Source organism: Providencia sp. PROV175, assembly GCF_032707045.1.
Taxonomy (GTDB): Bacteria; Pseudomonadota; Gammaproteobacteria; order Enterobacterales; family Enterobacteriaceae; genus Providencia; species Providencia hangzhouensis.
In genome coordinates, this window is the sequence record NZ_CP120533.1 from 403,699 (window position 1) to 461,369 (window position 57,671).

Here is a 57,671-nt window from a genome sequence, read left to right on the forward strand (position 1 = left end):
TTCTTACAGCTTGGTTACTCAGCAACCGCTGGGTGGTAAAGCGCAGTTCGGTGGTCAGCGTTTCGGGGAGATGGAAGTGTGGGCACTGGAAGCATACGGTGCAGCCTATACTCTTCAAGAAATGCTTACAGTTAAATCGGATGACGTTAACGGCCGTACGAAGATGTATAAAAACATCGTCGATGGTAGCCATCAGATGGAACCTGGTATGCCGGAATCTTTCAACGTATTGCTGAAAGAAATCCGTTCACTGGGTATCAACATCGAGCTGGAAGACGAGTAATTCGTTTTATGCCGGAAAGTTTGCTTTCCGGCACATGTAAGCACTGGGATTTGGGGAGAGTGTCTTTGAACACTCACCTGACAGGTCTAACTCCGACAGGAGCATTTTGTGAAAGACTTAATAAAGTTTCTGAAAGCGCAAACCAAGACCGAAGAGTTTGATGCTATCAAGATTGCTCTGGCATCACCTGATATGATCCGTTCATGGTCATTCGGTGAAGTTAAAAAGCCAGAAACCATTAACTACCGTACGTTCAAACCTGAACGTGATGGTCTTTTCTGTGCGCGTATTTTCGGGCCAGTAAAAGACTACGAATGTCTGTGCGGTAAGTACAAACGTTTAAAACACCGCGGTGTGATTTGTGAGAAGTGTGGCGTAGAAGTTACACAGACCAAAGTCCGTCGTGAGCGCATGGGTCACATTGAACTTGCATCTCCGACTGCACACATTTGGTTCTTAAAATCACTGCCATCCCGTATCGGTTTGCTGCTCGATATGCCACTGCGTGATATTGAACGCGTTCTGTACTTTGAATCATATGTAGTTGTTGAAGGCGGTATGACTAGCCTTGAGCGTGCACAAATTCTGACAGAAGAGCAATATTTAGATGCGCTGGAAGAGTTCGGTGACGAATTTGATGCGAAAATGGGTGCGGAAGCTATCCAAGGCCTGCTGAAAAACCTCGATCTTGAGAACGAGTGTGAAACGCTGCGCGAAGAGTTAAATGAAACTAACTCTGAAACTAAGCGTAAGAAGCTGACCAAGCGTATCAAACTGCTGGAAGCATTCATTCAATCTGGTAACAAACCAGAGTGGATGATCTTAAACGTATTACCAGTATTACCACCGGATCTGCGTCCATTAGTTCCACTGGATGGTGGTCGTTTCGCAACATCAGATCTGAACGATCTGTATCGTCGCGTAATCAACCGTAATAACCGTCTGAAACGTCTTCTGGATCTGGCTGCGCCAGACATCATCGTACGTAACGAAAAACGTATGCTGCAAGAAGCGGTTGACGCCCTGTTAGATAACGGTCGTCGTGGTCGCGCAATCACTGGTTCTAACAAACGTCCTCTGAAATCTTTGGCAGATATGATCAAAGGTAAACAAGGTCGTTTCCGTCAGAACTTACTTGGTAAGCGTGTTGACTACTCAGGTCGTTCTGTTATCACCGTAGGTCCATACCTGCGCCTGCATCAGTGCGGTCTGCCGAAGAAAATGGCTCTTGAGTTATTCAAACCATTTATCTATGGCAAATTAGAATTACGTGGTCTGGCTACAACCATTAAAGCTGCGAAGAAAATGGTTGAGCGCGAAGAAGCGGTTGTTTGGGATATCTTGGATGAAGTCATCCGTGAACACCCAGTCATGTTGAACCGTGCACCAACACTTCACCGTCTGGGTATCCAAGCTTTCGAACCTATTCTTATCGAAGGTAAAGCTATCCAATTGCACCCACTCGTTTGTGCGGCATATAACGCCGACTTCGATGGAGACCAAATGGCGGTACACGTTCCTCTGACTCTGGAAGCTCAGTTAGAAGCACGTGCGTTGATGATGTCAACCAACAACATCCTGTCACCTGCAAGTGGTGAGCCGATCATCGTTCCTTCTCAGGACGTTGTATTGGGTCTTTACTACATGACACGTGACTGCGTAAACGCGAAAGGCGAGGGCATGGTATTAGCCGGTCCTAAAGAAGCTGAGCGTGTTTACCGTTCAGGTCATGCGTCACTGCATGCCCGCGTTAAAGTCCGTATCACTGAAGAAGTAAAAGATTCGGAAGGTAACATTACAATCAACACTGGTTTAGTTGACACCACTGTTGGTCGTGCAATTTTATGGATGATCGTACCGAAAGGTCTGCCTTATGAATTGGTTAACCAAGCGTTAGGTAAAAAAGCGATCTCTAAAATGCTGAACACCTGTTACCGTGTTCTGGGCCTGAAGCCTACTGTTATTTTTGCTGACCAAATCATGTATACCGGTTTTGCCTATGCGGCACGTTCTGGTGCATCAGTTGGTATCGATGATATGGTTATTCCAGAGAAAAAAGCTGGAATTATCGCCGAAGCAGAAGCTGAAGTTGCAGAAATTCAGGAACAGTTCCAGTCTGGTCTGGTTACAGCAGGCGAACGTTACAACAAAGTTATCGATATCTGGGCAGCGGCAAACGAACGTGTTGCTAAAGCGATGATGGAAAACTTGTCGACTGAAGCGGTTATTAACCGTGATGGCGTCGAAGAACAACAAGTTTCTTTCAACAGTATCTTTATGATGGCCGATTCCGGTGCTCGTGGTTCTGCAGCTCAGATTCGTCAGCTAGCCGGTATGCGTGGTCTGATGGCTAAGCCAGATGGCTCAATCATCGAAACACCAATCACGGCAAACTTCCGTGAAGGTCTGAACGTTCTCCAGTACTTTATTTCTACGCACGGTGCGCGTAAAGGTCTTGCCGATACCGCATTGAAAACAGCGAACTCCGGTTATCTGACACGTCGTTTAGTTGACGTTGCACAGGACTTGGTGGTAACTGAAGACGACTGTGGAACTCACGAAGGTATCCTGATGACTCCGGTTATCGAGGGTGGCGACGTTAAAGAACCACTGCGTGAGCGTGTATTGGGTCGTGTGACTGCAGAAGATATCCTGATCCCAGGAACGGCAGACATTCTGGTTCCACGTAATACATTACTGCACGAAAAACTGTGTGACCTGTTAGAAGCTAACTCAGTCGACAGCGTTAAAGTTCGTTCAGTTGTAAGTTGTGAAACTGACTTCGGTGTGTGTGCTCACTGTTATGGTCGTGACCTTGCTCGTGGTCATATCATCAATAAAGGTGAAGCTATCGGGGTTATCGCGGCACAGTCAATCGGTGAGCCGGGTACACAGTTAACGATGCGTACGTTCCACATCGGGGGTGCGGCATCTCGTGCGGCGGCAGAATCTAGCATTCAAGTCCGTAACACAGGTACCCTGAAACTGGTTAACGCTAAATTCGTTACGAACTCAGAAGGCAAACTGGTTATTACTTCACGTAATACAGAACTGCGTCTGATTGATGAATTCGGTCGTACGAAAGAAAGCTATAAAGTCCCTTACGGTGCGCACTTGACGAAAGGTGATGGCGATGCAGTAACGGGCGGTGAAACTGTTGCGAACTGGGATCCACATACAATGCCAGTTGTCAGTGAAGTATCGGGTATTATCAGCTTCTCTGACATGCTTGATGGCCAAACAATGACGCGTCAGACTGACGAATTAACCGGTCTGTCTTCAATCGTTGTTCTGGATACTGCGGAACGTACCAGTGGTGGTAAAGACCTGCGTCCTGCACTACGTGTTATTGACGCAAATGGTAACGATGTTCTTATTCCTAACACGGACATGCCTGCTCAGTACTTCTTACCGGGTAAAGCAATTGTTCAGTTAGATGATGGCATCGCAATCAACGTCGGTGATACCTTAGCGCGTATTCCACAAGAATCTGTGGGTACTAAAGATATCACGGGTGGTCTACCACGCGTAGCTGACTTGTTCGAAGCACGTCGTCCGAAAGAGCCTGCAATCTTGGCTGAAATCAGCGGTATTATCTCGTTTGGTAAAGAAACCAAAGGGAAACGTCGTCTGGTTATCACACCATTAGATGGTAGCGATCCGTACGAAGAGATGATCCCTAAATGGCGTCAACTCAACGTGTTCGAAGGTGAGATCGTTGAACGTGGTGACGTGGTTTCCGATGGTCCAGAATCTCCACACGATATTCTGCGTCTGCGTGGTGTCCATGCTGTTACGCGTTATATCACTAACGAGGTTCAGGAAGTTTACCGCTTACAAGGCGTTAAGATTAACGATAAACACATTGAAGTTATCGTTCGTCAGATGCTGCGTAAAGTGACTATCGCGGATGCAGGAAGTTCTGAATTCCTCGAAGGTGAACAAGTCGAGTACTCACGTGTTAAAGTTTCTAACCGTAAACTGGAACAAGAAGGCAAAATTCCAGCGAACTTTGCTCGTGACCTGTTGGGTATTACTAAGGCATCTCTGGCAACAGAATCCTTTATCTCAGCAGCATCGTTCCAAGAAACGACACGCGTACTGACTGAAGCCGCAGTTGCGGGTAAACGTGACGAATTACGTGGTCTGAAAGAAAACGTAATTGTTGGACGCCTGATCCCAGCAGGTACTGGTTTTGCGTATCACCAAGACCGTATCCGCCGCCGTCATCTGAACGATGTTGTGGATGCACCACAAGTCAGTGCAGACGAAGCAACAGCAAACTTAGCTGAGCTGTTAAATGCAGGTTTTAGCAGTGACAACCAGAACTAATTTCTGATTTCACTGTAAAACGCCTGACAAAAGCCAGTGCCGAAAGGTACTGGCTTTTTTTATGTCTTAGGTTTATCTGAATATGTAACGCGTATTTCTATTTTTAAAATATATCCAGCAGTAAAAAAAATGAATAATAAATTGCTTGGCTAAAAATAAACGGTAATAAAAATTATTTTTAAATTATTTAATAGGAATATGCGATGGATAAAAAAAAGACAAATGAACAGGTTGATGTGAATCAAGCTAATCTCTCGGCTTATCATGGAATATTATCAGACTCATTAGGGGCCATAAATACATCTCAGATAGTGACGGGAAATGGGCAAATTGCATTAGATTTAGTTGTTGTTATTGATACTAGTGGCTCAATGTCTGATGAAGCAGGGGATTTAAGTAAACAGATTGATGCGACGATTGAGGCGGCATCAGCAAAGTGTCCATCTCACCTTCGGGCGACATTTTTAGGTATCGAAGGGACTTGGGCAAATACGAAGTTTGATCAATCTGCCAGTGAATATTTAATTAAGATCGGTGCGAACGAAAGGGATCTACAAGCAAGATTACCGTTTAAAGTGTTACTGGCAGTGTAAAAATGACCCCATATTGGCAATTGAATTTTGACCCCTGACGTAATATTGCGGTTTTACTTGTGAGGCCGCTTTTCAATGTTAACTCAGGAGAAGGTTGTGACAATAAAAGTTCTCAAACAACAGGGGAAGTCGATCAAAAGGATTGCTCGTGAAACAGGTCTAGCGCGTAATACGATTAAAAAGTATTTGCAACGTACTGATACTAAACCTGTTTATCAGCGTAAAACTCATCGTCCAAGCAAACTAGAACCATTTAAAGACTATATTCAGTCTCGGATTGATGCGGCTCATCCTGATTGGATACCGGCATCCGTTCTTTATGAAGAAATTCTTGCTTTGGGATATCAAGGAAAACGTCGAATATTAAGTGGATATCTAGCGACTTTAAAACCTAAAGCATTGCCAGAACCTCTTGTACGATTTGAAACAAAGCCAGGAAAGCAGTTGCAAGTTGATTTTACCATTATTCGGCGAGGTAAACAGGCATTAAAGGCGTTTGTTGCAACGCTAGGTTACTCTCGAGCCAGTTATGTTCATTTTTATGACAATGAACGAACCGATGCATGGGTTGATGGATTAGTCCGTAGCTTCGAGTTTTTTGGCGGTGTTCCTCATGAGATTCTTTTTGATAACGCAAAGGCGATCATCCTTGAGCGTGATGCTTACCGAGTAGGAGAGCATCGTTGGAATCCTAAGCTTTTATCTCTTGCTCAGGATTATGGTTTTAACCTGACCGTTTGTCGCCCTTATCGAGCCAAAACAAAGGGGAAAGTTGAACGTTTTAACCGTTACCTAAAATCAAGCTTTGTTGTGCCATTACAAGCAACATTAAGGATGTCAGAGTTACAACTGGATGTCCAAACTGCAAATGGTTATGTCGGTTACTGGTTAACTCAAGTTGCCAATGCAAGAGTCCACGGTACGACAGGTGAAATACCGAACCAACGCTTAATCACAGAGCAGAATGCCTTACTGCCATTGCCGATAAAGTTTGGCAATATTGATAGCTATCAGAAGATAAAGATGACACCGATGCCATTTGAAAGCCTACAGCATCCGCTTAGCGTCTATGATCAACTGTTGCAGGGAACATTATGAATTTACAATCTGAACGTATTGCTGATGCTTGTCGCCAACTAGGACTCTACGCATTACCTGAAAGCTGGCCTAGGATTGCTGAAAAACACCTTGAACAAGAAGGGTCGTATGCTGACTTTATTGAAAAACTTCTGATTGAGGAAATCAATGCTAAGATGCAGCGTACTAAGGCGACACTCTTGCAGTTTGCAGGGTTACCTAACATCAAAACGCTTGAGGAATATGACTTTAACTTTGCTAGCGGTGTTCCTAAATCCCAACTAATTGAATTATCAGGTCTCAGTTTTATTGAACGTCATGAGAACGTTGTTATGCTGGGTCCGAGCGGTGTTGGAAAAACCCATTTAGCGATAGCTCTCGGCTATAAAGCGATTATGTCGAATATAAAAACGCGATTTATTACCGCAGCAGATTTAATGTTACAACTGGGAACCGCACATAATCAAGGTAAATTAAAATCCTACTTACAACGGGTTGTGATAAGTCCCAAGCTCCTAATTATTGATGAAATTGGTTATTTACCTTTTGGGCGAGAAGAAGCGAATCTCTTTTTCAACGTAATAGCCAAGCGGTACGAAAAAGGAAGTACGTTATTAACTAGTAATTTGCCCTTCAGTCAATGGGCAAGCGCATTTGCCCATGATACAACATTGACAGCTGCGATGTTAGATAGATTATTGCATCACTGTCATGTGATTCAAATTAGCGGTGAAAGTTATCGTTTAAAGGATAAGCGTAAAATAGGCATTGCGCCAATCGTGTCTGAAGTGTAGTCAATGGGGTCAATTGTAAATTGCCAACTGGAGCCTTAAAGGGGTCAAAATTAAACTGCCATTGACAAAAGAATCCGATGGACGAGATCATGCTGGAAATAAAGAAGATTTATGTCGTGCGGTTATTGATATTAGTAAACACTTTGATTGGCGAGATGATGCGCGTAGGGCTATTTTTGTGCTGGGTGATGAAGGGATGGAAGGTGGCGGTGGAATTCTTACTCGTGCTGCGATTGCAAAAAATAATGAAGCCATATCTGTCGCCCAAGAAAGAGGAATTAAGGTGTATACCTACCAAGGTACACCGGATGATAGCCCAACAAATCTAGATCGTTTTCCGACTCTTGCTGATAGAGATAACGTGACGAGGGAGTATGAACGACTAGCCAAAGAAACCGACGGACGTGCGTACATTTACACCACAGGGATTGCAAATTTCTCGTTGGTTTTACAGGAAATATTATGTGATAGCTTAATACCACCAGCCAAACCAGATCGAAGGCTTTCAGAGTGTGATTCTGTCTGTGAAAACTTGCCACTCATTATAAATACTGTGAATACATTGTCTGATATTATAAAAAAGACCATAGATTCTTGCTGCCCTGATCCCAAGCATGATGACCACTCAGATTGTCAGTGTAAACATTAGAATTGGTTAGCTAGAAAAAGTAAAAGCGGGAATATTTCCCGCTTTAATTATGTGAATGATAAATATAGTAATTAGTAAAAAATACCAATGATCGCACAGTGAGCCACAAAACCTACCATCAGCGGCACGGCGGTTCGTTTTACCACATCAAATGGCTGCAGTTTTGCACCACTGGATACGGCAATGATTACCCCCGCGACTGGGGACATACCTCGGCCCATGTGTGAGGCTTGTTGCATTGGTAAAATCATTGCAATAGGGTTAACGCCCATACTATGTGCAATTTGTGGAATTAACTCAACGAACGCGAGGAATGGCGCATTACCTGAACCCATAATAATAGCAGCGGCAAGTGTGACGAGTGCGAACACAATCGCCATGGCAAATGGTGGCAAACCGACGGATTCAGCACCTAAAATCAGTTGGTCAATTGCTCCACTGACTTTAATACCATGAGCGAACACTCCAGCGGCAACCAATAAGCCGACCACATTACTGAATGCATGACCCATACCATTTAGAAATGTTTGGAAGCCATTACAAACCGCTTTAAAATTACGTACGCGAAGTGTTTCAATCACCATGCAAATGGCCATCGCAATCAGCACGATAGTCACAACATCTAAGTGAATACCGGAAAAGAACAAATTGGACGTTCCTACTGCCATAATAATGGGGAGCATAGGAAGAAGTGCATAATATCCAGGAACTGACTTAGTAATTTCTTCTTTTTCATGTGACTGAACGGCTTTACCAATTTCAGGTACGAAACCTTGTTTTCGGTCACAGTGACGTTGCCAGAAAATATGGGTAATACCGACGACCAATACAGTGGCTAATGCCGCTGGCCCTTGATAGTAAAGCACATACTCAACGACAGACATATCGACCGCTTTCGCACCACGAATGGCATCAATCGCGGTTGGTGTATAAGCCACCCCAAGAGAAGTTGCGATAACCCCAGCCGCAGAAGCAGGTGATAATCCCAAACCAATCATAATTGGGAACATGGTCCCCATTAACAACACTGCTAAGCCTGTTGCTGATGGGATAGCTAATTGCAAGATACTTGCCAGCAAGAAAGAGAAAAATAGCAGTACATAAGGTGAACGCATATTTTTCAGTGGTTTAGTTGCAACACGTACTACCGCTTCATTGGCACCGATATGGTCCATATAGTGCGCAAAGCCCATCAATGCCATGATCATTAAACCGAGATCCGCTGCGCGGCTACTGAATAAATCTCGCATGACTTCAAATGGGTCGAGCCAAGTGATACCGGTGGTGGCGACATTTTTAGGGAGGATAGGACCCCAACCAAGGGCTAGGGTGAATATCATCAATACTAAGCCAGCGATTAATAGTACTGGCTCAGCTTTGTACCCCTTCAAAATAAATCGCGCAACCAAAACAACGATAATCAGAACCGTTAGAATTGGGATCATGCTTTAGCTCCTGGTTTGAAGCGTTCTGCGGTGATTTGTACCACTTGTTTTAATACATCGCTGGCGGCATGTAGGGATTTAACGGGTAAATATTCATAGATTGAATGGAAGTTATGTGCGCCTGTGAAGATATTAGGGCAAGGCAATCCATTTTGCGATAATGCAGCTCCATCATAACCCCCACGCATAGGAATGACTTTTGGTGTGATACCACAAGCTTGGTAGGCATCAACGGCAATATCAATAGGGTAACGGTTATCACCTTGTAGGCTATTGTAAACGTTAGAGTAGCGGTCTGATAGCTTACAAACAACACTTTCGCTTCCCCAAAGGCTTTCGCAGCTCTCTGCTAATTGTTTTAAGAAAGCCATACGTTTGCGATAGCCGTCTTCGGTAAAATCACGCACATCCATTTTTAAAAGAGTACGGGCGCTGTTACCTGACATTTGTTTCACCCAATAATAGCCTTCGCGTCCATCGGTATACTCAGGAGCTTCACCACCCGGTAACATGGCAATAAATTTTTGTGCCATTAATAATGAGTTAACCAGTTTGCCTTTTGCGGACATTGGATGAGCCGATTTACCCGTAAAGATGATTTCGGCATCACCTGCGTTCCAGTTTTCATACACCAGTTCACCGATACCGCAGCAGTCCAAGGTATAGGCAAAATCAGCACCAAACTCTTTAACATCAAAGACTTTTGCGCCACGGAGGCCTTGCTCTTCATCTGGAACGAAACCAATTTTAATGGTGCCGTGCTTAATTTCTGGATTTTGCTTAAAGTATTGCAGCATATCCATGATAGAGGCAATTGCTGCTTTATCGTCAGCACCTAATAGGCTAGTTCCATCAGTGACAATTATGTCATCACCAATGTAATTCACTAATTCAGGGAACTCACTCTTACGTAGATAAATATTAAGCTCTTTATTCATGCATAAATCTTCACCGGTGTATGGCAAAATTTGTGCTTTAGTATCATTGGTTTGTTCTGCGCTAGTGTCTAAATGGCCGAAGAAAGCGACGGTTGGGACATCATAATCAAGATTGGAAGGCAAAGTTGCGGTGACAATAGCTGTGTCACGCAGCTTAATATCTTCAACGCCCAGAGCTTCTAACTCTTGGACCAGCTGTTTCGCAAGGACGCGTTGTCCTTCTGAGGAAGGCATAATTCCTGCCGCACCCTTTTCCCTATCAGTGGTGGTGTTAATTTTGGTATAAGAAATAAACCGCTCAACAATATTCATTCTTTTTATTCCCCAGCATCTTATAGAATGCATTTTACATTAGTTATATCTGTGGCTGTAATTTAATTTCACAGTATTATTCTTGTATCACAATTAAAGATATTCTGAATATCAGACCTGTTGAATTTTTCTAAGAAATGTTAGTGAGAATATAAAATTGATAATTAATAGTGGCATTATTTGAATAATGGATTAGAATGAACGTTGTTATCCTCTTCAGTTTTTTTTGTTGTTAATTTATTGATATTAAAGATGAAAAATGTTTTATTTTAGTTAGAAACATTTTTTCCCTCCTTATCTTAGATCTGTTTATAAATACATGGTTTATAGCTCAGTGATATTATTTTAAATAATATTTTCATTCTTTATATTTTTTATTTTATCAATATATATAAAATCCAGAATGGTGTTTAATAGTGCATATTGTTGTTTTTATAAGATAAGTGACCACTCACTGGTGTTTTTATTATCAAATATGAGAGGTTTTTGTTGTTTTGGTTTTGAAGTATGTTGTTGTTTTTATGGGCGTTTAACTATAGATATATAAATTGGATTAATGAATGAAAAATATCGTAAATTTCATATTTGTAAAATAAGCGGTGTTTTAATGGTATACAAGTGATTTTTTTGTCATGATAAAATTAACAATACCATTTATTTTGCATAGTTTGATAAAAAATCAAATTTAAAACATGCAAATGTATACATAAATATGAAGCAAGGAACCAATATGCCTAATTTTACGATAAGTAAAAATAACATTATCTCAGGTTTTCAATGGTTCTTTTTTATCTTTTGTAATACGGTTGTTATTCCTCCGACGTTACAGTCCGCTTTTCATTTATCACCACAAACTACATTTGTTATTACCCAATATGCTTTCTTATTAACAGCTCTGGCTTGTTTATTGCAAGCATTCTTAGGGCACAAGCGCTCAGTAATGGAAGGGCCGACAGGGTTGTGGTGGGCAACAATTTTAACCGTAACCTTGTCAGAATCTATGCAAGGAACTTCTCTTGAGACGATAGGATGGAGCTTGGCTATAGGGATTTTTCTGTCTGGGATTATTACCATTTTTATTGGTTTAAGCGGTCTTGGTGGTTGGTTAGCTGGTTTGTTCAAGCCGGGAGTGCTTGTGGTGTTTATGTTTTTACTTGGTGCTCAACTGGTCACTATTTTTTTAAAAGGGATGTTAGGACTACCATTTGGTGTTGGCAGTGAAAATATTACAGTTAATTATCCTGTCTTCTTTTTAGCCCTCGCAGTACTGATATTTGTCATCGCAATGATCATTTATTTACCTATGAGTATCAGTAAATATGTATTATTGATTGGAACAATTACCGGATGGCTTGCTTATAGTGGGTTATTTGGCAGCACGATATCACCTGTTTCATCAGGGCAATGGGTGTTATTTCCATTAGGTAGATCCGATGAAATCAATATAAGTATTGTGCTGACAGCGATTTTGGCTGGAATATTAAACACATCCAATACGTTTGGAGCGATGCGAGGAACTGATGTTTTTTATCCCAATTCATTACCCGTTAAATCCTTATATCGGCGTAGTTTTATGATGTCAGGGGTTGTAACAATATTAGCAGCGCCGATAGGCGTAGTGCCTTTTTCACCGTTTGTCTCATCTATTGGTCTAATTACTCAAACAAAAGACAGTTCACGTATCTCTTTTACTATTGGCAGCCTTATTTTCTTATGTGTGGGGGGTATTGCGGTATTGACTCAATTTTTCCGCTCTTTGCCGTTAGCCATTGGTAGCGCGGTTATGTTAGCGACTTATTTGCCGCTGCTATTTTCTTCATTTTCATTTCTTGCGGATATGAAACTGAATGCACGTAATATTTATCGCCTCGCATTACCTATTTTTATTGGCATCTTTTTGATGTCAGCACCTGCTGCGGTATTAAATTCTTTGCCAACAATGTTTAGTTCTTTACTAGGTAATGGGTTACTCATGGGCATTATATTGGCACTTATTTTAGAAAATACGATCAAGTGGGATAACATTGCTTAATATTTTGATAAAAAAAGCAAAGATGAAGAAAAATCTTTGCTAGAAAAGAAATAAAAAGGGATATGGTTTCATTTGGGCGTTTATTTTTTAGTATAAACCCAATTTTTTATATCAATAGGCTTAGTGATGATTTTGTTATCAATCAAAAATTGTTGAGTTTGCTTTAACTTACTGATGTCATTATCAGTAATATTAACGGAATAGCGTTTAGAAAAACTATCTATACTATGAAAATCATGTATTTTTTTAATGATTTCAACATTAGTATCGCTTTCTTTAGCAAGTAAAATTTCTGCCTGATCGGGATTGTTTTGCGCATATTTACTTGCTTTTAATAAAGCAATACTCATTGCTTTAATCACATTCTCATTTTGATTTATGAATGCTTCTCGCCCTACGATAACAGAAATACCTGAGAGTTCAGGTTCAGTACGGGTTGAATAAAGTGTTGTAATCGTTGGGGATTTATTTTCCAAACGGGCGGTACTTTGCTCAGTCCATACCATCGCATCAATTGCTCCGTTTAATAATGCGGATTCAGCATCATTTGTCATTTGAATAATATTGAAGTCAGATAATTTATACCCTTGTTGTTCAATAAATAGCGTGAAATACCGTTGCATATACGTTCCTCGTGGTAATGCAACTTTCTTGCCTTTAAGGTCAGCTAATGAGTGAATATTGCTATCTTTTCTTACTGCGATATTGGCATTGATGGAAGAATCCTCTGACATGATTAATTTTAAGGGTACACCTCTCGATGTGGCTATAATTCCTGGAAAATCAGCATAAACAGCAATATCAATGGCATTTGTCGCTAGGCCTTCATTGACGGCAGGCCCTGCTCCTGCAAAACCAGAAATGGAATATTGGTAATCAACTTTTTGTAGCTCTTCTTCAAGATATCCTAGCTGTTTTGCTAAACCGAGCAAACCACTTAAACGACCATTATTATCTGCTGTACCAATACGAACAATTTTTTCATTATTTTTACTGTCAGGTAGACTTTCATCCCCACAACCAACTAAAATGAACGAAATTAATACTATAATAGGAAATTTGATATAATTTAATAATACCATGATATGTTCCTTCTAGATTTCATATTCACTTGCAAAAAGTTCTGCAGAATTATCAAAAAATTCTTGAAGAATAATTCTTTTATAATATGCAAAATCAGAACTGCCTCGATTTCGTGGATAAGGAAGATTAATATCAATTATTTTTTTTATGTTTCCAGGGCGGGATGACATTATAATTACTCGATTTCCCAAATATATTGCCTCTTCAATATCATGAGTAACTAAAATCATCGTCAGTTGCTTTTCTTGTTTGATAGATAAAATCTCTCGTTGCATCTCAATTTTGGTTAAAGCATCAAGTGCACCAAGCGGTTCATCCAATAACAATAGTTCAGGTTGGGTGATTATGGTACGGGCAATTGCTGCACGTTGTGCCATTCCTCCTGAGAGTTGTTTGGGATAAGCATTAGCAAACTCAGTCAAATTTACGAGTTTTAAATAATTTTCAACTAGAATTTTCTTCGTTTTTTTATCTATATGGTCTAATCCGAAAGCGATATTATCGGCAATTGTTAACCAAGGTAGAAGCCTATTTTCTTGAAAAATCATTCCTCTTTCTATATTTGGTTTGGTTATCTCTTTATTTTTAAATAGTACACTTCCACTATTGAATTGGTTTAAGCCTGCAATTATGCGTAGTAAAGTACTTTTCCCACAACCACTATGGCCAACGATAGCAACAAATTCACCTTGTTGAACTTGAAGGTTAATATCTTCTAAAACAGGAAGTAATTTATTATTGATAGTAAAGTTTTTAAATCCATTTTTGATTGACAGCATATCTATCTCCTTTCTCTTCTTAACCATGGCAGAAGGTAATAAGATATAATTAATAAAATTTTATCTAATAATAAACCGACTATACCGATAACAAGAATACCCACTATAACGACTGGGGAATCTAGCATAATCCGGGCATCATTGATGCGATAGCCAATACCCGAGTTAGCTGCGATCATTTCTGCTGCAACAACTGTTGCCCAAGATAACCCCATTGCAAGCCTTAAACCTGTAAATAGGTTGGGAAGTAGTGATGGAATATAAATTTTTCGTAATTTTTGCCAGATATTGAATTGATAAAGATTACCTAATTCAATATAAGTCATAGGTGTCGTTTGTATTCCATTGATAGTACTTAGTAAGATAGGGAAAAAGGCAATTTTTATAATAAGAATAATTTTAGTTACTTCACCAATCCCAAACCATAAAATCAATAATGGTATCCATGCTAGTGGAGGAATTTGACGTATAGCATTTAATGTTAGGTTGAAAATTTGGTTTGTTCGTAGCGACAATGCCATGATAATACCAAGAAAAAAAGCAAAAATAGCAGCGATAAAAAAGGCTATTAATACTCGGGATAAACTAATTGATAAATCTTGCCATAATTGCCCAGAATATAGCTGGAAATTCAAAGAATGCCATGCTTGTGGAATAGATGGAAAAATAACAGGAGAAACACCTCCAACTGTTGTTGTAATATACCAAGTTGTAAAAATAATAACTGGAAGTAGAAGCAAGAAAAAACTGTTTTTCAACATGATATATAAGCCTCAACTTATTTTGTCGAAATATTGATTGAGGAAACTCACATATGTTGTTGTATCCTGTAATCCAACGAGTTTATCCACTAATTTCCCATTATTTGAAACTGCAATAATAGGTATGCTTCTAAGTGAATACTTTTGAAGGATTTCAACAGAATTATCTACAGAGAGATAATTGATTTTATTGATTGAGTAACGTTTTACTAATGAAGGTAATAACTCACTCAATACTTTACATTTATTGCACCAACTAGTACCGAAGAATATCAAATTATTTTTATTTTCATTAATAATTGAGTCGAATGTTTTACTATCTATTTCATATATGTTATCGGAAAAGAAAAAGGTATCAGATTTTTTAGAGGGATGATTATCTCTAGTTCGAGCAATACATAAGATATCATCATCTGAAACTTTATGTTTTATTATTCCTTCGATATACACTCCTGTAATTGTATCTTTAGGAGCTGCATTTGGTAATCGGAATTGAGAGACATCCATAGGTGCTATGCTATTTTCTTCAGGTATATCTAATTGAGGGATCCAATCATAAGGGATTCTATAAGCACGATAGATCATATTATTGCGTTTTTTTCCTTCTCGCCAGTAAGGCGAGACATATTCCCACACAATCTCATGTTCATCTGTTATTTCAATCAATCGCCCATTTGAGCCTTCGGTAATTAAAGTATTACCATTTGGTAGACGCTGAGCGCTACTTACATATGGGCTATAGAATCGACTTGAATCCATGGGAGCGGCAAAGCCTAGTTTTTCTGCATCATGTTGCCAAATAATTTCGAGAGTAACTGGGTTTATTTCTAATACTCGAGAACTATCTCGCCATGCATTTTTTAAGCCATATACAGATGAAGGGTTTGGTGTTCCATAACCTGCCCAGCCTCCATTATCAAAAATTAACAGATTTCCTGCTCCTGGAAGGCCATGAGGTATAATATGAGCATGATGAGGTCCGATAATCCAACCAAGATGATGAACTTGTTTGTCGTTATAATCGGGCCCTAATTGCCAAACTATTTTTCCAGTTTTTCGGCTCGTTATTCCGATTATATTTGCTTCTCTAGAATCCCAAATAATATTATCAGGATGAAAACGTTCGTCTCCATGATCATAATGTAGATTTGGTCCTATACGAGACATGGTATTAATATGTAGATAATCTCCCATGCCTCCACCAGCACTACGCATATTTGGGTTACGATATAAAACATTTCTAGCTTCTTCGCTGAAATTTAATTCTGAAAAGTGATCGCTAAATGCCCATTGCCAGATAATATTACCTTGCCAATCTACTTCGATAAAAATATCATCAAGTAGCCATTTATCTGATATTTCAGGTTTGTAAATATTCTTATGGCATAGTATTAGAGTATTTCCGCTATGGGTTTGTGATGTTAATGTAGGAGAGTAATAACCAACTGGGTTTCCATCACGTTGAAAATCATGATGTTGTCTTGCCATCCATATTATTTCTTGATTGGGATCTTGTATTCTTTCTAATTTATTGAATGACCATATAATGTTACCATCCCAATCAAATTGAACTAAATCAACTTGATCTTGAACACCATATTTAGGTGATCGCAAACCATGACTACCAAATAAATATCCACCAGGTAAAATTTTATTAGGAAAACCATCAACTCCTTGCCATAAATGCACTTCTCGACCATTCATATCAATTAATAGCGCACCTTTTCCAGGTGCGTTAAAAAGGGTATAACCACTAAATGTTTTTTCTTTATTGAAAATAGTAGTTCCTGAAGGATAAATACTTGGGTGTCCCATATTAAATATTCCTATAGTAAATTTTTTCTATGTGGAATAATGGTATAAAGGTAATGGATTTTGAAATATCTTTTATTATGGTGTTATAACTTAATAGAACAATAAAGTAATGTTCTATTAAGTTTTTATATTTATAATGTTACGTAATAAGAATATAATACGTAATTAATACAAAAAGTTAAAAATATGATTGATTTTTTCCTAGTGATGGCAATAAGTATTGCTCATATTTTATGATTAGTAGCACAGTATGAATGATATTAAACTATATATGAATTCATTTACTGATCGTTACTTGCGGGCTAACATCGCGTTAGCCCGCAAGATTTAACGGCCTAAATAACTATCCCAATCTTTCCAAACGGGCTGTAAACCGGCTTGCACAAGGGCATGTGCGACTTGAGCGGCACTGCGGTTATCATTTGGAGAAAATTGTTCTAGCTCTTCTTTGGTATCTGCATAGCCCCCCGGTTGGGTTTTTGAGCCGGCACTGACGTTGTTAATTGCCAATGGTACCACGTGATCACGGAAATAAGGTGATTCACGGGTTGAGAGTGAAAGCTCGACATTCGGCGCCAGTAGGCGAAAAGCACAAATCAATTGCACTAATTCGGCTTCATTCATCAGTGATGCTGGTTCAACGCCACCTGCACAAGGGCGCAAGCGAGGAAAAGAGATAGAATAACGACTTTGCCAGTAGTATTGCTGTAAGTACAACAAATGTTCTGCAACCATATAGCAATCGGTACGCCAACTGTTTGATAAACCAATTAACGCGCCAAGGCCGATTTTATCTATACCTGCTTCTCCTAAACGTTCTGGAGTGGCTAGGCGCCAGTGAAAATCCTGCTTTTTACCTTTGAGATGATGTAGTTGATACGTGGGCTCATGGTAGGTTTCTTGATAAACCATCACACCGTCTAACCCCAAAGTTTTCAACTCCTTATATTCATCTGTGCTTAGTGGCTGCACTTCCATCATTAACGAACTGAAATAAGGGCGAATGATGGGGAATGTGTGGCGGAAGTAGTCCATACCCACTTTACTTTGGTGCTCCCCTGTAACCAGTAATAAGCTATCAAAACCAATTTTGCGAATGGTTTCGCACTCATTGATGATTTCAGCGTCATTTAGCGTTTTTCGCTTAATTTTATTACTCATCGAGAAACCGCAATAAGTACAATCGTTTGCGCATAGGTTCGATAAATAAAGTGGCACGTAAAAGCCAACAGCATGGCCAAAGCGTTGGCGGGTGAGTTTCTGGGCTTTTTGTGCCATCAGCTCAATATAGGGACGGGCAGCAGGGGAAAGCAGCGCCATAAAATCATCGAGTGTGAGTATATCTGTCGCCAAAGCGTGTTCCACATCGACAGGTGTTTTACTGTTTATCCGCAGTGTCGTATCGTCCCAATCCAGTGCTTGTAAGCGTTCTTGGAAACTTGGGATCATGATAAGGCCCCTAAAAAACGGGTCAATGGGCTGGACGCTTGCGCCTGTTGCTTCGGTGCAGCTAACCCACTTTGATAGGCCAATTCAGCGGCTTCGACCGCGAGTTTAAACGCTTTTGCCATAAGTACCGGTTGCTTCGCTACCGCGATTGCGGTATTGACTAAAACGGCATCGGCACCCATTTCGATGGCTTCTGCCGCATGGCTTGGCGCACCAATTCCGGCATCTACGACGACAGGCACAGAAGCTTGTTCAATAATGATACGGAGCATTTCTTTAGTTGCTAAGCCTTTGTTTGTGCCAATCGGTGAGCCTAATGGCATCACAGCGGCACAGCCTACTTCTTCCAAACGACGACAGAGTACTGGATCTGCGCTGCAATAAGGCAATACAACAAATCCCTCTTTAACGAGCTGCTCTGCGGCGAGTAATGTCTCGATGGGATCGGGTAGCAAATAACGCATATCTGGATGGATCTCAAGTTTGACCCAATTGGTACCGAGGGCTTCTCGAGCTAGGCGCGCTGCAAATACCGCCTCTTGGGCATTTTTCGCACCGGAGGTATTCGGTAATAGCTTCACACCCAATTCTTGCAGTGGCTGTAAAATACCATCATCTTGCCCACGTAAGTCAATACGTTTCATTGCCATTGTCACCAATTGACTGCCGGATGCCTCAATGGCGTCTTGCATTAGGTTGGCGCTGGCAAATTTACCTGTTCCAGTAAACAGGCGTGAGTGAAAAGTTAAATCTGCGATTTTTAACATTATTAGCCCCCAGCGATAGCTTGAAATAACAAGATATTGTCTTGGTCATTAATGAGATGTGAATCCCACTGACTCTTCGGAATGATCACTTGGTTGATAGCAAGTGCAGTTCCCACTATTGGCCGGTTGAGAGTGGAAAATAATTGATTAACCGTCAGTGGGGCGTCGAATTCCATAGGTTGGTCGTTAATTATGATATGCATGTTTCTTCCCGACAGATTGGACATTGCAATGACGGCGTTAATTGCAATGTATTCCATTGTTGCTGTTTCCCATCAAATAAACGCAATTTACCGCTCAGTGAAGAGGGAAGGCCGACAAGTAATTTAATGGCTTCTAGTGCTTGCAACGTGCCGATAATTCCAACTACAGGCCCTAATACCCCGGCAGTGCGGCAGTTGCGCTCAGGTTCATCTTGGTCTGGATATAAACAGGCATAGCAACCGGTGCTAAATGGCGGCTCAAGTACCATTAATTGGCCGCCAAACCCAACCGCACTACCGCTAACTAAGGTTGTATTGGTCATGACACAAGCGGTATTGACCGCATGGCGAGTGGCCATGTTATCGCAGCAATCAAGCACTAAATCGACTTGTTCAGCTAAAGGAATTAAAGTCTCAACATCCAACTTCTGTGCGACAACATGGGGTCTTACCAATGGATTGAGCCGATGCAGCCTATCTGCGGCAAGCTGGGCTTTTGGCTGGCCGATATCATCGGTATCGTAAAGTACCTGCCGTTGTAAGTTAGAAACGTGCAAGTCATCGTGGTCAGCTAGCCACAATTCGCCGACACCAGCCCCCGTTAAATAAAGGGACGCGGGGGAGCCTAACCCCCCTAAGCCGACAATGAGGACTTTGCTATTTTTGAGTTTTTGTTGCCCCTCGGGACTAATGTCTTCGAGTAGTAGCTGACGGCTGTAACGCATGAATTCTTGGTCACTTAACATGATTGAATTCCTTAAATCATCACTCACCCTGTTTTATGATGATAAAGCAGGGCGAGTTATGTGATTAAAAATTGGCTAGTTGGCAGTATTTCGCTCAATTAAATCCAACAACGTTTCTGTTGCAGCGCGCCAATCATCGGCTTTGGTAATCGCACTGACCAGCGCAACACTACCTACCCCAGTTGCTAGCACTGCAGGGACTTTATCAATAGAAATTCCACCAATGGCGACAGTTGGGTAATCAGGCGTTGCTTCCACCATGGCTTTAAGCGTTTCTAAACCCTGAGGCGAAGAAGGCATTTCTTTCGTTTGTGTTGGAAAGATATGCCCCATAGCAATGTAAGAAGGACGCACGGATTTCGCGATAGCCAGTTCGTGCTCATCGTGCGTTGATATTCCTAACCGTAAGCCCGCTTGGTGGATTGCTAATAAATCGGTAGTTTCCAAATCTTCTTGGCCCAAATGTACGCCATAAGCACCCAACTCGACCGCTAAGCGCCAGTAATCATTAATAAATAAACGTGCGTTATGTTTTTTTCCTAGCGCAATCGCTTGTTGAATATCATCACGAACATCGGCATCAGGTTTGTCTTTGATGCGTAATTGGATGGTGGAAACACCTGCATTAAGCAAGCGTTCAATCCATTCAACGGAATCCACAACGGGGTAAAGCCCAAGGCGTTGTTCGGTCGCAGGAAAAGGACTATTTGGGATAGATATAGTATTTGGAATAGATATAGCACTAGGCAATTTTGGCATTTTCATCCACCTCTGCGTTCACAATTTCAGCACCATGGTAGAGCTCGCTGCCATGAGCACGGAAGGCTTCTGACATCTGTTCCATACCGGCTTCTTTTTGTGCCGCGTAGTCACGAACTTCTTGGGAAATCTTCATTGAACAGAATTTCGGTCCGCACATAGAACAGAAATGGGCAATTTTCCCAGAGGCTTGTGGTAAGGTTTCATCGTGATATTTGCGAGCAGTTTCAGGGTCTAATGCCAAGTTAAATTGGTCTTCCCAGCGAAATTCAAAACGGGCTTTGGACATGGCGTTATCACGGATCTGTGCACCAGGGTGCCCTTTAGCAAGGTCAGCGGCGTGGGCTGCAATCTTATAAGTGATCAGCCCTTGCTTAACATCGTCTTTATTCGGCAATCCCAAGTGTTCTTTCGGGGTGACATAGCATAACATTGCACAGCCAAACCAGCCGATCATGGCGGCACCAATACCAGAAGTAAAGTGGTCATAACCCGGAGCAATATCGGTTGTGAGTGGGCCTAAGGTATAGAATGGCGCTTCGTGGCAATGTTCCAATTCTTCCGTCATATTACGGCGGATCATTTGCATTGGTACGTGGCCAGGGCCTTCGATCATGACTTGGACATCATATTCCCACGCAATTTTGGTTAACTCACCAAGGGTATGTAATTCGGCAAATTGTGCTTCATCGTTGGCGTCTTGGATTGAGCCTGGGCGCAGGCCATCCCCTAATGACAAGGAAACGTCGTAAGCGGCACAAATTTCACAGATTTCACGGAAGTGCTCATACAGGAAGTTTTCTTGGTGATGAGACAAGCACCATTTGGCCATGATGGAGCCACCGCGAGAGACGATCCCTGTTAGGCGCTTGGCGGTCATCGGTACATAGCGTAGTAATACGCCGGCATGGATAGTGAAGTAATCGACGCCTTGCTCTGCTTGTTCTAATAATGTGTCACGGAACATTTCCCACGTGAGATTTTCGGCGACACCGTTTACTTTTTCGAGCGCTTGGTAAATCGGAACCGTACCAATAGGCACTGGGCTGTTACGTAAAATCCATTCGCGAGTTTCGTGAATATAACGGCCAGTGGATAAATCCATGACGGTATCCGCCCCCCAACGTGTTGACCAAATCAGTTTTTCGACTTCTTCTTCAATAGATGAGGTGACCGATGAATTACCAATATTAGCATTAACCTTAACCAAGAAATTACGGCCAATAATCATTGGTTCTGATTCGGGATGGTTGATATTGGCTGGGATAATGGCACGACCCGCCGCCACTTCTTGGCGAACAAATTCAGGGGTAATATTCTCCGGTAAATTTGCGCCAAAGCCTTGGCCTGGGTGTTGTTGCAATAAAACTTCGCCACGAATACGTTCACGCCCCATATTTTCGCGGATTGCAATAAACTCCATTTCAGGGGTTACGATGCCTTTACGTGCATAGTGTAATTGAGTAACACACTTGTTAGTTTGGGCTTTTAATGGGTGGGGGCGGTTGTTAAAGCGCAGATGATCAAGACCTGCATCAGCAAGGCGTTGCTGGGTAAAATCGGAACTTAAATTTTCGACAGGTACGGTATCAGCTCGTTCACTTATCCATGGCGCACGAATTTTTTTAAGGCCTTTATGGACATTCAATTCAGAAACTGGGTCGCCGTAAGGGCCAGATGTATCATAGATAGGAACAGGTTCGTTATCTTCAAATTGAGGGTTATCTTTATCGCCACCAATCAAGGTTTGAGAGAGTTGGATTTCTCGCATCGGGACTTGGATATCGTCTCTAGAACCTTGTAAATAAATACGCTGTGAATTAGGAAACGAAACGCCAGAAACGGTATTAATAAAATTTTCAGCGGCATCACGTTGAGCTTTACGGGTACGAGCGGGTGCTGCTTGTGGCGATAAATCAGCAGTAGGGATGATATTTTGTTCTGTATTATTGGACATAGCAATTTCCTGACATTGTCACGGCTATCACAGTTTTATGTGTAGCGGGTTTATCGAAAGAAAGTTGCTTGTCAGGAGTTCGGAGGAGTAATAAAAAGTCTTGCGCTGAATTTTTCACCAAATGTAATGGGGTGAAATGACGCTGAGTGATTACTCTTGTTCCCTTCGCGGGTATTAACCCGATCAGGTTCCGCGGATCCCGAATTAACGGTCTCAGCCTGATGCGTTGCATGCTAGGCACTCCGACAAGAGGTTTCAGTATAAGCTTTCCTCGTTATTCTTCAAGCGATAAGTGCGTTGGCTGCTCTCGGCTACCCAAGTCACATACTTATGTATGCTCCTTGGGATATCCTCATTTGCCGCCTTCTTCTCACTTGAATAATTTAGAGGAAAGTAAAATGGAATAAGGTTATTTCCTTGTTATTTTTCAAGGGATAAGTGCTTCCTCGTTATTCTTCGTGCGATAGGTGCGTCGATTTCATAGATTTACCCGAATCACATACTTATGTATGCTCATCGGGATAATTCTATTTATCTCCTTCCTCTAGCACGAATAATTTAGAGGAACCTTTGAAAAGATTAGTTAGTTAAAACCAAAATTAAAATCAAGTTTGAAATTAAAATTGGGCTTACAAACCCCAAGTATATTGCGGCCAATTGTGTTCGAGTGCGGCTTGCGTTAGGCGTTGGTCACCGTTGATAATAAATACTTCATCGGCAAATTGGCACATCGGGAGATCGTTGGCGGAGTCGGTGTAGAAATACACATAGGCGTCAGTGATCGGTTGGTGACGGACCCAAGCTAATAGGCGTTTGACTTTACCTTCTTTAAAGGTTGGAATGCCGTCGATCTCTGTGGTGTAGCAACCATCTTGTTGTTTGATATCGATCCCCATCGCGACATCCGCACCTAGTTTCGCAGCAATTTTTTTCACAATAAATGAAACGGTTGCGGAGATCACAATAATTGGGATCCTTTTAGCTCGATAATTTGCGATCGTTCTAATGGCGTCAGGGTAGACTCGCGGTAAAATCACGTTTTGTACGAAATCATCCAACCAGATATCCACTTGCTCAGCTTTTACATTGGCGAGGGTTTGTAGGTTAAAATGCAGGTAAGTCGGCATATCCAAAGTGCCTGCATTATACTGCGCCATCATGGCTTTATCTGCCTCCACAAATTGTGGGTCGCTAATGATTTGCTTATCCCACAGATATTGTGTCCACAATACACTGCTATCACCTTGAATTAACGTATCATCTAAGTCAAAAATGGCCAGTCGGTTTTGCATTATATTCCTATCTACTTATTAACTAAGTGTGCGAATTTCATTTTTATTAAACATAAGTTCAAGGCGAGTTCCAGGTTCAAATAAACGCTCAGATGAGCGGTTAAGTAAATCCACCGTCATATCACCTGCAGGGGTATTCACACTATAACGAATAATATTGCCAAGCAACTGATGGTCCAATATCACGGCATCAACAGGGTGAGAAATATGGCTACCGTATTGGCGCCCCGCTTCTTTGACATATATAGACTCAGGGCGGATAGCAAGTGTACCTTGTAAATTAAGGCCTAACATCGTATTGGCCTTTTCGGAATCAACAAGGTTGTAATGGCCCATAAACCGAGCGACAAATTCTGTTGCTGGTTGGGTATAAATATTCTCTGCCGTATCACTTTGCACGATCTGCCCTTTATTCATCAAAAAGATCCTATCGGACATGATCATCGCTTCATCTTGATCATGAGTAACAAAAATGGTGGTTAAGCCTAATTCACGTTGAATTTGGCGAATTTGCTGGCGTAAGTGCTTGCGAATCCGTGCATCAAGAGCGGAAAGCGGCTCATCAAGTAACAAAATTTGCGGTTTCATCACTAATGCTCTTGCGAGTGCTACTCGTTGGCGTTGTCCCCCTGATAGTTGATGGGGGAATTGTTGTTCTTTTCCTTGTAATTCAACTAATTCAATCACTTCAGCGACTGCTTTAGATCTGGCTTGGCTATCAATTTTACGCATTTTTAAACCAAACGCGATATTGTCAACCACAGTCATATTGGGAAATAAAGCATAACTTTGGAACACCATACCCACTCCGCGTTGTTGCGCGGCTTGGTGGGTTACATTCTGGCGATTAATATAAAGTTCACCATGATTAAGTTGTTCAAGCCCTGCAATACAGCGTAATAAGGTAGACTTTCCGCAACCACTTGGCCCTAGTAGGGTAATAAATTCACCTTTTTCGATAGTAAATTGAATATCAGCAAATACCTGATTAGTGCCAAAAGATTTGGCTAAATTCTCTGCAATAACATAACTCATCATTCATCTCCTGAACGATTTAATCGCATTGCTAACCACGTCAGCAATAAGGTAAATAGAAAATAAGACATCACCAGGGCAGAAGTGAAGTGTCCGCTGGTTTGTCGCATATTGAAAAGATAGATTTGCAAAGTTTCATAACGTGTTCCCACAAGGATATTGGCAAACACAAATTCACCCATTAAAAATGAAAATGAAATTAATAATGAAACCAACATACCTTTGCGAATATTCGGTAACACAATCATCATGAAGGCTTGGAATGTACTGGCACCGAGTAAATGTGCAGCATCCATTAAGTCTTGCAAATTAATGCCTTGGAAGCTATTCGCAAGCGCACGATACATAAAAGGTAACGTGATGGTGAAATAGGTACCAATCAGGATCCAAGGTGTGCCAACTAACATGAATGGTTCATCAGCAAATATTTGCAGCAAGCCCACCGATGAGACCACAGGCGGGATCGCAAAAGGCAAAATAATGAGTAAATCCATCATCCCTTTGAGTTTGGGGAACCGATAAAATACCGCAAACGTCATGGGTAAAATAATTAATGTGCTAACCAGTAACGTACCAAAGCAAATTATTAATGAACGACCAAATGCCATGAGAAAACGCGGGTCTTGCCACAATTGTAGATACCATTTAATCGACAAGGCATCAGGTAGCACAGTGGCCCCCCAAGAGCTGGCGATGGAATACAAAAATGTGGCGATAATCGGTAGCGCTAATAAGCTAGCAACACAGATTAGTACTAATTTATGAAGCCATAACCCAGAGGATTTATTGCCATTGGTTATGGCTGGGCTAATCGCATTATTATTTTGCATGGTAGCTCCGCTTGATTAACCAATGATGGATGGAAGTTATAAAAGCTAAGATAGCGATAAGTAGCATTGATAACGCAGCAGCCATATTCGGCTCGAGAAATAAATCACCGGAAACTAAACTGGCAATTCGGATAGTCACAAGGTTGTAATTACCACTCGTTAACGCATAAGTACTGGCGTATGCGCCCATTGCATTCGCAATTAGGATAATAAAAGTGCCAAGTAAAGCAGGAGAAAGCACTGGAATAGCGACTTTCAACCAATAGGTTAGCTTACTTGCACCCATCGTTTTCGCTGCGTCTTCCCACTCCGGTTTTAGTGCGTCAAAGGCGGGGTAGAGCAACAACACACCTAATGGGATCTGAAAATACACATATAGCAGCATTAAGCCGCTGGCGCTGTATATATTAAAATCTTCGATAATCCCCCATGATTTGAGTTGTAAGGTAATCGCCCCATTGAAGCCCAAAATAATAATGAATGCGAAAGCAAGGGGAACCCCGCTGAAATTGCTGGCCATGGTGGTGAAGGAAATCATTATTCGGCGAATTTTCCCTTGCATTTTATAAATGGAAAATGCCGTGATACTGGAAATCAATAAGCCAATCACACTACAAATAACGGAAAGCCATAACGTGTTTTCAAACGCTTGCAAGTAAAAATCATTATTGAATACTTCAAGATAGTTACCGAATGACCATGTTTCTTCGTAGATAAAGCTATTAATGAGCACCCAAATCATTGGGGCGATTTGGAATAGACTAAACAACACAAAGAATGGCAAAAGTAGCAGTGCGGCTCGCCAGTGAAAACGAGCAAAGCGTTTTTTCAACATGGCAGTTTTTCCCTGTTGTTGGTATGTCTGTTCACAGGGAGCAGGGATATCAGCCATTACAAACCTCCTCGTAATAGCGCATCACAAACAGGTTTATCGAGAGAGTTGGCACCAAGTAAACGACAAATGGTTCCACAAATTGCGGTTTGCTCAATATCGCAGGGTTGATGAGAAAATTGCGAACCGACGACAAATAATGGGACTAAACACTCTTCAGGAAGTGTCCCGCCGTGGCTACGATCATTATTCATCCCATGATCACTAGTGATCAGGATTTGATAACCTTGCTCAATCCATGTAGGAATATAATTCGACAGGATGATATCTGCATGGCGTGCTGCATTACGGTATTGTGGGGAATCAAAGCCAAACTTATGCCCTGTATCATCTATGTTCATAGGGTGGATCAATAAAAAATCAGGGTTAAATTGAGTCCGTAAATATTCCGCATCGACAAATAAATGGTCATCAGGGTAATGGTCTGCTTGATAAAAGCAGCCGTGTTGGATAGCGAGTGAATCATCGTGGGTGAAACGGTCTCGTAAGGCAACAAAAGGTGCCCGGTTATACAGTTCACTCACCCAATAATAAGCAGCGGCAGCGGTCGTTTTGCCGGCAAGGCGCGCGAGAGAAAATATGCTGTCAAAATGGGATAAACGGACAATTTGGTTATTCACAATACCGCTTTTGACCGGAGGAACGCCTGTTAGTATGCATTCATATAAAGGACGAGACATCGAAGGAAGCTCACACTCTAATTGGTAACATGTTGCGCTGTCGGCTTTGACTAAGCCGTTGAGATAGCCCATACAATGATGGGCTACTGAATAACTTAAACCGTCTAGGACAACAAGTATGACTTTTTCAGACATTAATTTTTCCTAAAATCAATTCATTAAATTACTGCTGGTGGATCAAAACTTGCTGTTGCCACATTTTAGGGAGATTACGAGACGATTTTTCCCAGCCATCTGCATTTTTAATTGGCTGAACATTTTTATATTGTTCTTCTGGTAATAATTTGGCTTTAATATCGTCAGGTAATGTTAGATATTGTGCACGAATTGGCCGAGCGTAGCCTTCAGCAAGGTTTAATTGGCCTTTGTCACTGAAAATAAATTCACGAGCTAATTTTGCTGCATTTGGGTTTTTGGCAAATTTATTGATGATTGTGGTGTAACCTGAAATGACAGAACCGTCAGATGGGATCACAACCGTAAAGCGATCGCGATTGATCTGGTCACGGTAATTCAGTGCGTTAAAGTCCCATAAGATGCCAACTTCGACTTCACCTTTTTCGATATTTGCGACAGTTGGGTCATTAACGGATAGGCGTTTTTGTTTGGCGAGTTCAGCAAAAAATTCAATGGCAGGCTTTAGGTTATTTTCGTCTCCACCACGGGCAAATGCGGCGGCCAGTACAGCATTATTGGCTTGTGCAGCGATTCCAACATCCCCAACGGTGACTTTATATTTCCCTTTGAGTAGGTCATCCCAGCTTTTCGGTGCATCTTTTACTAAATCATTATTGATCATAAAAGCGATAGACCCCGTATAGGCTAAAGCCCAATGGCCATCTTTGTCTTTTGCCCAATCAGGAATTTGTGACCAAGTTGTTGGTTTATAAGGCTGAGTTACTCCTTTTAGCACGGCAACAGGCCCAAAAGAAGCACCGACATCACCAATATCTGCTGTCGCATTATTTTTTTCAGCAGCAAATTTGGCAATTTCTTGGGCGGAGCTCATATCGGTGTCTTGATGTTTCAACCCATATTGTGTCGCTAAGTCTTGCCAAGTTCCTTTCCAATTCGCCCAAGTATCAGGCATCCCAACGCTGTAAACTTGTCCTTCTTTTTTCGCTGCATTGATTAATTCTGTTAAATTAGTCTCGGCAGCTAATGTCACACTGGATGCGGTCAATGATAGTAAAATCGCAGGAACGATAGTTTTCATTATTTTCTCACTTTTGAAGAACGGTGAACCGTATTGGTTACTTAGCATCCTAATTTTAAGACGTGACAGTTAGTTGATCCTTTTATGACAGTTTTTAGACATTTTATGGAATGGAACGTCTAAAAAGTGTCAAAATTGCTAAAGAAAAACAATGAAACAAACGTTTGAATGACTTTGTGTCAAAAAAGTATATTGTGTCATTAATAGATTTATTTTATCGACAATAAAAACTGACAAAAGACGTGAAAAATGAATAAGTTAAGATTATCAGGAACAGAAAGTGGTTGGTGGTTTATCTGTTTTTCCGGGCGTTTGTGGTTACCTCATGGAGACATTCCTCGAGGTATGGCAAAGGACTATTTGTTAGAAGGAAAAACAGCAACACCCATTGGTGAGTGGCAAGGGGAAATCGTCTGGTTGATAGCCGAAAAAATGCCATCAGATATGGCTTCTCCCCGTATTGTTGCTACGCAAGATGAAGGCTTATTTCGCCTCGCTGGGCGAGGTGTGCAATTAGCAGAATTCTATCGCTCTCACCGCTATTGTGGCTATTGCGGTACCGCAATGCGCCATAGTGAAACAGAGTGGGCATGTTTGTGTGATCATTGTCATGAGCGTTATTACCCGCAGATCGCCCCTTGCATTATCGTGGGGATCCGCCGTGATGACCATATTCTATTAGCTCAGCACCGGCGCCATTCGCAAAATCCATTATTTACCGTATTAGCGGGCTTTGTTGAAGTGGGTGAAACACTAGAAGAGGCTGTTATGCGCGAAGTCATGGAAGAGAGCAATATAAAAGTGAAAAATATTCGCTACGTATCTTCACAGCCATGGCCTTTTCCTCATTCTTTAATGATGGGCTTTCTCGCGGATTATGAGAGTGGTGATATTAAAGTAGACCCGAAGGAGTTGGTGAGCGCAAATTGGTATCATTACAATGAACTGCCTTTGATCCCACCCGCGGACACCATAGCTAGGCGCTTGATTGAAGATACGGTCGCATTGTGTCGTCAAAGTGAATATGAAACGGGCGAATAGCACAGCGCTGATATTGTTATCATTAACATGATACAATAATGAACTTCGCTCTTAGCCACTTGCGGCGGCCACTTATAATAATGGAGTAAATAATGACTGAGTTAAAAAATGACCGCTATCTACGTGCTTTGCTACGTCAGCCTGTAGATGTGACCCCTGTATGGATGATGCGTCAAGCAGGGCGTTACCTGCCTGAATATAAAGCAACACGCGCGGAAGCTGGTGATTTTATTGCTCTGTGCAAAAACACCGAATTGGCTTGTGAAGTAACATTGCAGCCATTACGTCGTTTTCCATTAGACGCTGCAATTTTATTTTCTGATATTCTTACCATCCCTGATGCAATGGGGCTTGGGCTATATTTTGAAACGGGAGAAGGCCCCCGTTTCCATAAACCGATTATGAGCGCAACGGATGTAAAAAATATCCCTATCCCTGATCCTGAAATGGAACTTGGTTATGTGATGGACGCCGTTCGTGCCATACGCAAAGCCCTTAACGGTAATGTGCCACTCATTGGTTTCTCTGGTAGTCCGTGGACTCTGGCGACTTATATGGTGGAAGGCGGCAGTAGCAAAGCCTTCACCAAAATCAAAAAGATGATGTACGAAGATCCGAATTCATTGCATTTGTTATTGGATAAACTGGCAGATAGCGTCATTTTATACTTGAATGCGCAAATTCGTGCTGGTGCACAGTCTGTGATGATTTTTGATACATGGGGTGGCGTATTAACTAAGCGTGATTATTTACAGTTTTCACTGAATTATATGCATAAAATTATTGATGGCTTAATTCGTGAAAATGATGGTCGCCGTGTGCCTGTGACCTTATTCACTAAAGGTGGCGGTCAGTGGTTAGAAGAAATGGCAGCAACGGGTTGTGATGCATTAGGCCTTGATTGGACGACTGAAATTGCCGATGCTCGTCGTCGTGTTGGTGATAAAGTTGCCCTGCAAGGAAATATGGACCCATCCATGTTGTACGCACCACCTGCGCGTATAGAAGAAGAAGTACAAAATATTCTATCGGGCTTCGGTCAAGGTGAAGGGCATGTATTCAATTTAGGCCATGGTATCCATCAGGATGTTCCGCCTGAGCATGCTGGTGCATTTGTGGATGCTGTTCACCGTTTATCCCGCCAATATCATCAATAATTATCATTTATTGATGTTCTTGATTTATGGTGTATTTATAGGATCTTGTAAGTACACCATTATCATCTATGATTAAGAATAATTAAATCTCATAAGCAATGGACGCATGATGGTTTTAGATACCCAACGGTTACGAACAGAACAAACTAGCCAAGCTTCAAAAATCATTTTGCATGATGAACTTCCACCACTCAAACTGATTGGTGGAGCGGATGTGGGCTTTGAACAGCAAGGCGCTATTACGCGTGCAGTGGTAGCTGTATTATCTTGGCCACAGTTAGAACTTGTTGAGTATCAAATAGCACGAATACCGACTCAATTGCCTTATATACCGGGGTTACTTTCTTTTCGTGAAGTCCCTGGGTTAATGGCGGCGTGGGAAAAAATACAAAATAAGCCTGAATTAGTACTCGTGGATGGACAAGGGATTGCACATCCACGGCGCTTTGGTGTTGCCTGCCATTTTGGGTTACAAGCTAATATAGCTACAATTGGCGTTGCAAAAAGCCGTTTATGTGGTGATGCGTTTGAGTTAAGTGAAGAACCCGAAAGTGTTCAGCCATTAATGGCAGGTGAAAATCAACTCGGTTGGGTATTGCGGAGCAAAAAACGCTGCAAACCATTATATGTTTCACCTGGTCATAAAGTAGGTTTTTCCTCTTCCTTAGAGTGGGTAAAGCAGTGTCTAAAAGGTTATCGGTTGCCAGAACCGACGCGTTTTGCTGACGGAATTGCATCAAATCGAACGTTTTTTAAGCGAATGAATGAGAAAATCAGCTAATTATCAGCAAAATATGTGGCATTGACAGATTTTCAGGTAAACTGCGAAGTATTAAGATTGATGAGTCAGAAATTATGTTAAGAAATCCCATTCATTTGAGGTTGGAAAAATTAGAAAGCTGGCAACACACGACTTTCATGGCAAGCTTATGTGAAAGAATGTATCCCAACTTTCAGATGTTTTGTCTGCAAACTGAATTTGCCGATGCAAAAGTTTATCGTTCCATCCTTGATTTAGTTTGGGAAACTTTGGTCATTAAAGATAGCAAAGTCAATTTCGACAGTCAGTTAGAAAAATTAGAAGAAATTATCCCATCAGCGGATGATTTCGATGTGTATGGTGTGTATCCAGCTATTGATGCCTGTATTGCGTTAGGTGAAATTATCCATTCGAAATTGAGTGGTGAAACCCTTGAGCACGCAATATTGGTTAGCGAAGCATCCATTCGTACGGTTGCCATGCTCGAAATGACTCAAGCAGGGCGGGAAATGACAGAAGAAGAACTCAAAGAAATCCCGGCCGTTGAAGAGGAATGGGATATCCAGTGGGACATTTTCCGGTTACTGGCAGCTTGTGAAGAGCGCGACTTAGAGTTAATTAAAGGATTAAAATCTGACCTACGCGAAGCGGGGGTGAGCAATATAGGTATTACTTTAAGCTGATTTTTGCATTTTCATTATCGAAAACGTGACTTGACGCAGTAATGCTGAGTACTAAGACTTCACATTTGCCCCTACTCTGGTCTACATTTAGGGGCGAGAAGAAGTGGCTATCGGGGGCGTGTATCAGGGGCTGTCAATTTGGCATATCCGACGCACTCGATGCTTTGCAAACGATAAACACACTGTGTAAGGATAATTTATGAATAAGACTGAATTAGTTGATGCTATCGCAGAATCAGCGGACCTGACCAAAGTTCAGGCAAAAGCAGCATTAGAATCTACTCTGAATGCTATTTCTGAAACGCTGAAAAAAGGCGAACAAGTCCAACTGGTCGGTTTCGGTACTTTTAAAGTTAGCCATCGTGCTGCGCGTACTGGTCGTAACCCACAAACTAAAGCAGAAATCCAGATTCCTGCTACAACTGTGCCTGCTTTCTCTGCCGGTAAAGCACTGAAAGAAGCTGTAAAATAAGAACATTGTACAGCCGAATCACCAGAGGGGGTAAAAAACTACCCCTTTTGTTTATTCAAAAAGGGTTGCTGGTGTTGGGAACTATCTCAATGCTAAGCGCCTGTTCTTCTAATGCACCAAAGCTCCCTGAGTTTAGTGCAAGTGGTTTTATTGCCGATGATGGCGTCATTCGTATGTGGCGACTTAATGATGCAAAAAGCCAGCCTCTGGTCTTAATGGTGGTTTATAGCCCCTATAAAGGTACAGACACTTCCGTTAATTTCTTTGAATATCGTTCAGGCAATCTGTGGCAAATTCGCAGCCAAATCTTGAATCAAAAAAACGGTGATATCACCGAACAATTACGCTTCGATAAAAATAATGAGGTTATTTTTATGCAGCGTACTCAAGACGGCTATAAAACACCTCTTTCAACGGATGAAATTACGCGTTGGCGCTTTGAAGCTGAACGTATACTCGAGACAAACACCGCACTTATTGTTGGCGGCGTCAAACTTTATCAAGGTCGCTGGCAACAAGGTAAAGTGACGACTTGTGAAGGTGATGTACGCGAAGTGACTTTTGAGCCCTATGCTGAAAATTGGTTACAGAGCCGTGCGAAAGTGTGGCATTCCCAGCTAAATTTAGCGTGGTTGGAATCTTCTGAGGGGAATCAGCTTTTGATGGTGGCTGACACGGATTTTTGCCGCTGGCAACCTTCTAAAGATTCGTTGTAATATCTCCGCTCGTCGTCTTTCGACCCACCGCTCGTCGTCTTTCAATCCATAGCGTTGTTGGCTGCTCTCAGCTACTTAGGTCACATACTTATGTATGCTCCCTAAGATATCTTCGTTTGCCGCCTAGCTCTGAATTGAAATACTTAGAGCCGATATTTTTGCTCGTCAACTCGTAGCCTTTCGACCTTCAGCATTGTTGGCCGCGGTGACTTAGCCTAGTCACCTTGCCGTCTAGCTACGAACAGAAATCCTTAGAGTGCTTGTTTGATAGTACAAACAACAATAAAAAAGCTGATAAAAGTTTCCTCTTATCAGCTCAGTAAATGGTTTGGTGCTTTGTATTATTTTATGCGAGCAATAGCGCGGTAACCGATGTCGTTGCGGTAGAAGCTATCATTCCAGTGAATGGTTTTTGCCACTTCATAAGCTTTGGCTTGCGCTTTAGCGATATCATTACCTAATGCTGTTACGCATAGGACGCGACCACCGGCAGTCACGACTTCTCCATCTTTCATGCGAGTACCCGCATGGAAAACTTTGCTATCAGCCGCTTCGGTGGTTGGTAAACCTGAAATTACATCGCCATTGTGGTAGTCACCTGGGTAACCACCCGCAGCAATTACTACCCCTAAAGCAGGGCGCTCATCCCATAATGAATCTTTACCTGCCAGCTCACCTTTCGCCCCCGCTAAACATAAAGCAACTAAATCTGATTGCAAGCGCATCATGATAGGTTGAGTTTCAGGATCACCAAAACGGCAGTTAAACTCGATAACTTTTGGGTTACCTGCTTTATCAATCATTAATCCAGCGTATAAGAAGCCTTGATAGCGGTTTCCTTCTTGGTCCATACCTTTAACTGTAGGGTAAATGACTTGTTCCATTACGCGTTTATGTATTTCATCTGTCACAACAGGCGCTGGGGAGTAAGCGCCCATTCCACCAGTATTTAGGCCAGTATCACCATCACCAACACGTTTGTGATCTTGGCTAGTCGCCATTGGAATGACATTTTCACCATCTACCATAACGATAAAACTTGCTTCTTCACCATCAAGAAACTCTTCGATCACGATACGATGTCCTGCATCACCAAAGGCATTCCCCGCTAACATGTCATGAACAGCTTCTTTTGCTTCTTGCAGAGTCATGGCTACGATAACACCTTTTCCCGCTGCAAGGCCATCTGCTTTGATCACGATTGGCGCACCGACTTTATCTAAGTAAGCTAAAGCAGGTTCAATCTCAGTAAAATTTTCATAGGCCGCGGTAGGAATATGATGGCGAGCTAAAAAGTCCTTAGTAAATGCTTTAGAGCCTTCAAGCTGAGCAGCACCTTTGGTTGGACCAAAAATAGTTAAGCCAGCAGCCTTAAACGCATCGACTACACCAATAACCAATGGTGCTTCAGGGCCGACAATAGTTAAACCAATTTGCTTATCTTTGGCGAATTGAAGCAGCCCATCAATATCGGTTGCAGAAATATTAACGTTCTCAAGGGATGGTTCTAATACTGTGCCTGCATTGCCCGGGGCAACATACACTTTATCTGCTAAAGGGGATTGAGCCGCTTTCCACGCTAAGGCATGTTCACGGCCACCGCCACCAATAATCAAAATATTCATTACTAGGCTCCTAATAATTAGTGACGGAAATGACGCATATTAGTGAAAAGCATTGCAATACCATGTTCATTTGCAGCAGCAATCACTTCTTCATCGCGGATAGAACCACCTGGTTGGATCACACAAGTTACTCCAACAGCAGCTGCGGCATCAATACCATCGCGGAATGGGAAAAAGGCATCTGAGGCCATTGCACAGCCAGCGACTTCTAAGCCTTCATCTGCGGCTTTAATACCTGCAATTTTTGCAGAGTACACACGGCTCATTTGCCCTGCGCCAATACCGATAGTCATATCATTTTTGGCATAAACGATAGCATTGGATTTCACAAATTTTGCGACTTTCCAACAGAATAACGCATCTTTTAGCTCGCGTTCAGTTGGTTGGCGGTTTGTGACTACACGTAGCGCTTCCTTTTCAACCATACCTAAGTCACGGTCTTGTACCAATAAACCACCATTCACACGTTTAAAGTCTAATCCTGTAACTGGTTTGCTCCATTCGCCACATTCAAGTACGCGAACGTTTTGTTTAGTCTCAAGAATAGGTAGTGCATCTTTAGCAACAGAAGGCGCGATAATGACTTCTACAAATTGGCGGTCAATGATCGCTTGAGCGGTTTCTTTATCTAATTGACGGTTAAACGCGATAATGCCACCAAAAGCAGACGTTGGGTCAGTTTTGAATGCGTTATCATAAGCTGTATGAATAGAATCACCGATAGCGACACCACAAGGGTTAGCATGTTTGACAATTACACAAGCAGGTTCTTCGAATGATTTAACACACTCAAGAGCCGCATCGGTATCAGCGATATTATTATAAGACAGGGCTTTACCTTGAATTTGTTGTGCAGTTGCAATAGAAGCTTCTTTTGGGTTTTCTTCTATATAAAAAGCAGCATCTTGGTGGCTGTTCTCTCCATAACGCATGTCTTGTTTTTTTATAAAATTTAAATTCAAGGTGCGAGGGAAACGGCCAGAAGGTTGGGTCGTATCACCATAATAAGGGGCAACTAATTCACCAAAGTAATTCGCAATCATGCTGTCATAAGCAGCTGTGTGTTCGAAAGCTTTTATTGCGAGGTCAAACCGAGTTGACCAATTTAGCGAGTTTTCGTGGTTATCCATCTCATCAATGATGGTTTGATAGTCATTACTATTCACCACAATTGCTACATCTTTATGATTTTTAGCCGCGGAGCGCACCATGGTTGGGCCGCCGATATCAATATTTTCTACAGCATCTTCAAGAGTGCAATTTGGTTTTGCCACTGTTTGGGCAAAAGGGTACAGATTAACAACGACCATATCGATAGGGGCAATATCATACTGTTGCATAATGGCATCATCCGTACCGCGACGACCTAAAATTCCGCCATGCACTTTCGGGTGCAATGTTTTCACTCGACCATCCATCATTTCAGGAAACCCAGTGTAATCTGAAACTTCAGTTACGTTTAGTCCTGACTCAGCAAGTAACTTTGCAGTACCGCCAGTAGATAGAAGCTCAACACCACGTTGAGATAACGCCTTAGCGAATTCAACAACCCCTGTTTTATCAGACACACTAAGCAGGGCACGACGAATAGGACGAAGCAGTTGCATGAGATAGATCCCTTGGATTTGAATAAATAAGGCAATAACGAATATCAGTCAGTAAAAACTCAAAGAGCTTTTCTTATATACCTATTATATCTATTGATGAAAGCAAAGCGGAATTGGCCAGCTTTCCCTATAACAATATATAAGTCACTAACAATTTCAGAACATAAAAACAAAATCAATGCCGAAATTTCGAGCCAATTGTAACGCAAACGTTTGCGTAATGCGCGATAATTTTTAAATTATTTTCATGTTGTGGATAACTTCGTGTATAAGTCGGTATAAGTAGGGGTTTTGCTGTGTAATGCAGCAGTTGAATAAAAAAATGCAAAAAAGGGGTTGCCAGATTTTTCTGACTCCCTATAATGCGCATCCACTGACCGGGAACAAGACAACGCAAAGCGCGATGAACACTGAAACGGCAGCGAGAGATTCTGAAAAGAAAAAGCAAAAAATTGCTTGACTCTCACGGAGGAAAACGTAATATACGCCTCCTCGCAGCAACGACCGAAAGGTTGGTTTTCATAAAGAAAAGCTGCAACGCTCTTTAACAATTTATCAGACAATCTGTGTGGGTACTCACAGGACACTATCAAAAAAATATTTGATTTTAAGTCTTGAAGAGTGACTAACACGTTAATTCATATATATGAAATAAGGTAGTAACGCTTATTTTGGAAGGATAACGCGAAGGCGAGCAGAGATAACCCGAGACAGTACTTAGGTACGGCGAGGGGAAGCGATGCGAAGCCGACAAAGTTAGCCGAACAAAAGAACGTTACGGTCAGTAAGACATTCTTTGAGCATCAAGCTTTTTAATTGAAGAGTTTGATCATGGCTCAGATTGAACGCTGGCGGCAGGCCTAACACATGCAAGTCGAGCGGTAACAGGGGAAGCTTGCTTCTCGCTGACGAGCGGCGGACGGGTGAGTAATGTATGGGGATCTGCCCGATAGAGGGGGATAACTACTGGAAACGGTAGCTAATACCGCATAATCTCTAAGGAGCAAAGCAGGGGAACTTCGGTCCTTGCGCTATCGGATGAACCCATATGGGATTAGCTAGTAGGTGAGGTAATGGCTCACCTAGGCGACGATCCCTAGCTGGTCTGAGAGGATGATCAGCCACACTGGGACTGAGACACGGCCCAGACTCCTACGGGAGGCAGCAGTGGGGAATATTGCACAATGGGCGCAAGCCTGATGCAGCCATGCCGCGTGTATGAAGAAGGCCCTAGGGTTGTAAAGTACTTTCAGTCGGGAGGAAGGCGTTGATGCTAATATCAACAACGATTGACGTTACCGACAGAAGAAGCACCGGCTAACTCCGTGCCAGCAGCCGCGGTAATACGGAGGGTGCAAGCGTTAATCGGAATTACTGGGCGTAAAGCGCACGCAGGCGGTTGATTAAGTTAGATGTGAAATCCCCGGGCTTAACCTGGGAATGGCATCTAAGACTGGTCAGCTAGAGTCTTGTAGAGGGGGGTAGAATTCCATGTGTAGCGGTGAAATGCGTAGAGATGTGGAGGAATACCGGTGGCGAAGGCGGCCCCCTGGACAAAGACTGACGCTCAGGTGCGAAAGCGTGGGGAGCAAACAGGATTAGATACCCTGGTAGTCCACGCTGTAAACGATGTCGATTTGAAGGTTGTTCCCTAGAGGAGTGGCTTTCGGAGCTAACGCGTTAAATCGACCGCCTGGGGAGTACGGCCGCAAGGTTAAAACTCAAATGAATTGACGGGGGCCCGCACAAGCGGTGGAGCATGTGGTTTAATTCGATGCAACGCGAAGAACCTTACCTACTCTTGACATCCAGAGAATTTAGCAGAGATGCTTTAGTGCCTTCGGGAACTCTGAGACAGGGTGCTGCATGGCTGTCGTCAGCTCGTGTTGTGAAATGTTGGGTTAAGTCCCGCAACGAGCGCAACCCTTATCCTTTGTTGCCAGCGACTCGGTCGGGAACTCAAAGGAGACTGCCGGTGATAAACCGGAGGAAGGTGGGGATGACGTCAAGTCATCATGGCCCTTACGAGTAGGGCTACACACGTGCTACAATGGCGTATACAAAGAGAAGCGACCTCGCGAGAGCAAGCGGAACTCATAAAGTACGTCGTAGTCCGGATTGGAGTCTGCAACTCGACTCCATGAAGTCGGAATCGCTAGTAATCGTAGATCAGAATGCTACGGTGAATACGTTCCCGGGCCTTGTACACACCGCCCGTCACACCATGGGAGTGGGTTGCAAAAGAAGTAGGTAGCTTAACCTTGGGAGGGCGCTTACCACTTTGTGATTCATGACTGGGGTGAAGTCGTAACAAGGTAACCGTAGGGGAACCTGCGGTTGGATCACCTCCTTACCATTGAAGTGTTTTTGTGAAGTGCTCACACAGATTGTCTGATAGAAAGTAGAGCAATAGGCTATACGTGGGAGACTTATTCGAGAGAATAGGACTTACATGAAAGCACAAAAGTTTTTGTGATTTTCGTGTCCCCTTCGTCTAGAGGCCTAGGACACCGCCCTTTCACGGCGGTAACAGGGGTTCGAATCCCCTAGGGGACGCCAATTGCGCCGATATCGAGTGAAAGACGATGTCCCCAATAATGATTAAGCCAATTATATTGTAGTTGGTTTAACAATTATGCTCTTTAACAATCTGGAACAAGCTGAAAATTGAAAACAACGCACATTGTTTATCGCTTAAACAATGTGAGAGTCTCTCAAAAATCTCAACTTGAATAGTGTACTTTAAACTATCGAGTCGACGAGCGACATGAGTTCAAGGCAGCCCGCGCACAGCAAGCGCTGCGTACTTAACGTACGTGAGCATTGCGCGCACGGACTAACGTCGAAATCATGAAGCACAGTCACTCGTTGTAAGAAGACACCTTCGGGTTGTGAGGTTAAGCGACTAAGCGTACACGGTGGATGCCTAGGCAATCAGAGGCGATGAAGGACGTGCTAATCTGCGATAAGCGTCGGTAAGGTGATATGAACCGTTACAACCGACGATTTCCGAATGGGGAAACCCAGTGCAATTCGTTGCACTATCGTTTGATGAATACATAGTCAAACGAAGCGAACCGGGGGAACTGAAACATCTCAGTACCCCGAGGAAAAGAAATCAACCGAGATTCCCCTAGTAGCGGCGAGCGAACGGGGAGCAGCCCAGAGTCTTAATCAGCATTAGCATCAGGAGAACGGTCTGGAAAGTCCGGCAGTAAAGGGTGATAGCCCCGTATCCGAAGGTGTTAGTGTTGTGAACTCGACGAGTAGGGCGGGACACGTGTTATCCTGTCTGAATATGGGGGGACCATCCTCCAAGGCTAAATACTCCTGATTGACCGATAGTGAACCAGTACCGTGAGGGAAAGGCGAAAAGAACCCCGGCGAGGGGAGTGAAATAGAACCTGAAACCGTGTACGTACAAGCAGTGGGAGCCTTGATTTATCAGGGTGACTGCGTACCTTTTGTATAATGGGTCAGCGACTTATATTCTGTAGCAAGGTTAACCGAATAGGGGAGCCGTAGGGAAACCGAGTCTTAACTGGGCGAATGAGTTGCAGGGTATAGACCCGAAACCCGGTGATCTAGCCATGGGCAGGTTGAAGGTTGGGTAACACTAACTGGAGGACCGAACCGACTAATGTTGAAAAATTAGCGGATGACTTGTGGCTGGGGGTGAAAGGCCAATCAAACCGGGAGATAGCTGGTTCTCCCCGAAAGCTATTTAGGTAGCGCCTCGTGAACTCATCTTCGGGGGTAGAGCACTGTTTCGACTAGGGGGTCATCCCGACTTACCAACTCGATGCAAACTACGAATACCGAAGAATGTTATCACGGGAGACACACGGCGGGTGCTAACGTTCGTCGTGAAGAGGGAAACAACCCAGACCGCCAGCTAAGGTCCCAAAGTCATAGTTAAGTGGGAAACGAAGTGGGAAGGCTCAGACAGCCAGGATGTTGGCTTAGAAGCAGCCATCATTTAAAGAAAGCGTAATAGCTCACTGGTCGAGTCGGCCTGCGCGGAAGATGTAACGGGGCTAAACTATGCACCGAAGCTGCGGCAGCGAACGTATCACTTAAACTGATTAAGTGATACTCAAATGTATCAAAACGATTGACGGAGCGAAGCGACGTCAATGCGTCCAACAAAGTCGAGGGGAAACGTCAGGCAGTCAGTTTAAGGATACGTTCGTTGGGTAGGGGAGCGTTCTGTAAGCCTGTGAAGGTGTGCTGTGAGGCATGCTGGAGGTATCAGAAGTGCGAATGCTGACATAAGTAACGATAATGCGGGTGAAAAACCCGCACGCCGGAAGACCAAGGGTTCCTGTCCAACGTTAATCGGGGCAGGGTGAGTCGACCCCTAAGGCGAGGCAGAAATGCGTAGTCGATGGGAAACGGGTTAATATTCCCGTACTGGTGATAATTGCGATGGGGGGACGGAGAAGGCTAGGCTATCCGGGCGACGGTTGTCCCGGTTTAAGGATGTAGGCAGGTGAATTAGGCAAATCCGGTTCACTACATGCTGAGGTTCCGATGAGAGTCACTACGGTGATGAAGTAGCTCATGCCCCGCTTCCAGGAAAAGCCTCTAAGCTCTAGATTATCATTAATCGTACCCCAAACCGACACAGGTGGTCAGGTAGAGAATACTCAGGCGCTTGAGAGAACTCGGGTGAAGGAACTAGGCAAAATGGTGCCGTAACTTCGGGAGAAGGCACGCTGGCATTAGGTGAAGTGTTTACCATGGAGCTGAAGCCAGTCGCAGATACCAGCTGGCTGCAACTGTTTATTAAAAACACAGCACTGTGCAAACACGAAAGTGGACGTATACGGTGTGACGCCTGCCCGGTGCTGGAAGGTTAATTGATGGGGTTATCCGTAAGGAGAAGCTCTTGATCGAAGCCCCAGTAAACGGCGGCCGTAACTATAACGGTCCTAAGGTAGCGAAATTCCTTGTCGGGTAAGTTCCGACCTGCACGAATGGCGTAATGATGGCCAGGCTGTCTCCACCCGAGACTCAGTGAAATTGAACTCGCTGTGAAGATGCAGTGTACCCGCGGCAAGACGGAAAGACCCCGTGAACCTTTACTATAGCTTGACACTGAACATTGAGCCTTGATGTGTAGGATAGGTGGGAGGCTTTGAAGTGTGGACGCCAGTCTGCATGGAGCCAACCTTGAAATACCACCCTTTAATGTTTGATGTTCTAACGTTGCCCCATTATCGGGGTGCGGACAGTGTCTGGTGGGTAGTTTGACTGGGGCGGTCTCCTCCCAAAGAGTAACGGAGGAGCACGAAGGTTGGCTAAGCATGGTCGGACATCATGCGGTTAGTGCAAAGGCATAAGCCAGCTTGACTGCGAGAGTGACGGCTCGAGCAGGTACGAAAGTAGGTCTTAGTGATCCGGTGGTTCTGAATGGAAGGGCCATCGCTCAACGGATAAAAGGTACTCCGGGGATAACAGGCTGATACCGCCCAAGAGTTCATATCGACGGCGGTGTTTGGCACCTCGATGTCGGCTCATCACATCCTGGGGCTGAAGTAGGTCCCAAGGGTACGGCTGTTCGCCGTTTAAAGTGGTACGCGAGCTGGGTTTAGAACGTCGTGAGACAGTTCGGTCCCTATCTGCCGTGGGCGTTGGAAGATTGAAAGGGGCTGCTCCTAGTACGAGAGGACCGGAGTGGACGCACCACTGGTGTTCGGGTTGTCATGCCAATGGCATTGCCCGGTAGCTAAGTGCGGAAGAGATAACCGCTGAAAGCATCTAAGCGGGAAACTTGCCTTGAGATGAGTCTTCCCTGACTCTTTAAGGTCCTAAAGGAACGTTTAAGACTAAGACGTTGATAGGTTGGGTGTGTAAGCGTAGCGATACGTTGAGCTAACCAATACTAATGAACCGTGAGGCTTAACCTGACAACACCGAAGGTGTTTTAGAGAGATGGAGTTGTTTTCGAGAAGTGAGAAGCCGGAAGGTGAAGGACACAGCAGCTTGTTCAAGATTGAAGTTTAGGTTTAGCAAATACCGAAAGTGTGTTGAGCTAAACGTGAACAAACAGAATTTGTCTGGCGGCAATAGCGCGGTGGTCCCACCTGACCCCATGCCGAACTCAGCAGTGAAACGCCGTAGCGCCGATGGTAGTGTGGGGTCTCCCCATGTGAGAGTAGGGAACTGCCAGACATTAAATTAGTGAGAAAGCCACCCATTGGGTGGCTTTTTTGCGTTTGGAGAAAAAAAGAAAAACAGTGGGTGTTGAGATTAGGAGGGGGGCCTAAGCTTTAGTTCCTCAGTTCCTTAATGCTTTACTCCCTAATTTTAATTCCTTTTTTATCGCTTACTTTCTCATTAGACGATGTATTACACGTCTCTTCATCTTTTTTAGCTACTCTTGGGGCTCCCCTCTATCTATCACCATCATTAATGAGAGTGTGTGATGCAAAGTAGTGAGTAACAGCTCACAGATTATTTAGGGTAGCGGAATTTTAATAAAATCAAATAAATATTGTGGGTTGGGTGTTTCCCCATCACGGTAATGAATGACATCGCTTGAGCCAAAGTAGTAAGTAACAACTCACTTGTTGAAGGGGATGGTGGCTGCTAGTGATGGTGAGATGGCAGGAGTTAGGAGAAGTAATGGAGGGGGAGCGGTTGTATTGGTGCGCTGAATGGATATTGTGAATGCAAAGTAGTGAGTAACAGCTCACAGATTGTTTAGGGTAGCGGAATTTTAAGAATATCACGAGAGTACTGTGGATTGGATGTTTGCCCATCACGGTGATGAATGATACCGCTTGAGTCAAAGTAGTAAGTAACAACTCACTTGTTGTTTTGCGGAAAAGATAACTTTAAAAATATCAAATGAGTACTGTGGATTAGGTGTTTGCCCATCACGATGATGAATGACACCACTTGAGTCAAAGTAGTAAGTAACAACTCACTTGTTGAAGGGGATGGTGGCTGTTGGTGAAGGTGGGGTGGCAGGAGTTAGGAGAAGCAATGGGGGATAAGCGGTTGTATTGGTGTGACGAATAGATATTCTAAATGCAAAGTAGTGCGTAACAACTTCGGTTTAATATTTTAATTGAATTCAAATCGTCATCATAATTTGGAAGCCAGTATAGCAGCTAGAATAAGAGCCCAATCAAATAACAGTATCTTAGATATTATTCACAGAATAATTACTAATAGCTTATGGCAAATAAAAGTAGTAATCACTAATACAATATATTGAAGATAAGAAGGTTAATAGCTGTATATAATTATTAGAAATAAACTATAAGTTACAGTGCTTGAAATTATTTCATTTAACCTTGAAAGGCTCGACAAGACGGATAACATTAGTTAGATTATTTAGCATTCTAGAAGTCTAAACGTATAAACAGATAAAAGGGGGGATGAATGATGCCTATTCGTTTACCAGATGAACTACCGGCAGTTAATTTCTTGAGAGAAGAAAATGTTTTTGTTATGACAACAACAAGAGCAAGTCATCAAGAGATCCGTCCCTTGAAAGTATTAATACTCAATTTGATGCCGAAAAAGATAGAAACTGAAAACCAGTTTCTGCGTTTGCTGTCGAACACACCATTACAGGTTGATATTCAACTATTACGAATTGACCAGCGAGAATCAAAGAATACCCCAACGGAGCACTTAAATACCTTTTATTGTGATTTTGAAGATATACAGGATCAAAACTTTGATGGCTTAATTGTAACGGGAGCTCCGTTAGGTCTGGTTGAGTTTAATGACGTATTATACTGGCAACAAATAGAAAGGGTGATAGCTTGGGCGAAACAACATGTGACATCAACCCTTTTCGTTTGTTGGGCTGTACAAGCGGCTTTAAAGGTATTGTATGACTTACCAAAATGGACTAGAGAAGAAAAATTATCAGGTATTTATCAGCATGATACGTTAGAGCCGTACGCTTTATTAACTAGAGGGTTTGATGGCTCATTTTATGCGCCTCACTCTCGATACGCTGATTTTCCTGAAGATCTTATCCGACAGCATACTGACCTAGAGATTTTAGCAAGTTCACAGGAGGCTGGTGCTTATTTGTTTGGGTCAAAAGACAAACGCTTAGCATTTGTGACAGGCCATCCTGAATATGATGGAGATACTCTTGCACAAGAATATTGGCGTGATCTAGATGCTGGTATTTCTCCTCAGATCCCATGCAATTATTTCAAAAATGATGATCCCAACAACCCTCCGCTCGTGAGTTGGCGTAGTCATGGGCACTTGTTGTTCTCAAATTGGTTGAATTATTATGTGTACCAGATCACACCTTTTGATCTTACGAATATGGAACCAACGTTAGATTAAAAAAAGAAATATAAATTTAAGAATTGCAATAAAATAAGTTTTTTTACTGGTTCCACCAGTTTAAATCAAGCTTATATAGTAGAAAGTGGAGCCACAGTTAGTCTGAAAGCAGCTATTTATTAGCTGCTTTTTTTGTTTTCAAAGAAAAATTTTAAAAATACAGTTTTCTATAATTAGTTGATTTAACGACTATTTAACATTTTTGACTAGTTAAAGGAATGGTTAATCAATTTATAAATTTATTTAAAATTCATTATTATCAATAAGATATTTGACTTTTTAATTAAAATGGAAATCGTTTTTGATTTATATCTATTTTGATCTTATGCTTATTTCATAGTCAACGATGAATGAGGGTTTGGTCGATGGAGCAGCAATTATCTATATCGGAATTAACATTCACAAAGAATATTGAACAGTTTGAAAGACAAGTATTACATATTGATTCTATTGCATTTCTTTCTAAACTAGTTGAAGAGTTTCTTCCTCGCCGAGAAAAATTATTAAAAGATAGAGAGGTCAGACAGCAAAAGATAGATGCTGGTTCTTTACCTAACTTTATTTCAGAATTTGATTCCATAAAAAAATCAGATTGGAAAATTCAAAGTATCCCTGAAGATTTACAAGATCGCCGTGTCGAAATTACGGGTCCGGTTGAACGTAAAATGGTTATTAATGCCTTAAATGCCAATGTAAAAGTATTTATGGCAGATTTTGAAGATTCCCTTTCACCTTCATGGGAAAAATTGATCGATGGCCAAATCAATTTAAGGGATGCGATCCGCGGTGATATTTCTTATACCAATGAAAATGGAAAGGTTTACCAATTAAAATCAAATCCAGCAGTTTTGATTGCTCGTGTTCGTGGTCTTCATTTAGATGAAAAACATGTTTTATCAGGAAGTAAGCCTATTCCTGGAGGCCTGTTTGATTTCGCTATTTACTTTTTTAATAACTATCAAGCGTTATTAGAAAAAGGGAGTGGTCCTTACTTTTATATCCCAAAACTTGAGTCTTGTCAGGAAGCAAAATGGTGGAGCGATGTTTTTAGTCTGGCTGAAGACTCCGTGGGTATACCTCGGGGCACGATCAAAGCAACTGTACTGATCGAAACATTACCTGCTGTATTCCAAATGGATGAAATCTTATATCACATGCGTCACCACATTGTGGGGCTGAATTGTGGGCGTTGGGACTACATATTTAGTTATATCAAAACATTGAAAGAGCATGCTGACCGAGTATTGCCAGACCGCCAAGTTGTCACAATGACACAATCATTTTTAAGTGCCTATTCGCGCTTATTAATTAAAACGTGCCACCGTCGTGGAGCATTTGCGATGGGGGGAATGTCTGCTTTTATACCGAGCAAGGACCCCCAAGAAAATGAAACTATTCTAGCGAAAGTAAAAGCAGACAAAGAACTAGAAGCGAGAAATGGGCACGATGGCTCTTGGGTTGCACATCCGGGTTTAGCGGATACCGTTATGAATGTGTTTGATCAAGCACTTGGTCGGCACCAAAACCAGCTACATGTATCTCGTGATTTCGATGAAGAAATTACGGCTGACCAGCTATTAGAGCCTTGTGAGGGCGAACGAACCGAGGCGGGGATGCGGGCTAACATTCGTGTTGCAGTGCAATATATTGAATCATGGATTTCAGGGAATGGCTGTGTACCTATCTATGGTTTGATGGAAGATGCTGCGACAGCAGAAATTTCACGTACTTCAATTTGGCAATGGATCCGCCACGGTAAAACATTGTCTACCGGTGAAAAAGTCACTAAGGCATTATTTGAAGAAATGCTGGATGAAGAGTTACAGGTTATCCAAAAAGAACTTGGTGATAAGCGCTTTCAAAGCGGCCGCTTTCGTGAGGCTGCGGAATTAATGCGACGCATTACAACGCAGGATGAACTTATAGAATTCCTAACTATCCCCGGATACCAATTATTAGATTAAGCATAGTAAATAGAAAATTCGATAAACCCTACATATTCTTATAAAGGAAGTGGATCATGACTACATCGCGCTTAGAACAAATTGCCCAATTAGAAAGTGAATGGAAAAAACCACGTTGGAAAGGTATTACTCGCCCATATACTGCGGAAGAAGTAGTGAAATTACGTGGTTCTGTGAATATCGAACACTCTTTAGCACGCAAAGGTGCAGAACGCTTTTGGGAGCAATTACATGGTGGTTCAAAGAAAGGTTATGTAAATGCACTGGGAGCTTTAACCGGTGGGCAAGCGTTACAACAAGCGAAAGCAGGTATTGAAGCTATTTATTTGTCAGGTTGGCAGGTAGCCGCGGATGCAAATACTTCATCAAGTATGTATCCAGACCAATCACTTTACCCTGTCGATTCAGTACCATCGGTAGTTAAGAAAATTAATAATACATTCCGTCGGGCAGACCAAATTCAATGGGCGAATGGTATTGGCCCTGACAACAAAGAGTATATTGATTATTTTTTACCTATTATCGCGGATGCGGAAGCTGGGTTTGGTGGCGTATTAAATGCCTTCGAACTTATGAAAAATATGATAGAGGCAGGGGCTGCGGCTGTCCATTTTGAAGATCAATTAGCCGCGGTTAAGAAGTGTGGTCATATGGGTGGGAAAGTCCTTGTACCTACTCAAGAAGCGATTCAGAAGCTGGTTGCTGCTCGTTTAGCGGCGGATGTTTCAGGTGTACCAACTATTTTGGTTGCTAGAACAGATGCCGATGCAGCCGATCTTCTAACATCTGACTGCGATGCTTATGATGCGGCTTTTGTTACTGGAGAACGCACCTCTGAAGGTTTTTTCCGTACCAAAGCAGGAATTGAGCAAGCAATTAGTCGTGGGTTAGCTTATGCACCTTACGCAGACCTTGTTTGGTGTGAAACGTCAAAACCTGACCTTGAAGCGGCAAGACAGTTTGCTGAAGCTATTCATGCTAAATTCCCTGGTAAATTATTAGCTTACAACTGTTCTCCATCATTTAATTGGAAAAAGAATTTAGATGACAGCACGATCGCACGATTCCAAGATGAGCTTTCAGCAATGGGGTACCGCTTCCAATTCATTACGTTAGCAGGTATTCACAGTATGTGGTTCAACATGTTTGACTTAGCTCATTCCTATGCACAAGGTGAAGGCATGAAGCATTATGTTGAAAAAGTCCAAGAGTGTGAGTTTGCTGCAATTAATAAAGGTTATACCTTCTCTTCGCATCAACAGGAGGTAGGAACAGGCTATTTTGATAAAGTGACAACAGTTATTCAAGGGGGCACTTCATCAGTGACAGCATTAACTGGCTCGACTGAAGAAGAGCAATTCTAGTCAGATTATTTCCCTTTCAATCGGTGTTTCTGTTGGTTAGCTGTATCTGTTAATTTTTCAGGCACGTTTAGTGCCTGTTTTTTATTCAAAATAAGTCTGTATTCTTATAGGAGTGGTTATGATATTGACGACAGAACAGATTATAGCTCAGACCATTTTACAGGGTTTTGATGCTCAATATGGTCGTTTCCTTGAGATAACCTCAGGTGCACAAGAAAGGTTTGAGCAGGCAGATTGGCATGCAATTCAGCATGCGATGAAAAGAAGAATTCAGCTGTATGATCACCATGTTGGTTTAGTTGTCGCTCAGCTACAGTTTATGGGGCTAGTTCAATCTTTAACACCCGATAAACTGGCTCAAATAAAAAATGTTTATAAAACCTTATTACCAGATTACCCAAGGTTTGAAATAGCAGAAAGCTTCTTTAATTCAGTTTACTGCCGGTTATTTCAGCATCGGGAGCTTACACAAGATAACTTATTTATTTTTACATCCCAGCCTGCAAGGCGTTTTTCTATTTCTCCTAGGCCACTAGCTCGAGAATACTTTGTTAATAATAATTTAGAGGAGGTATTGTTCACAATATTAAGTGGGTTACCACTAAGGCTAAAGTGGCGTAATTTGGATTTAGATATTCATTGTATTATCAATGTATTGAAAACAAAATTTCCTGATATTGAAACCCAAAAAGTCAGTTTTCATATTGCAAATGAGTTATTTTACCGTAATAAGGCAGCTTGGCTAGTTGGTAAAATTTATATTAATGATGAGGTTCACCCATTCTTACTTCCTATTCACCATGATGATTGTCAGCGCATTTATATTGATGCGTGTTTAACTGAGTTTGATGAAGCCAGTATTGTATTTGGTTTTGCTCGGTCCTATTTTATGGTGTATGCCCCTTTTCCAGCAGCACTGGTTTTTTGGTTGAGGGAGATCTTACCCAGTAAGTCAATTGCTGAATTATATATGGCAATTGGTTGTCAAAAGCATGGAAAAACAGAGTATTACAGAGAATATCTCGCCTATATTAATTTTTCACGAGAGCAATTTACCGTTGCACCAGGTGTTAAAGGAATGGTGATGTTGGTCTTTACGTCCCCTTCTTTCGATCGTGTTTTTAAAATTATTAAGGATCAATTTGCGCCACAAAAGCAAGTAACACGAGAACGAGTTTTAGAATGCTATCGTTTGGTTAAAGAGCACGATAGAGTTGGCCGTATGGCTGACACCCAAGAGTTTGAAAATTTTGTGATTAGTAAGTTTTCCATCAGCGATGAGTTAATGGTGGAATTATTGAAAGAGGTTCCATCTCAAATTGAAGATTTAGGCGATAACATATTGATTCGTCATTTGTACATGGAAAGAAAGATGATCCCATTGAATATTTATATGGATAATGCCACTGACGCGCAATTACATAATGCATTAAATGAATATGGCTGGGCGATTAAACAGTTAGCGGCTGCGAATATTTTCCCCGGAGATATGTTGTTTAAAAATTTTGGAGTAACGCGGCATGGCCGTGTTGTTTTTTATGATTATGATGAAATTTGTTATATGACAGAGGTGAATTTTCGTAAAATTCCTGAACCATTATACCCTGAGCAAGAATTATCTAGTGAGCCATGGTATAGCATTGGTGAGCAAGATGTTTTCCCTGAAGAGTTTGCTTCTTTTATTTGCCAAAATGAGAAAATTCGTCATTACTTGCAACAATATCATGCAGATTTATTTTCCGCAGATTATTGGCAAAAGTTACAAAATAGAATTTTGGCGGGGCACGTAGAAGATGTTTATGCCTATCGTGAGGAATTACGTTTTTGCCATAAATTCAGTGAGGTTGCATAAGTATAATACGCAACTAATGGGAATAGTCGCGTATTAATTAAAGGCAATTAAAAACGACTCAGCAAGCATTGAGTCGTTTTTCGGGAATGCTATTTTTTTGCGCCTTGTACAGCTTCTTGAGCAAGTTGGGTAATTTTTTCATAATTGCCTGAATTCAAAGCCTCTTCAGGCACTAACCAAGAGCCACCAATACACAGAACACTATCTAATTCTAAATAGTTAAGGTAATTATCTAGCGATATTCCACCGGTTGGGCAAAATTTGACTTGTGAGAAAGGGCCCGCAATGGCTTTTAACGCTTTAACCCCACCATTGGCTTCCGCTGGGAAAAATTTGAACTCTTTCAGGCCATATTGCATACCAAGCATAAGTTCAGAAACAGTTGAAATTCCAGGGATTAAAGGAATATCTCCTTTGGTTGCTGCATTGAGTAATTCATCTGTCAAACCGGGACTAATTGCGAATTGTGCTCCAGCTTTAGTAACTTCAGCGAGTTGTTTTGCATTAATAACAGTACCTGCGCCAATAATAGCCTCAGGTACTTCTTTTGCAATGAGGCGAATAGCATCGATAGCACACTCCGTACGTAAAGTGACTTCTAACACTCTAATGCCACCTTTGACTAATGCTTTTGCAAGAGGAACCGCTTGTTCTAATTTTTTGATAACAATAACAGGGACGACAGGGCCTTGTTTTAATATGCTTTCAGCGGTCATTTTCCAATTATTCATTTTCTATTCCTATTCAATGAAAATAGATTAAAAATCAATACTACAAGCACCTTCTTCGGCACCTGATAAATGTCTTCTTAATGCACCGAAAAGCTCCCTTCCACAACCACTACGCTCAGCAGTTAAATCAGCCTCGAAGGGTTGGCGTTTATTGAGTTCTTCTTCATCAACTAGTAATTGTAATTCTCCAGTCAATGCATTTACTCTAATGATATCGCCATTTTTTACTTTTGCTAACAACCCACCATTATAAGCTTCAGGGGTGACATGAATTGCAGATGGTACTTTACCGGATGCTCCGGATAAGCGGCCATCAGTAACTAACGCGACTTTGTAGCCTTTATCCATAAGTACACCAAGAGGAGGCATGAGTTTATGAAGTTCAGGCATGCCATTCGCGGATGGCCCTTGGAAGCGGACAACAATAATACAATCTTTATTAAGCTCACCTGCTTCAAAGTGTGATGCAATCTCATTTTGGTTGTTAAATACGACTGCTGGAGCTTCAATAACTTGATTTTCTTCAGGAACCGCGGATGTTTTCATCACGGCACGCCCTAAGTTACCAGAAAGTAATTTTGTGCCCCCATGAGGTGAGAATGGGTGTTCTATTTCAGCGATAACATCAGGATTAAACGAGGATTTAGGGCCTTCTCGCCATTCAAGTTGGCCATTATTTAGCCAAGGTTCCATGGTGTAACGCTCTAGTCCGAATCCTGCTACGGTATGGACATCGTTATATAATAAACCTTTTTGTAATAGCTGGTGGATAAGCAAAGCTACGCCACCTGCGGCTTGGAATTGGTTGATATCCGCTTGGCCATTAGGATAGATACGGCAAATAAGTGGAACAATAGCTGAAATATCGGAAAAATCATCCCAATTGATAATGATCCCTGCGGCTCTTGCTATAGCAACAAGATGCATGGTTAAGTTAGTTGAGCCTCCCGTCGCGAGCAATGCGACGATACCGTTGACAATAACTTTTTCGTTAACCAGTTGACCGATAGGTAAGTACTGGCCCGATTGTTCAGTTAAACGCGTAATTTGTCGTGCGGCAGCTTCTGTTAATGCATCCCGTAGTGGAGAGTCAGGTGGTACAAATGACGCACCGGGTAGATGTAACCCCATGACCTCCATCATCATTTGATTCGAGTTGGCAGTACCGTAAAAAGTACAGGTGCCGATCCCATGGTAAGAGGCGGCTTCGGCTTCTAATAAAGCGAGTCGATCAACTTTGCCTTCAGCATACAGCTGGCGAATACGAACCTTTTCTTTATTTGGTAAGCCTGTTGCCATTGGACCTGCTGGGACAAATATTGCAGGAAGGTGACCAAATGAAAGTGCGCCAAGCATTAAGCCTGGAACAATTTTGTCGCAAATACCTAAATAGAGCGCACCATCAAACATATTATGGGATAGGCCAATGGCAGTTGACATGGCAATGACATCTCGACTTAGCATCGATAGTTCCATCCCATCTTGCCCTTGGGTTACGCCATCACACATTGCTGGGACACCCGCAGCGACTTGGCCAATTGAGCCAGCTTCTAATAATGCTTTTTTGAGTTGTTCAGGGTACTTGTCGTAGGGACGATGAGCAGAAAGCATATCATTGTAGGAATTGATGATTGCAATATCAGAGCGAGTCATGCTTTTAAGAATTTGTTTTTCTTCGCTTTGGCATGCTGCAAAGCCATGGGCAAGGTTACCGCAAGCGAGTGATGCTCGATGGACGGTCATACAACGAGCCTGCTCTATTTTTTTGAGGTAAGCAGCTCGAGTCTTCACTGAACGAGAGATGATACGTTGAGTGATGCGATCAAGTTCTTTATTGATCACCGAAGGATTTGTCTCTTTAGAGGTGGTCACGCTCATGATAATTGCTCCATAGTGCAGTAAAAAGATGAATCAAACTGCAAGTCAATTTGGGTTGTGCCTATTGTTATTTACTCTAGTACTATAGCATCAATGTTACCGGTAACATTGTTCAATGAAAGCGGAGGAGTTGCAATATAGAAAATGAACATTCGAAGCTATCTGTGATCTGAATCAAATTTATATTATGGTGTGGACAGGGTAGGAAATAGACAAATAAGCATGCTATAGTGGCTTAGTTGATGATTTTATCATCAAAATTCAATTAGATGATTGTCGAAGGTTAGGTTGTATTCATGAGAAGAGCGGCAGGATGTTAAGGCTAGTTATAGCTGCATTTATATTGTTATTGGCAAATTTTGTTAGGGCTGAGGTTATCTTAGCTTCGGGGTCATATAAAATTTTAACTGAAGTTTTTAATGAACAAACGGCAATGCAGTTACAGAATGCGTCACAAGCAGAAAAAATTGATGTATTGACCCGATATTTTTTAACTACACCTTACAATAAACAAACTTTGAATATGAGTCCGCTATCACCTGAAGAATTGGTGATTAATTTGAAAGAGATGGACTGTATGACATTCATAGAGTACATCGAGGCTTTTAAGCGTTCTAACAATTACGAGCAGTTTGTTTCAAATTTAATCAATATTCGTTATATCAACCAAAATATTACATTTAAACATCGGCGGCATTTTTTCTCTGATTGGGTGCAAGAACCTGAGGCAATTGTGGTAGATATTACTAGCGAAATAAGCCCACACTTTATTCGGGTAAATAAACAACTTAATTTGAAAAATTATAACCAGCGATATATATCAGGTTTGCCTGTTAAAAGTAGACTAATAAACTATATTCCAGTTAAATATGTGGATGATGATTTAGCATTAAGATTAAAGTCAGGGGATTACATTGGTGTTTATTCAAAGGATGATGGATTAGATGTAAGTCATGTGGGGGTTGTAATACGTAAAGATAATAAAACAATATTTAGAAATGCTTCTTCACTACGTAGAAATCTTCAGGTTATTGATATCGAACTGAACGATTACTTAAAAGGGAAGGCCGGGATTGTTGTTTTTAGGCCGAAATCAGATTATTAGCCTGACTATAGAGAATATTATAATAATAAGATAAATTATTAATCTGTTTTTTGATATAAAAAAGGGAAAACACAATTTTTGCGTATGTAAAAATTTAACATATAGAGTGAAAATTATTTAATAATAAAAAATAGATAATTATTTTGATTAGTTACTAATTATTTCTAGTAACATTTAAAATGTAAAAGTATATTAAATTATCGATTTGATCAAAAAAAACATATAGAAATGTAATTTAATTATAAAAATAAAAAAACTTTTATAAAGCAATGGATTACTTTACATATATTATTTTCCTCATTTTTTTTGTATATAAAAATGATGTTTGTCTATCAATCTTGTTATCTTTGATTGCTCATAACTATTTTAAATAGTTATGATTAATTTTATAATGAATAATACTAGCTAAATTATTTTTCTTATTTACATTTAGGAGATGGTTATGCATATAGCTAAAAAGAAAAATATTTATGCATTACTAGGTAATCATTTACGTAAGGCTAGAGTGAGTAAAGGGTTATCAGGAAATGAGCTGGGTTCGATTATTCATTTGAGCCAACAGCAAGTATCACGATATGAGTTAGGTATTAATAAGTTGAGTTTAGATAAACTAATTGAAATTGTAATTTTTTTAGATATTGATATTAATGAGATTACTAAAATCATTGCTAAGCAGGTTGAGTATGAAAAAATGAGTTAGCGATAACCTAAGCAAGATAATTTTTATTTTCTTTTTATAACATTTTATGAATAATTTATTCCCTTTTAAAATGCCTAGTATAAAAAATAGGTTATAACTTATACGTTATAGAGAATTAGACGATTAATTTTGCATAGTACTCGAAAAAAATATGTCTATGGTAACTACTTAAAATTAAATTCTAGAAATAAGAATAATCAATTCAATATGTCTCTATTTTAAGGAGGGGAGCTTATTAGTGATCATAATTATAATTTTTTCTGGCGCTTCTCTCTCTACTTTTTCCAATGTTCCCTACCATTTAATAGAAGAGGATGTTTTTCGTTAATAAGAAAACCTTTTTTGTTTCTAATATGAGCTAAAAAGGTTTTAACATGATGTATTTAAACATTTATTTCATTTTCTATTATCTGTTTTTCTAAAAAGAATAAGCATTGTGATGTTGTTGGTGCATGAAAATTGATAGTATTGCAGATGACACAATGCTTAAATAAAGCTTAATGAATAATAGAGTAAGGCTATGGTTTGATGTTCAAATATATAGGGATATTGTTTGCTTTTTTACTATTAGGCTGTTCGGCCTCGAACAAAGGTTACTATCTCGATAACCGTTACCCATCAAAAAATAGTAGTCAGCGCATTCAATATGTCATTATTCACTACACCGTTTCCGATGATGCGCGTTCCATAGCCACACTAACGCAAGGCAAAGTGAGCTCCCATTTTCTCATACCGAGTGTACCTGAAACTAAAAATGGCCAGCCTGTTGTATTACAACTCGTTCCTGAGTCGTTAAAATCATGGCATGCAGGTGAAAGTTATTGGTTACACCATAATGGTTTGAATGATACTTCTATTGGGATTGAAATCGTCAATGCTGGATTACAAAAAGATGTAAAAGGAAAACGATATTGGGCTCCTTACAATGAAGCGCAAATTGTGGCATTGATACCTCTCATCCAAGATATTATGCAGCGCTATAGTATTCCTCCAGAAAATATTATTGGTCACAGTGATATCGCACCACTGCGCAAGCAAGATCCAGGCAAGGCATTTCCATGGCAGCGTCTTGCTCAACATGGTATAGGGGCTTGGCCAGATCCTAAAACCGTGACTAAATTTCTGGCGGGGCGTAATGCCAATGAGCCTGCAAACGTGTTACGCATTCAAAAAGCGCTTAATTTTTATGGATATTCAACAATCCCGCTATCAGGTAAGTTAGATCCACAGACGAAAAAAACATTGCGTGCTTTCCAATTGCATTTCCGACCGCGAGATATTGAAGGACAAGCGGACGCTGAAACAGAGGCTATCGCGTTGTCACTCATTGAAAAGTATCGTGATATGCAAAAATTTAAGTTATTTGAAAAGACTCTGAAGTTGCCTACTATTTCAACAAATCAGCAAGGTGATTAGAGGGCAGTAAAAAGCTTTGTAAGGTTAAGTGAAATACAGGTTGCTTTGTATTTCACTTTCACTGTTTAGCTAGCGGTTTGCGCCATATTCATGGCTTATTTCTTTTGCGGCTTTGATAACCATAGCGCCTAATTCAGTAATACGGTCGTCAGTGATACGTGATAATGGGCCTGAAATAGAAATGGCTGCGAAAGCTTCTTTGTGTTCATCATAAATACAAGCCCCAATACAGCGTAACCCTAATGCATGCTCTTCGTCATCATAAGAAAAACCTTGCTTTTTAGCCTGTTGTAAATTCTCTTTTAAAGCTGATGGGTTAGTTAATGTATAAGGCGTATAAGCATGTAAACCTTTACGGCTTAAAAGTGGAACCAGTTTGTCTTCTGGTAAGTTAGCAATGAATGCTTTGCCTGCCCCCGAGGCGTGTAATGGCAGTTTTCCACCGATTGGTGCTGACATTCTCATTAGCGCATTGCATTGTACTTGGTCAACAATGACGGCATCGTACTCTGTATGGTCTAGGATAGCTAAGTTGACAGTTTCCCCCGATTCATCCATTAAGCGGCGTAGTATTGGGTGGACGAGGGCTAACAAATTACGACTCTCTAAAAAGCTGCTACCAATGATAAAAGCATGAGAAGCAATAACCCATAGGCCTAAATCACCAGTTTGGCGAACAAAACCATGTTGTTCTAAAGTCATTAAAAGGCGATGTGTTGTTGAGTTGGGTAAGCCAGCTTGCATCGCAAGGTCAGTGAGGGCAATTCCCCCTGTCGATTCGGAAATATATTCCAATAGTGTTAATCCACGACTTAATGATTGAACTTGTCCTGCTGCAGCTGCGCCACTCGCCGGCCCTTTTGCTTTTTTAAGTTTCTTAGTAATTGGTGCCGTTGCCATTAAGTCTCTCCTGACTGTCATTTAGCTTCTATTATGAACTATTTCACTTGAAAATACTCATCGGATCAGTGAAAAGTGTGCTCTTGTGCAACCTTGAAAAACTCTCATCATAACAGCGAATTTTCACGAGAGAAGTTGTGATAGGATGTTAAAGGTAAAAATTTGACTTATTTCTCAGTGTTCCATTTTAGGAGGGCAGTGCAGTGTCCGCAAAAGTTACTCAATTAGAACAAGAATTAAAAAAACGTATATTGGTATTAGATGGTGCAATGGGAACAATGATCCAACAACATAAGTTGTCGGAAGCCCAGTTTCGCGGAGAACGATTTGCGGATTGGCCGAGTGATTTAAAGGGAAATAATGATCTATTAGTCTTAACTCAGCCAGATATTATTCGAGATATTCATTCTCAATACTTTGAAGCGGGCGCGGATATTGTTGAAACCAATACTTTTAACTCAACATCCATTGCGATGGCTGATTATAAAATGGAATCACTTTCCGCTGAAATTAACGAGGTTGCTGCACGCCTTGCCCGTGAATGTGCTGATGAGTGGACACGTAAAACCCCTGACCAGCCGCGTTATGTTGCTGGAGTCTTAGGCCCGACAAACCGCACCGCTTCTATTTCTCCGGATGTTAATGATCCCGCT

44 protein-coding genes, 1 tRNA gene, 3 rRNA genes, 1 pseudogene and 1 riboswitch (2 of these 50 only partly in view) are annotated in these 57,671 nt (G+C 41.6%); of the genes and pseudogenes, 26 read left to right on the top strand and 23 right to left on the bottom strand.

What is annotated here, in order from left to right; all coding sequences use genetic code 11:
- From rpoB to P3L44_RS01810, 6 genes and pseudogenes are all read left to right on the top strand, one after another.
- Positions 1-283 carry the final stretch of a DNA-directed RNA polymerase subunit beta gene (gene rpoB, locus P3L44_RS01785; RefSeq protein ID WP_004264386.1) on the top strand. 3,746 nt of this gene lie to the left of the window's left edge, so only the last 283 of its 4,029 coding nucleotides appear in the window; the start codon falls outside the window, past its left edge; its stop codon occupies positions 281-283.
- Between the two features lie 108 nt (positions 284-391).
- Positions 392-4,615 carry a DNA-directed RNA polymerase subunit beta' gene (rpoC, locus tag P3L44_RS01790; protein ID WP_109913197.1) on the top strand — a complete coding sequence of 1,408 codons (4,224 nt, stop codon included), beginning with the start codon at positions 392-394 and terminating at the stop codon, positions 4,613-4,615.
- Between the two features lie 203 nt (positions 4,616-4,818).
- Entirely contained in the window at positions 4,819-5,208 is a 390-nt protein-coding gene (locus P3L44_RS01795) for a hypothetical protein (protein WP_410480044.1), read from the top strand.
- A gap of 75 nt (positions 5,209-5,283) precedes the next feature.
- On the top strand, positions 5,284-6,306 hold the full coding sequence (istA, locus tag P3L44_RS01800; RefSeq protein WP_316928257.1) for an IS21 family transposase: 1,023 nt from the start codon (positions 5,284-5,286) through the stop codon (positions 6,304-6,306).
- On the top strand, positions 6,303-7,079 hold the full coding sequence (gene istB / locus P3L44_RS01805; protein ID WP_040133147.1) for an IS21-like element helper ATPase IstB: 777 nt from the start codon (positions 6,303-6,305) through the stop codon (positions 7,077-7,079). The genes istA and istB overlap by 4 nt, the downstream gene beginning before the upstream one ends.
- Before the next feature lie 67 nt (positions 7,080-7,146).
- A pseudogene (locus P3L44_RS01810) lies at positions 7,147-7,728 on the top strand (VWA domain-containing protein); the annotation flags it as partial.
- 71 nt (positions 7,729-7,799) lie between these two features.
- Here P3L44_RS01810 and dcuC read toward each other — a convergent pair.
- Together dcuC and pepT are read right to left on the bottom strand one after the other, a co-directional pair.
- The gene (dcuC, locus tag P3L44_RS01815; protein ID WP_004264398.1) at positions 7,800-9,173 is read right to left on the bottom strand and encodes a C4-dicarboxylate transporter DcuC; all 1,374 of its coding nucleotides are present in this window, start codon (positions 9,171-9,173) and stop codon (positions 7,800-7,802) included.
- Positions 9,170-10,423, bottom strand: coding sequence for a peptidase T (gene pepT, locus P3L44_RS01820; protein WP_272662823.1), 1,254 nt, complete (start codon positions 10,421-10,423; stop codon positions 9,170-9,172). Before pepT ends, dcuC begins: the two co-directional genes overlap by 4 nt.
- Before the next feature lie 730 nt (positions 10,424-11,153).
- Here pepT and P3L44_RS01825 point away from each other — a divergent pair.
- Positions 11,154-12,455 (top strand): uracil/xanthine transporter, encoded by a 1,302-nt coding sequence (locus tag P3L44_RS01825; protein WP_272662822.1) that lies wholly within the window; start codon positions 11,154-11,156, stop codon positions 12,453-12,455.
- 80 nt (positions 12,456-12,535) lie between these two features.
- On the opposite strand, the gene P3L44_RS01830 is transcribed toward P3L44_RS01825, so the two are convergent.
- The 16 genes from P3L44_RS01830 to P3L44_RS01905 all read right to left on the bottom strand — a co-directional run bounded on the left by P3L44_RS01830 (position 12,536) and on the right by P3L44_RS01905 (position 28,719).
- Entirely contained in the window at positions 12,536-13,537 is a 1,002-nt protein-coding gene (locus P3L44_RS01830; protein WP_125895097.1) for an ABC transporter substrate-binding protein, read from the bottom strand.
- 12 nt (positions 13,538-13,549) lie between these two features.
- Positions 13,550-14,317, bottom strand: a complete 768-nt coding sequence (locus P3L44_RS01835) for an ABC transporter ATP-binding protein (protein WP_227528881.1) — start codon at positions 14,315-14,317, stop codon at positions 13,550-13,552.
- Positions 14,318-14,319: 2 nt separating this feature from the next.
- Positions 14,320-15,078, bottom strand: coding sequence for an ABC transporter permease (locus P3L44_RS01840; RefSeq protein WP_272662821.1), 759 nt, complete (start codon positions 15,076-15,078; stop codon positions 14,320-14,322).
- 12 nt (positions 15,079-15,090) lie between these two features.
- Entirely contained in the window at positions 15,091-16,893 is a 1,803-nt protein-coding gene (locus P3L44_RS01845; RefSeq protein ID WP_140172914.1) for an arylsulfotransferase family protein, read from the bottom strand.
- A gap of 327 nt (positions 16,894-17,220) precedes the next feature.
- Complete coding sequence (thiH, locus tag P3L44_RS01850) at positions 17,221-18,342, bottom strand: 2-iminoacetate synthase ThiH (protein WP_110592643.1); 1,122 nt, start codon at positions 18,340-18,342, stop codon at positions 17,221-17,223.
- Entirely contained in the window at positions 18,339-19,109 is a 771-nt protein-coding gene (locus tag P3L44_RS01855) for a thiazole synthase (protein WP_272662820.1), read from the bottom strand. Before P3L44_RS01855 ends, thiH begins: the two co-directional genes overlap by 4 nt.
- Before the next feature lie 2 nt (positions 19,110-19,111).
- On the bottom strand, positions 19,112-19,312 hold the full coding sequence (gene thiS, locus P3L44_RS01860) for a sulfur carrier protein ThiS (RefSeq protein WP_004264499.1): 201 nt from the start codon (positions 19,310-19,312) through the stop codon (positions 19,112-19,114).
- On the bottom strand, positions 19,300-20,058 hold the full coding sequence (locus tag P3L44_RS01865) for a HesA/MoeB/ThiF family protein (RefSeq protein WP_140172911.1): 759 nt from the start codon (positions 20,056-20,058) through the stop codon (positions 19,300-19,302). The genes thiS and P3L44_RS01865 overlap by 13 nt, the downstream gene beginning before the upstream one ends.
- A gap of 75 nt (positions 20,059-20,133) precedes the next feature.
- Positions 20,134-20,817 carry a thiamine phosphate synthase gene (gene thiE / locus P3L44_RS01870; RefSeq protein WP_153674192.1) on the bottom strand — a complete coding sequence of 228 codons (684 nt, stop codon included), beginning with the start codon at positions 20,815-20,817 and terminating at the stop codon, positions 20,134-20,136.
- A complete protein-coding gene (thiC, locus tag P3L44_RS01875; RefSeq protein ID WP_136135115.1) occupies positions 20,801-22,774 on the bottom strand; it encodes a phosphomethylpyrimidine synthase ThiC in 1,974 nt (657 codons plus the stop codon). The genes thiE and thiC overlap by 17 nt, the downstream gene beginning before the upstream one ends.
- A 143-nt stretch (positions 22,775-22,917) precedes the next feature.
- Positions 22,918-23,029: riboswitch (TPP riboswitch) on the bottom strand.
- 374 nt (positions 23,030-23,403) lie between these two features.
- On the bottom strand, positions 23,404-24,066 hold the full coding sequence (locus P3L44_RS01880) for an HAD family hydrolase (protein ID WP_140172910.1): 663 nt from the start codon (positions 24,064-24,066) through the stop codon (positions 23,404-23,406).
- Positions 24,067-24,084: 18 nt separating this feature from the next.
- The gene (locus P3L44_RS01885) at positions 24,085-25,101 is read right to left on the bottom strand and encodes an ABC transporter ATP-binding protein (RefSeq protein WP_140172918.1); all 1,017 of its coding nucleotides are present in this window, start codon (positions 25,099-25,101) and stop codon (positions 24,085-24,087) included.
- Positions 25,101-25,931 carry an ABC transporter permease gene (locus P3L44_RS01890; RefSeq protein WP_140172909.1) on the bottom strand — a complete coding sequence of 277 codons (831 nt, stop codon included), beginning with the start codon at positions 25,929-25,931 and terminating at the stop codon, positions 25,101-25,103. Before P3L44_RS01890 ends, P3L44_RS01885 begins: the two co-directional genes overlap by 1 nt.
- Positions 25,921-26,823: an ABC transporter permease gene (locus tag P3L44_RS01895; protein ID WP_140172908.1), complete on the bottom strand. Its 903-nt coding sequence runs from the start codon at positions 26,821-26,823 to the stop codon at positions 25,921-25,923. The genes P3L44_RS01890 and P3L44_RS01895 overlap by 11 nt, the downstream gene beginning before the upstream one ends.
- The gene (locus P3L44_RS01900) at positions 26,823-27,638 is read right to left on the bottom strand and encodes an alkaline phosphatase family protein (protein WP_272662819.1); all 816 of its coding nucleotides are present in this window, start codon (positions 27,636-27,638) and stop codon (positions 26,823-26,825) included. Before P3L44_RS01900 ends, P3L44_RS01895 begins: the two co-directional genes overlap by 1 nt.
- 28 nt (positions 27,639-27,666) lie before the next feature.
- Positions 27,667-28,719 (bottom strand): ABC transporter substrate-binding protein, encoded by a 1,053-nt coding sequence (locus P3L44_RS01905; protein ID WP_140172907.1) that lies wholly within the window; start codon positions 28,717-28,719, stop codon positions 27,667-27,669.
- A 249-nt stretch (positions 28,720-28,968) separates the two neighbouring features.
- Between P3L44_RS01905 and nudC the strand changes: the two genes are divergently transcribed.
- From nudC to P3L44_RS01935, 6 genes are all read left to right on the top strand, one after another.
- Positions 28,969-29,760 carry an NAD(+) diphosphatase gene (gene nudC, locus P3L44_RS01910; RefSeq protein ID WP_140172906.1) on the top strand — a complete coding sequence of 264 codons (792 nt, stop codon included), beginning with the start codon at positions 28,969-28,971 and terminating at the stop codon, positions 29,758-29,760.
- Between the two features lie 92 nt (positions 29,761-29,852).
- Positions 29,853-30,917: a uroporphyrinogen decarboxylase gene (gene hemE, locus P3L44_RS01915; RefSeq protein ID WP_125895123.1), complete on the top strand. Its 1,065-nt coding sequence runs from the start codon at positions 29,853-29,855 to the stop codon at positions 30,915-30,917.
- Between the two features lie 109 nt (positions 30,918-31,026).
- Positions 31,027-31,698 (top strand): deoxyribonuclease V, encoded by a 672-nt coding sequence (gene nfi / locus P3L44_RS01920; RefSeq protein ID WP_140172917.1) that lies wholly within the window; start codon positions 31,027-31,029, stop codon positions 31,696-31,698.
- Between the two features lie 74 nt (positions 31,699-31,772).
- Positions 31,773-32,360 carry a YjaG family protein gene (locus P3L44_RS01925; RefSeq protein ID WP_272662818.1) on the top strand — a complete coding sequence of 196 codons (588 nt, stop codon included), beginning with the start codon at positions 31,773-31,775 and terminating at the stop codon, positions 32,358-32,360.
- Between the two features lie 199 nt (positions 32,361-32,559).
- Positions 32,560-32,832 (top strand): HU family DNA-binding protein, encoded by a 273-nt coding sequence (locus tag P3L44_RS01930; protein ID WP_004264522.1) that lies wholly within the window; start codon positions 32,560-32,562, stop codon positions 32,830-32,832.
- Between the two features lie 71 nt (positions 32,833-32,903).
- Positions 32,904-33,548: a DUF1481 domain-containing protein gene (locus P3L44_RS01935; RefSeq protein ID WP_306803984.1), complete on the top strand. Its 645-nt coding sequence runs from the start codon at positions 32,904-32,906 to the stop codon at positions 33,546-33,548.
- Positions 33,549-33,889: 341 nt separating this feature from the next.
- Here the strand turns inward: P3L44_RS01935 and purD are convergent, their stop codons facing one another.
- The gene (purD, locus tag P3L44_RS01940; protein WP_272662817.1) at positions 33,890-35,173 is read right to left on the bottom strand and encodes a phosphoribosylamine--glycine ligase; all 1,284 of its coding nucleotides are present in this window, start codon (positions 35,171-35,173) and stop codon (positions 33,890-33,892) included.
- A 17-nt stretch (positions 35,174-35,190) separates the two neighbouring features.
- Positions 35,191-36,780, bottom strand: coding sequence for a bifunctional phosphoribosylaminoimidazolecarboxamide formyltransferase/IMP cyclohydrolase (purH, locus tag P3L44_RS01945; RefSeq protein WP_272662816.1), 1,590 nt, complete (start codon positions 36,778-36,780; stop codon positions 35,191-35,193).
- A gap of 301 nt (positions 36,781-37,081) precedes the next feature.
- On the opposite strand from purH, the gene P3L44_RS01950 reads away from it, so the two are divergent.
- The 9 genes from P3L44_RS01950 (at position 37,082) to aceK (ending at position 50,288) form a co-directional block, all read left to right on the top strand.
- Positions 37,082-37,240: a hypothetical protein gene (locus P3L44_RS01950; protein ID WP_164454916.1), complete on the top strand. Its 159-nt coding sequence runs from the start codon at positions 37,082-37,084 to the stop codon at positions 37,238-37,240.
- A 353-nt stretch (positions 37,241-37,593) separates the two neighbouring features.
- A 16S ribosomal RNA gene (locus tag P3L44_RS01955) occupies positions 37,594-39,133 on the top strand.
- A gap of 130 nt (positions 39,134-39,263) precedes the next feature.
- Positions 39,264-39,339: transfer RNA gene (locus P3L44_RS01960), tRNA-Glu, on the top strand.
- Between the two features lie 336 nt (positions 39,340-39,675).
- A 23S ribosomal RNA gene (locus P3L44_RS01965) occupies positions 39,676-42,692 on the top strand.
- Positions 42,693-42,841: 149 nt separating this feature from the next.
- Positions 42,842-42,957 (top strand): 5S ribosomal RNA (rrf, locus tag P3L44_RS01970).
- Together the 16S, 23S and 5S rRNA genes with 1 tRNA gene alongside form the textbook arrangement of a ribosomal RNA operon.
- Before the next feature lie 1,221 nt (positions 42,958-44,178).
- Complete coding sequence (metA, locus tag P3L44_RS01975; protein WP_110592635.1) at positions 44,179-45,108, top strand: homoserine O-succinyltransferase MetA; 930 nt, start codon at positions 44,179-44,181, stop codon at positions 45,106-45,108.
- 365 nt (positions 45,109-45,473) lie between these two features.
- Positions 45,474-47,072 (top strand): malate synthase A, encoded by a 1,599-nt coding sequence (gene aceB / locus P3L44_RS01980; protein WP_140172879.1) that lies wholly within the window; start codon positions 45,474-45,476, stop codon positions 47,070-47,072.
- A 56-nt stretch (positions 47,073-47,128) separates the two neighbouring features.
- On the top strand, positions 47,129-48,436 hold the full coding sequence (aceA, locus tag P3L44_RS01985) for an isocitrate lyase (RefSeq protein ID WP_140172881.1): 1,308 nt from the start codon (positions 47,129-47,131) through the stop codon (positions 48,434-48,436).
- A 118-nt stretch (positions 48,437-48,554) separates the two neighbouring features.
- Entirely contained in the window at positions 48,555-50,288 is a 1,734-nt protein-coding gene (aceK, locus tag P3L44_RS01990; RefSeq protein WP_140172883.1) for a bifunctional isocitrate dehydrogenase kinase/phosphatase, read from the top strand.
- An 89-nt stretch (positions 50,289-50,377) separates the two neighbouring features.
- Here the strand turns inward: aceK and P3L44_RS01995 are convergent, their stop codons facing one another.
- Together P3L44_RS01995 and edd are read right to left on the bottom strand one after the other, a co-directional pair.
- Positions 50,378-51,019, bottom strand: coding sequence for a bifunctional 4-hydroxy-2-oxoglutarate aldolase/2-dehydro-3-deoxy-phosphogluconate aldolase (locus P3L44_RS01995; protein ID WP_140172885.1), 642 nt, complete (start codon positions 51,017-51,019; stop codon positions 50,378-50,380).
- A gap of 27 nt (positions 51,020-51,046) precedes the next feature.
- The gene (gene edd, locus P3L44_RS02000; RefSeq protein ID WP_272662010.1) at positions 51,047-52,897 is read right to left on the bottom strand and encodes a phosphogluconate dehydratase; all 1,851 of its coding nucleotides are present in this window, start codon (positions 52,895-52,897) and stop codon (positions 51,047-51,049) included.
- A 313-nt stretch (positions 52,898-53,210) separates the two neighbouring features.
- Between edd and P3L44_RS02005 the strand changes: the two genes are divergently transcribed.
- From P3L44_RS02005 to P3L44_RS02015, 3 genes are all read left to right on the top strand, one after another.
- Positions 53,211-54,002, top strand: a complete 792-nt coding sequence (locus P3L44_RS02005; protein ID WP_140172887.1) for an N-acetylmuramoyl-L-alanine amidase-like domain-containing protein — start codon at positions 53,211-53,213, stop codon at positions 54,000-54,002.
- 442 nt (positions 54,003-54,444) lie between these two features.
- Positions 54,445-54,702 (top strand): helix-turn-helix domain-containing protein, encoded by a 258-nt coding sequence (locus tag P3L44_RS02010; protein WP_036958356.1) that lies wholly within the window; start codon positions 54,445-54,447, stop codon positions 54,700-54,702.
- Between the two features lie 528 nt (positions 54,703-55,230).
- Positions 55,231-56,118 (top strand): N-acetylmuramoyl-L-alanine amidase, encoded by an 888-nt coding sequence (locus P3L44_RS02015; RefSeq protein ID WP_272662009.1) that lies wholly within the window; start codon positions 55,231-55,233, stop codon positions 56,116-56,118.
- Between the two features lie 69 nt (positions 56,119-56,187).
- On the opposite strand, the gene iclR is transcribed toward P3L44_RS02015, so the two are convergent.
- Positions 56,188-57,018, bottom strand: a complete 831-nt coding sequence (gene iclR, locus P3L44_RS02020; protein ID WP_036958355.1) for a glyoxylate bypass operon transcriptional repressor IclR — start codon at positions 57,016-57,018, stop codon at positions 56,188-56,190.
- Between the two features lie 203 nt (positions 57,019-57,221).
- Between iclR and metH the strand changes: the two genes are divergently transcribed.
- Positions 57,222-57,671 carry the beginning of a methionine synthase gene (gene metH, locus P3L44_RS02025; protein ID WP_272662008.1) on the top strand. Its footprint extends 3,234 nt past the window's final position, so only the first 450 of its 3,684 coding nucleotides appear in the window; its start codon is at positions 57,222-57,224; its stop codon lies off the right edge, out of view.

What these genes read in the sequence shown, in the direction of transcription:
- P3L44_RS01795 (WP_410480044.1), top strand. Translation starts at nt 4,819, where the DNA reads ATGGATAAAAAAAAGACAAATGAACAGGTTGATGTGAATCAAGCTAAT.
- istA (WP_316928257.1), top strand. Translation starts at nt 5,284, where the DNA reads ATGTTAACTCAGGAGAAGGTTGTGACAATAAAAGTTCTCAAACAACAG.
- istB (WP_040133147.1), top strand. Translation starts at nt 6,303, where the DNA reads ATGAATTTACAATCTGAACGTATTGCTGATGCTTGTCGCCAACTAGGA.
- dcuC (WP_004264398.1), bottom strand. Translation starts at nt 9,173, where the DNA reads ATGATCCCAATTCTAACGGTTCTGATTATCGTTGTTTTGGTTGCGCGA.
- pepT (WP_272662823.1), bottom strand. Translation starts at nt 10,423, where the DNA reads ATGAATATTGTTGAGCGGTTTATTTCTTATACCAAAATTAACACCACC.
- P3L44_RS01825 (WP_272662822.1), top strand. Translation starts at nt 11,154, where the DNA reads ATGCCTAATTTTACGATAAGTAAAAATAACATTATCTCAGGTTTTCAA.
- P3L44_RS01830 (WP_125895097.1), bottom strand. Translation starts at nt 13,537, where the DNA reads ATGGTATTATTAAATTATATCAAATTTCCTATTATAGTATTAATTTCG.
- P3L44_RS01835 (WP_227528881.1), bottom strand. Translation starts at nt 14,317, where the DNA reads ATGCTGTCAATCAAAAATGGATTTAAAAACTTTACTATCAATAATAAA.
- P3L44_RS01840 (WP_272662821.1), bottom strand. Translation starts at nt 15,078, where the DNA reads ATGTTGAAAAACAGTTTTTTCTTGCTTCTACTTCCAGTTATTATTTTT.
- P3L44_RS01845 (WP_140172914.1), bottom strand. Translation starts at nt 16,893, where the DNA reads ATGGGACACCCAAGTATTTATCCTTCAGGAACTACTATTTTCAATAAA.
- thiH (WP_110592643.1), bottom strand. Translation starts at nt 18,342, where the DNA reads ATGATCCCAAGTTTCCAAGAACGCTTACAAGCACTGGATTGGGACGAT.
- P3L44_RS01855 (WP_272662820.1), bottom strand. Translation starts at nt 19,109, where the DNA reads ATGTTAAAAATCGCAGATTTAACTTTTCACTCACGCCTGTTTACTGGA.
- thiS (WP_004264499.1), bottom strand. Translation starts at nt 19,312, where the DNA reads ATGCATATCATAATTAACGACCAACCTATGGAATTCGACGCCCCACTG.
- P3L44_RS01865 (WP_140172911.1), bottom strand. Translation starts at nt 20,058, where the DNA reads ATGTTAAGTGACCAAGAATTCATGCGTTACAGCCGTCAGCTACTACTC.
- thiE (WP_153674192.1), bottom strand. Translation starts at nt 20,817, where the DNA reads ATGCCAAAATTGCCTAGTGCTATATCTATTCCAAATACTATATCTATC.
- thiC (WP_136135115.1), bottom strand. Translation starts at nt 22,774, where the DNA reads ATGTCCAATAATACAGAACAAAATATCATCCCTACTGCTGATTTATCG.
- P3L44_RS01880 (WP_140172910.1), bottom strand. Translation starts at nt 24,066, where the DNA reads ATGCAAAACCGACTGGCCATTTTTGACTTAGATGATACGTTAATTCAA.
- P3L44_RS01885 (WP_140172918.1), bottom strand. Translation starts at nt 25,101, where the DNA reads ATGAGTTATGTTATTGCAGAGAATTTAGCCAAATCTTTTGGCACTAAT.
- P3L44_RS01890 (WP_140172909.1), bottom strand. Translation starts at nt 25,931, where the DNA reads ATGCAAAATAATAATGCGATTAGCCCAGCCATAACCAATGGCAATAAA.
- P3L44_RS01895 (WP_140172908.1), bottom strand. Translation starts at nt 26,823, where the DNA reads ATGGCTGATATCCCTGCTCCCTGTGAACAGACATACCAACAACAGGGA.
- P3L44_RS01900 (WP_272662819.1), bottom strand. Translation starts at nt 27,638, where the DNA reads ATGTCTGAAAAAGTCATACTTGTTGTCCTAGACGGTTTAAGTTATTCA.
- P3L44_RS01905 (WP_140172907.1), bottom strand. Translation starts at nt 28,719, where the DNA reads ATGAAAACTATCGTTCCTGCGATTTTACTATCATTGACCGCATCCAGT.
- nudC (WP_140172906.1), top strand. Translation starts at nt 28,969, where the DNA reads ATGAATAAGTTAAGATTATCAGGAACAGAAAGTGGTTGGTGGTTTATC.
- hemE (WP_125895123.1), top strand. Translation starts at nt 29,853, where the DNA reads ATGACTGAGTTAAAAAATGACCGCTATCTACGTGCTTTGCTACGTCAG.
- nfi (WP_140172917.1), top strand. Translation starts at nt 31,027, where the DNA reads ATGGTTTTAGATACCCAACGGTTACGAACAGAACAAACTAGCCAAGCT.
- P3L44_RS01925 (WP_272662818.1), top strand. Translation starts at nt 31,773, where the DNA reads ATGTTAAGAAATCCCATTCATTTGAGGTTGGAAAAATTAGAAAGCTGG.
- P3L44_RS01930 (WP_004264522.1), top strand. Translation starts at nt 32,560, where the DNA reads ATGAATAAGACTGAATTAGTTGATGCTATCGCAGAATCAGCGGACCTG.
- purD (WP_272662817.1), bottom strand. Translation starts at nt 35,173, where the DNA reads ATGAATATTTTGATTATTGGTGGCGGTGGCCGTGAACATGCCTTAGCG.
- purH (WP_272662816.1), bottom strand. Translation starts at nt 36,780, where the DNA reads ATGCAACTGCTTCGTCCTATTCGTCGTGCCCTGCTTAGTGTGTCTGAT.
- P3L44_RS01950 (WP_164454916.1), top strand. Translation starts at nt 37,082, where the DNA reads ATGCAGCAGTTGAATAAAAAAATGCAAAAAAGGGGTTGCCAGATTTTT.
- metA (WP_110592635.1), top strand. Translation starts at nt 44,179, where the DNA reads ATGCCTATTCGTTTACCAGATGAACTACCGGCAGTTAATTTCTTGAGA.
- aceB (WP_140172879.1), top strand. Translation starts at nt 45,474, where the DNA reads ATGGAGCAGCAATTATCTATATCGGAATTAACATTCACAAAGAATATT.
- aceA (WP_140172881.1), top strand. Translation starts at nt 47,129, where the DNA reads ATGACTACATCGCGCTTAGAACAAATTGCCCAATTAGAAAGTGAATGG.
- aceK (WP_140172883.1), top strand. Translation starts at nt 48,555, where the DNA reads ATGATATTGACGACAGAACAGATTATAGCTCAGACCATTTTACAGGGT.
- P3L44_RS01995 (WP_140172885.1), bottom strand. Translation starts at nt 51,019, where the DNA reads ATGAATAATTGGAAAATGACCGCTGAAAGCATATTAAAACAAGGCCCT.
- edd (WP_272662010.1), bottom strand. Translation starts at nt 52,897, where the DNA reads ATGAGCGTGACCACCTCTAAAGAGACAAATCCTTCGGTGATCAATAAA.
- P3L44_RS02005 (WP_140172887.1), top strand. Translation starts at nt 53,211, where the DNA reads ATGTTAAGGCTAGTTATAGCTGCATTTATATTGTTATTGGCAAATTTT.
- P3L44_RS02010 (WP_036958356.1), top strand. Translation starts at nt 54,445, where the DNA reads ATGCATATAGCTAAAAAGAAAAATATTTATGCATTACTAGGTAATCAT.
- P3L44_RS02015 (WP_272662009.1), top strand. Translation starts at nt 55,231, where the DNA reads ATGTTCAAATATATAGGGATATTGTTTGCTTTTTTACTATTAGGCTGT.
- iclR (WP_036958355.1), bottom strand. Translation starts at nt 57,018, where the DNA reads ATGGCAACGGCACCAATTACTAAGAAACTTAAAAAAGCAAAAGGGCCG.